At 69.0% G+C, this 57671-nt stretch carries 55 protein-coding genes; 27 read left to right on the top strand and 28 right to left on the bottom strand.

Annotated features, from left to right (window positions below; all coding sequences use genetic code 11):
• Nucleotides 1-368 precede the first annotated feature (368 nt).
• The 6 genes from BST38_RS22470 (at nt 369) to BST38_RS22445 (ending at nt 7844) form a co-directional block, all read left to right on the top strand.
• The gene (locus BST38_RS22470; RefSeq protein WP_237160886.1) at nt 369-1928 is read left to right on the top strand and encodes an ABC transporter substrate-binding protein; all 1560 of its coding nucleotides are present in this window, start codon (nt 369-371) and stop codon (nt 1926-1928) included.
• A 79-nt stretch (nt 1929-2007) separates the two neighbouring features.
• Entirely contained in the window at nt 2008-4035 is a 2028-nt protein-coding gene (locus tag BST38_RS22465; RefSeq protein ID WP_083145697.1) for a dipeptide ABC transporter ATP-binding protein, read from the top strand.
• Complete coding sequence (locus tag BST38_RS22460; protein WP_083145696.1) at nt 4035-4895, top strand: ABC transporter permease; 861 nt, start codon at nt 4035-4037, stop codon at nt 4893-4895. The genes BST38_RS22465 and BST38_RS22460 overlap by 1 nt, the downstream gene beginning before the upstream one ends.
• An 11-nt stretch (nt 4896-4906) precedes the next feature.
• Nucleotides 4907-5902: an ABC transporter permease gene (locus tag BST38_RS22455; RefSeq protein ID WP_083145695.1), complete on the top strand. Its 996-nt coding sequence runs from the start codon at nt 4907-4909 to the stop codon at nt 5900-5902.
• Nucleotides 5899-6750 carry an SDR family NAD(P)-dependent oxidoreductase gene (locus BST38_RS22450; protein ID WP_083145694.1) on the top strand — a complete coding sequence of 284 codons (852 nt, stop codon included), beginning with the start codon at nt 5899-5901 and terminating at the stop codon, nt 6748-6750. Before BST38_RS22455 ends, BST38_RS22450 begins: the two co-directional genes overlap by 4 nt.
• Nucleotides 6747-7844 (top strand): histone deacetylase family protein, encoded by a 1098-nt coding sequence (locus BST38_RS22445; protein ID WP_083145693.1) that lies wholly within the window; start codon nt 6747-6749, stop codon nt 7842-7844. The genes BST38_RS22450 and BST38_RS22445 overlap by 4 nt, the downstream gene beginning before the upstream one ends.
• On the opposite strand, the gene BST38_RS22440 is transcribed toward BST38_RS22445, so the two are convergent.
• On the bottom strand, nt 7745-9199 hold the full coding sequence (locus BST38_RS22440) for an amidase (protein ID WP_165761627.1): 1455 nt from the start codon (nt 9197-9199) through the stop codon (nt 7745-7747). The genes BST38_RS22445 and BST38_RS22440 overlap by 100 nt on opposite strands.
• Nucleotides 9200-9262: 63 nt before the next feature.
• On the bottom strand, nt 9263-9952 hold the full coding sequence (locus BST38_RS22435; protein WP_083145691.1) for a GntR family transcriptional regulator: 690 nt from the start codon (nt 9950-9952) through the stop codon (nt 9263-9265).
• 142 nt (nt 9953-10094) lie between these two features.
• On the opposite strand from BST38_RS22435, the gene BST38_RS22430 reads away from it, so the two are divergent.
• The 7 genes from BST38_RS22430 (at nt 10095) to BST38_RS22400 (ending at nt 17378) form a co-directional block, all read left to right on the top strand.
• Nucleotides 10095-10847: an SDR family NAD(P)-dependent oxidoreductase gene (locus BST38_RS22430; RefSeq protein WP_237160885.1), complete on the top strand. Its 753-nt coding sequence runs from the start codon at nt 10095-10097 to the stop codon at nt 10845-10847.
• A 104-nt stretch (nt 10848-10951) separates the two neighbouring features.
• Nucleotides 10952-11851, top strand: coding sequence for an ABC transporter substrate-binding protein (locus BST38_RS22425; protein ID WP_133057255.1), 900 nt, complete (start codon nt 10952-10954; stop codon nt 11849-11851).
• 1 nt (nt 11852) lies between these two features.
• A complete protein-coding gene (locus BST38_RS22420) occupies nt 11853-12791 on the top strand; it encodes an amino acid ABC transporter permease (protein ID WP_083145688.1) in 939 nt (312 codons plus the stop codon).
• Entirely contained in the window at nt 12788-13615 is an 828-nt protein-coding gene (locus BST38_RS22415; protein ID WP_083145687.1) for an amino acid ABC transporter ATP-binding protein, read from the top strand. The genes BST38_RS22420 and BST38_RS22415 overlap by 4 nt, the downstream gene beginning before the upstream one ends.
• Before the next feature lie 4 nt (nt 13616-13619).
• A complete protein-coding gene (gene speB, locus BST38_RS22410) occupies nt 13620-14594 on the top strand; it encodes an agmatinase (RefSeq protein WP_110781866.1) in 975 nt (324 codons plus the stop codon).
• Between the two features lie 49 nt (nt 14595-14643).
• Nucleotides 14644-15918, top strand: a complete 1275-nt coding sequence (locus BST38_RS22405) for an aminotransferase family protein (RefSeq protein WP_083145749.1) — start codon at nt 14644-14646, stop codon at nt 15916-15918.
• Complete coding sequence (locus BST38_RS22400; protein ID WP_083145686.1) at nt 15915-17378, top strand: NAD-dependent succinate-semialdehyde dehydrogenase; 1464 nt, start codon at nt 15915-15917, stop codon at nt 17376-17378. Before BST38_RS22405 ends, BST38_RS22400 begins: the two co-directional genes overlap by 4 nt.
• 108 nt (nt 17379-17486) lie before the next feature.
• Here BST38_RS22400 and BST38_RS22395 read toward each other — a convergent pair whose 3' ends face one another.
• Genes BST38_RS22395 through BST38_RS22350 form a run of 10 tightly spaced genes read right to left on the bottom strand, consistent with a single transcriptional unit; the run spans nt 17487 to nt 28061 of the window.
• On the bottom strand, nt 17487-18947 hold the full coding sequence (locus BST38_RS22395) for an aminobutyraldehyde dehydrogenase (protein ID WP_083145685.1): 1461 nt from the start codon (nt 18945-18947) through the stop codon (nt 17487-17489).
• A gap of 25 nt (nt 18948-18972) precedes the next feature.
• Nucleotides 18973-19368, bottom strand: coding sequence for a gluconate 2-dehydrogenase subunit 3 family protein (locus BST38_RS22390; RefSeq protein ID WP_083145684.1), 396 nt, complete (start codon nt 19366-19368; stop codon nt 18973-18975).
• A 9-nt stretch (nt 19369-19377) separates the two neighbouring features.
• Nucleotides 19378-20994 carry a GMC family oxidoreductase gene (locus tag BST38_RS22385; protein ID WP_083145683.1) on the bottom strand — a complete coding sequence of 539 codons (1617 nt, stop codon included), beginning with the start codon at nt 20992-20994 and terminating at the stop codon, nt 19378-19380.
• Nucleotides 20991-21752: a maleate cis-trans isomerase family protein gene (locus BST38_RS22380; RefSeq protein ID WP_165761626.1), complete on the bottom strand. Its 762-nt coding sequence runs from the start codon at nt 21750-21752 to the stop codon at nt 20991-20993. Before BST38_RS22380 ends, BST38_RS22385 begins: the two co-directional genes overlap by 4 nt.
• A complete protein-coding gene (locus BST38_RS22375) occupies nt 21749-22813 on the bottom strand; it encodes an acyl-CoA dehydrogenase family protein (protein ID WP_083145681.1) in 1065 nt (354 codons plus the stop codon). Before BST38_RS22375 ends, BST38_RS22380 begins: the two co-directional genes overlap by 4 nt.
• Nucleotides 22814-22820: 7 nt before the next feature.
• Nucleotides 22821-23714: a VOC family protein gene (locus BST38_RS22370; protein ID WP_207569365.1), complete on the bottom strand. Its 894-nt coding sequence runs from the start codon at nt 23712-23714 to the stop codon at nt 22821-22823.
• Nucleotides 23711-24928, bottom strand: coding sequence for an acyl-CoA dehydrogenase family protein (locus BST38_RS22365; protein WP_083145680.1), 1218 nt, complete (start codon nt 24926-24928; stop codon nt 23711-23713). Before BST38_RS22365 ends, BST38_RS22370 begins: the two co-directional genes overlap by 4 nt.
• Before the next feature lie 34 nt (nt 24929-24962).
• Nucleotides 24963-26549: an AMP-binding protein gene (locus BST38_RS22360; RefSeq protein WP_083145679.1), complete on the bottom strand. Its 1587-nt coding sequence runs from the start codon at nt 26547-26549 to the stop codon at nt 24963-24965.
• A complete protein-coding gene (locus BST38_RS22355) occupies nt 26546-27355 on the bottom strand; it encodes a 2-keto-4-pentenoate hydratase (protein WP_165761625.1) in 810 nt (269 codons plus the stop codon). The genes BST38_RS22360 and BST38_RS22355 overlap by 4 nt, the downstream gene beginning before the upstream one ends.
• Entirely contained in the window at nt 27345-28061 is a 717-nt protein-coding gene (locus tag BST38_RS22350) for a DUF2848 family protein (RefSeq protein WP_083145677.1), read from the bottom strand. The genes BST38_RS22355 and BST38_RS22350 overlap by 11 nt, the downstream gene beginning before the upstream one ends.
• 240 nt (nt 28062-28301) lie before the next feature.
• Between BST38_RS22350 and BST38_RS22345 the strand changes: the two genes are divergently transcribed.
• Together BST38_RS22345 and ngg are read left to right on the top strand one after the other, a co-directional pair.
• The gene (locus tag BST38_RS22345; protein ID WP_083145676.1) at nt 28302-30107 is read left to right on the top strand and encodes an N-acetylglutaminylglutamine amidotransferase; all 1806 of its coding nucleotides are present in this window, start codon (nt 28302-28304) and stop codon (nt 30105-30107) included.
• Nucleotides 30104-31873, top strand: coding sequence for an N-acetylglutaminylglutamine synthetase (ngg, locus tag BST38_RS22340; protein WP_083145675.1), 1770 nt, complete (start codon nt 30104-30106; stop codon nt 31871-31873). The genes BST38_RS22345 and ngg overlap by 4 nt, the downstream gene beginning before the upstream one ends.
• A 13-nt stretch (nt 31874-31886) precedes the next feature.
• Here ngg and BST38_RS22335 read toward each other — a convergent pair whose 3' ends face one another.
• From BST38_RS22335 to map, 3 genes are all read right to left on the bottom strand, one after another.
• Complete coding sequence (locus BST38_RS22335) at nt 31887-32450, bottom strand: alpha/beta fold hydrolase (RefSeq protein ID WP_083145674.1); 564 nt, start codon at nt 32448-32450, stop codon at nt 31887-31889.
• Nucleotides 32451-32513: 63 nt separating this feature from the next.
• On the bottom strand, nt 32514-33185 hold the full coding sequence (locus tag BST38_RS22330; protein ID WP_083145673.1) for a hypothetical protein: 672 nt from the start codon (nt 33183-33185) through the stop codon (nt 32514-32516).
• 19 nt (nt 33186-33204) lie between these two features.
• Nucleotides 33205-34062, bottom strand: a complete 858-nt coding sequence (gene map / locus BST38_RS22325; RefSeq protein ID WP_083145672.1) for a type I methionyl aminopeptidase — start codon at nt 34060-34062, stop codon at nt 33205-33207.
• A gap of 23 nt (nt 34063-34085) precedes the next feature.
• Between map and BST38_RS22320 the strand changes: the two genes are divergently transcribed.
• Entirely contained in the window at nt 34086-34472 is a 387-nt protein-coding gene (locus BST38_RS22320) for a PaaI family thioesterase (RefSeq protein WP_083145671.1), read from the top strand.
• Between the two features lie 9 nt (nt 34473-34481).
• Here the strand turns inward: BST38_RS22320 and BST38_RS22315 are convergent, their stop codons facing one another.
• Nucleotides 34482-35087, bottom strand: a complete 606-nt coding sequence (locus BST38_RS22315; RefSeq protein WP_083145670.1) for a TetR family transcriptional regulator — start codon at nt 35085-35087, stop codon at nt 34482-34484.
• A 19-nt stretch (nt 35088-35106) separates the two neighbouring features.
• Between BST38_RS22315 and BST38_RS22310 the strand changes: the two genes are divergently transcribed.
• Both BST38_RS22310 and BST38_RS22305 read left to right on the top strand, forming a co-directional pair.
• On the top strand, nt 35107-36198 hold the full coding sequence (locus BST38_RS22310) for a DUF1214 domain-containing protein (RefSeq protein WP_083145669.1): 1092 nt from the start codon (nt 35107-35109) through the stop codon (nt 36196-36198).
• A complete protein-coding gene (locus BST38_RS22305) occupies nt 36195-37376 on the top strand; it encodes a sulfotransferase family protein (RefSeq protein ID WP_083145668.1) in 1182 nt (393 codons plus the stop codon). Before BST38_RS22310 ends, BST38_RS22305 begins: the two co-directional genes overlap by 4 nt.
• Here the strand turns inward: BST38_RS22305 and BST38_RS22300 are convergent.
• The 7 genes from BST38_RS22300 to dxr all read right to left on the bottom strand — a co-directional run bounded on the left by BST38_RS22300 (nt 37369) and on the right by dxr (nt 45139).
• Nucleotides 37369-37974, bottom strand: coding sequence for a DUF1707 SHOCT-like domain-containing protein (locus BST38_RS22300; protein WP_083145667.1), 606 nt, complete (start codon nt 37972-37974; stop codon nt 37369-37371). The genes BST38_RS22305 and BST38_RS22300 overlap by 8 nt on opposite strands.
• A 61-nt stretch (nt 37975-38035) precedes the next feature.
• Nucleotides 38036-39850 (bottom strand): penicillin-binding transpeptidase domain-containing protein, encoded by a 1815-nt coding sequence (locus BST38_RS22295; RefSeq protein WP_083145666.1) that lies wholly within the window; start codon nt 39848-39850, stop codon nt 38036-38038.
• An 81-nt stretch (nt 39851-39931) separates the two neighbouring features.
• On the bottom strand, nt 39932-40591 hold the full coding sequence (locus tag BST38_RS22290) for a GNAT family N-acetyltransferase (RefSeq protein WP_083145665.1): 660 nt from the start codon (nt 40589-40591) through the stop codon (nt 39932-39934).
• Between the two features lie 25 nt (nt 40592-40616).
• Nucleotides 40617-41471, bottom strand: coding sequence for a GNAT family N-acetyltransferase (locus BST38_RS22285; protein ID WP_083145664.1), 855 nt, complete (start codon nt 41469-41471; stop codon nt 40617-40619).
• A gap of 53 nt (nt 41472-41524) precedes the next feature.
• Entirely contained in the window at nt 41525-42700 is a 1176-nt protein-coding gene (ispG, locus tag BST38_RS22280; RefSeq protein WP_083145663.1) for a flavodoxin-dependent (E)-4-hydroxy-3-methylbut-2-enyl-diphosphate synthase, read from the bottom strand.
• Nucleotides 42701-42710: 10 nt separating this feature from the next.
• The gene (locus tag BST38_RS22275; RefSeq protein WP_083145662.1) at nt 42711-43949 is read right to left on the bottom strand and encodes a M50 family metallopeptidase; all 1239 of its coding nucleotides are present in this window, start codon (nt 43947-43949) and stop codon (nt 42711-42713) included.
• A gap of 14 nt (nt 43950-43963) precedes the next feature.
• Entirely contained in the window at nt 43964-45139 is a 1176-nt protein-coding gene (gene dxr / locus BST38_RS22270) for a 1-deoxy-D-xylulose-5-phosphate reductoisomerase (protein WP_083145661.1), read from the bottom strand.
• A 160-nt stretch (nt 45140-45299) separates the two neighbouring features.
• Between dxr and BST38_RS22265 the strand changes: the two genes are divergently transcribed.
• Entirely contained in the window at nt 45300-45986 is a 687-nt protein-coding gene (locus tag BST38_RS22265; protein WP_083145660.1) for a fasciclin domain-containing protein, read from the top strand.
• A 26-nt stretch (nt 45987-46012) separates the two neighbouring features.
• A complete protein-coding gene (locus BST38_RS22260) occupies nt 46013-46597 on the top strand; it encodes a fasciclin domain-containing protein (RefSeq protein ID WP_083145659.1) in 585 nt (194 codons plus the stop codon).
• Nucleotides 46598-46617: 20 nt separating this feature from the next.
• Here BST38_RS22260 and puuE read toward each other — a convergent pair whose 3' ends face one another.
• Entirely contained in the window at nt 46618-47544 is a 927-nt protein-coding gene (gene puuE, locus BST38_RS22255) for an allantoinase PuuE (RefSeq protein ID WP_083145658.1), read from the bottom strand.
• Nucleotides 47545-47672: 128 nt separating this feature from the next.
• Here puuE and BST38_RS22250 point away from each other — a divergent pair, with 128 nt between their 5' ends.
• Nucleotides 47673-49016: a cryptochrome/photolyase family protein gene (locus tag BST38_RS22250; protein WP_083145657.1), complete on the top strand. Its 1344-nt coding sequence runs from the start codon at nt 47673-47675 to the stop codon at nt 49014-49016.
• A gap of 15 nt (nt 49017-49031) precedes the next feature.
• Here BST38_RS22250 and BST38_RS22245 read toward each other — a convergent pair whose 3' ends face one another.
• Nucleotides 49032-49880 (bottom strand): mycofactocin-coupled SDR family oxidoreductase, encoded by an 849-nt coding sequence (locus BST38_RS22245; protein WP_083145656.1) that lies wholly within the window; start codon nt 49878-49880, stop codon nt 49032-49034.
• Nucleotides 49881-49993: 113 nt separating this feature from the next.
• On the opposite strand from BST38_RS22245, the gene BST38_RS22240 reads away from it, so the two are divergent.
• Entirely contained in the window at nt 49994-50248 is a 255-nt protein-coding gene (locus tag BST38_RS22240; protein ID WP_083145655.1) for a DUF2631 domain-containing protein, read from the top strand.
• On the opposite strand, the gene BST38_RS22235 is transcribed toward BST38_RS22240, so the two are convergent.
• On the bottom strand, nt 50245-50835 hold the full coding sequence (locus BST38_RS22235) for a hypothetical protein (RefSeq protein ID WP_083145654.1): 591 nt from the start codon (nt 50833-50835) through the stop codon (nt 50245-50247). The genes BST38_RS22240 and BST38_RS22235 overlap by 4 nt on opposite strands.
• A 133-nt stretch (nt 50836-50968) precedes the next feature.
• Complete coding sequence (locus BST38_RS22230) at nt 50969-52399, bottom strand: WS/DGAT/MGAT family O-acyltransferase (RefSeq protein WP_083145747.1); 1431 nt, start codon at nt 52397-52399, stop codon at nt 50969-50971.
• A gap of 156 nt (nt 52400-52555) precedes the next feature.
• Between BST38_RS22230 and BST38_RS22225 the strand changes: the two genes are divergently transcribed.
• The 4 genes from BST38_RS22225 to BST38_RS22210 are packed head-to-tail and all read left to right on the top strand — an operon-like array spanning nt 52556 to nt 55540.
• Nucleotides 52556-53227, top strand: a complete 672-nt coding sequence (locus tag BST38_RS22225) for a DUF427 domain-containing protein (RefSeq protein WP_083145653.1) — start codon at nt 52556-52558, stop codon at nt 53225-53227.
• The gene (locus BST38_RS22220; RefSeq protein WP_181792033.1) at nt 53224-53712 is read left to right on the top strand and encodes an SRPBCC family protein; all 489 of its coding nucleotides are present in this window, start codon (nt 53224-53226) and stop codon (nt 53710-53712) included. The genes BST38_RS22225 and BST38_RS22220 overlap by 4 nt, the downstream gene beginning before the upstream one ends.
• A 12-nt stretch (nt 53713-53724) precedes the next feature.
• Entirely contained in the window at nt 53725-54519 is a 795-nt protein-coding gene (locus BST38_RS22215; RefSeq protein WP_083145652.1) for an acyl-CoA thioesterase, read from the top strand.
• A 10-nt stretch (nt 54520-54529) separates the two neighbouring features.
• The gene (locus BST38_RS22210) at nt 54530-55540 is read left to right on the top strand and encodes an NADP-dependent oxidoreductase (RefSeq protein ID WP_083145651.1); all 1011 of its coding nucleotides are present in this window, start codon (nt 54530-54532) and stop codon (nt 55538-55540) included.
• On the opposite strand, the gene BST38_RS22205 is transcribed toward BST38_RS22210, so the two are convergent.
• Nucleotides 55530-56447, bottom strand: coding sequence for an LLM class F420-dependent oxidoreductase (locus BST38_RS22205; RefSeq protein WP_083145650.1), 918 nt, complete (start codon nt 56445-56447; stop codon nt 55530-55532). The two genes, BST38_RS22210 and BST38_RS22205, sit on opposite strands and share 11 nt — an antisense overlap.
• An 84-nt stretch (nt 56448-56531) precedes the next feature.
• Between BST38_RS22205 and BST38_RS22200 the strand changes: the two genes are divergently transcribed.
• The gene (locus BST38_RS22200; protein WP_083145745.1) at nt 56532-57464 is read left to right on the top strand and encodes an LLM class flavin-dependent oxidoreductase; all 933 of its coding nucleotides are present in this window, start codon (nt 56532-56534) and stop codon (nt 57462-57464) included.
• Nucleotides 57465-57671 lie beyond the last annotated feature (207 nt).

Genomic DNA, 57671 nt, shown 5'->3' with positions numbered 1-57671 from the left:
CGACGAGATTCACACGGTCCTGACGCAGAGATGTCTGCCACAGGATTTCTGGCACGCCGCGACATATGTTTCGCGGCGCCACATTCGTGGGCGGCATCGATGCCGGTCGCGCTCAATGCATGAAATCTGCTGTCACACAACTTTATCCGCAGTGAAGGAGATCACCACCGAGACCCAGCTCACCCCGTCCCCACCGGCGATAAACCAGACTGCGTTCGTAATGGCGACGTTACAACCCCGAAACACGTTGTGTCAAAACTCAATCCCGCCCACAGCCGGGAATGGTTGAGCGACACACGGAATCACTTGAGACCGAGATCCACTTACTCAATTCCCGTCCTAATCAGGAGCTTTCACGAATGAAATCGATGCGCGTAGCGGCGGTCCTGGCGGCCGGCGTCGTTGTCCTCGGCGGCACGGCCTGTTCCGGTGCCAACAGCGGGTCCACCGCCTCGGGTGGCTCGTCCACCCTGATCCGCACCCCCGTCATCGCGGACCCGCCGCCGCTGGACCCGGACGTCTACTACCAGCCCGACGGACTGCTGATCATGACGGCCGCCTACGAGGGCCTGCTCCGCTACGCCGACGAGTCCACCGAACTCGAGGGTCTGCTCGCCACCGACTGGGAGGTCTCCGAGGACGGCCTGACCTACACCTTCACGCTGCGTGACGGAGTCAAGTTCTCCGACGGGACACCGTTCGACTCGACCGCTGCCAAGGCCAGCTTCCAGCGCCGCATCGACATGGCGGCCGGGCCGAGCTACATGCTGGCCGACGTCGTCGACATGCAGACGCCCGATCCCCAGACGTTCGTGGTGACACTGAGCCGGCCGGTCGCGGCCTTCCTGCACTATCTGGCCTCCCCGTACGGTCCGCTGATGACGAGCCCGACCGCGGTCGCCGAGAACGAGACCGGCGGTGACCGCGCGACGGCGTGGCTGGCGTCGCACACCGCGGGTACCGGCCCGTACGCGCTGACCTCGGTCGTGCCGTCCAGCAAGTACACCCTGACCGCCAACGAGCACTACTGGGGCGAGGCGCCGCAGATCACCACGGTCGAGATCCCGGTCATCGCCGACCCCTCGGTGCAGCGCCTGCAACTCGAGAACGGCCAGCTCGACATGGTGCTGCACGGGCTGACCAAGTCGGACTACGACGCCCTGGCCCAGGGCGCGAACACCGAGGTCATCCAGCAGAAGGCGCTCGTCAAGGCGCTGATCCTCGTCAATCCCGAGTCGACCGTGTTCTCCTCCCCCGAGGCACGGATCGCGCTCAACGAGGCTCTGGACCGGGAAGCGCTGACGGAGGACGTGTTCGGCCCGAAGGGCACACCCAGCACCGAGTACTACCCGACCGGGATGCTGCCCGACGGCGCCGTCCCGGACAAGCCGGCGCTGGACCCGGCGAAACTGGCGGCGGTCGGCGCGAAGGGCGGCGACGTCGTCGTCGGATACCAAGCCGGTGACAACACCGTGCGAACCCTGACCAACCAGATCCAGGTGGTGCTGCAGAACGCGGGGCTCAACGCCAGCATCCGCGACATCCCGGCGTCCCAGATGTTCGGGCTCAACGAGCAACCCGGGCAGCGCCCGGACCTGCTGGTGACGTTGTTCAATCCCGACGCCGCCCACCCCGACACCTGGTCGCGCATCTACCAGTACACCGACGCACCGGTGAACCTGATGGACTGCTCGGTGCCCGAAGCCGACAAACTGCTCGACGCCGGCAGCGAAGAGCCGGATCCGGCCAAGTCCGAAGAGCTCTACGTCGCCGCGGCGAAGGAATACCAGAAGTCGTTGTGCTGGGTGAACATCGCGGATGTCAACGAGACCGTCGCGGCACGCAAGGGCTACTCCAACTGGCACAACCAGCCCGCGTGGATGTGGGACACCGACTTCTCCACCCTCACCTTCGACAGTCAGGGCTGACCTCCGGTGATGGGCACCCCCAGCGGTGCCCATCACCACCGGTCGCATCGTCGTTCTCCTATGAAAGGTGCCCTCTGGCATGACATCCCGGGACGCGCTCACGTCCGGGCCGCACGCAGCGCCCGAGGTTTCGCGCGGCGCCGTCGCCGCCCCGATCGTCTCGACCAGTGACCTGCGGGTCCGGCTGACCCGCAACGGGTACGAGGCCGAGGTCCTGCGGGGCATCGACCTGGAGATCCGGCCGGGCGAGATCCTCGGCCTGGTCGGCGAATCAGGTTCGGGCAAGAGCGTTCTCGGGAACTCGCTGCTGGGGCTGCTCCCCGATTCGGCCCGGCCGAACCTGTCGGGAAGCGCGGAGGTGGCCGGTACCGACATGGTCACCGCCTCCCCCGGCGCGCGGCGGCAGTGCCGCCGGGAGCACCTCGGTGCGGTGTTCCAGGACCCGATGACCTCGCTGGATCCGACGATGACGATCGGCAAGCAGGTCACCGAGGCCGCGGGTTCCCGCGAGGCCGCACTGAAGCTGTTGAAGGCGGTGCAGATCCCGGATCCGGAGGGCCGGATGCGCCGTTACCCGCACGAACTCTCCGGCGGCCTGCGGCAGCGGGTGATGATCGCGATGGCCATCGCGTCCAATCCGTCGCTGGTGATCGCCGACGAACCGACGACCGCGCTCGACGTCACCGTGCAGGCCCAGGTGCTGTCATTGCTGGCGCACCTGCGTGACGACCTCGGCTGCAGCATCCTGCTGATCACCCACGACTTCGGGGTGGCCGCGCAGATCAGCAACCGGATCGCGGTGATGTACGCCGGCCGGGTCGTCGAACAGGGCGAGACGCAACAGGTGCTGAACTCCCCGTCGCACCCGTACACGGTCAGCCTGCTGCGCTCCCGGCTGTCGCTGGACACCCGCCGCGACCAGCCGCTCCCCGCACTCGCAGGCGGAGTGCCCGACCCGCGCGCCATGCCGGCCGGATGTTCGTTCGAGCCGCGATGCGTGCTGGCCCACGACGCGTGCCGGACCCAGATCCCGGCACTCGCCGACGTCGGCACCGAACACCTGGTGGCCTGCCACGCAGAGACTGCGACCGTGGCGACTCAGCTGCTGCCCGACCCCTCCCCCGCACCCACCCTCGAAACCGGCTTCCGTGCAACGGCATTCGATGAGAACGACACCGTCATCTCGCTGCGCGACGTCCAGGTGAGCTTCCGGCAGCGCCGCGCGAAAGGCCGCCGCCAGCCCGCCTTCCGCGCGCTGCGCGGCATCGATCTGGACCTGCGCCGCGGCGAATGCCTGTCCATCGTCGGCGAATCCGGTTCCGGCAAGTCCACCCTGCTGCGGGTGATGGCCGGGCTGACCCCGCACAAGGGCACGTTCGAACGCGATATCGCGGCTCCGACCCAGATGGTGTTCCAGGACAGCGGCTCCTCGCTGACGCCGTGGCTGACGGTCGGCTCGATGCTGTGCGAGCGGCTGCGCAACCAGGGGGTCGCCGCCAACGAACGCAAGGCACAGGCACTGCGGGCGCTTGAGCGATCGGGCCTGCCGGACAGCGTGTTCGACGCGCGTCCGCACGAACTCTCCGGTGGACAGCGGCAGCGGGTCGCCCTGGCCCGCGCCACCGTGGTCCCACCGTCGGTGCTGCTCTGTGACGAGCCGACCAGCGCCCTGGATGTCTCGCTGGCGGCGACGGTGCTGAACCTGATCGCGCAGCTGCGCGAGGAGTTCGACATCACCGTCGTGTTCGTCACCCACGACCTTGCCGTGGCACGGGTGGTGGCCGATCGGATCGCCGTCATGTATCTGGGCCGCATCGTCGAACTCGGGGACGCGGAGGCGTTGATCGCCACCCCGCAGCATCCCTACACCGAGGCCCTGATCGCGTCGGTCCCCGGGTTCGGCCGCACGGTGCCCGCGGTCACCGGTGAGCCCGCATCCCCGGTCGCGCCACCACCGGGGTGCGAGTACCACCCGCGCTGCGCGGTCGCGCAGGATGCGTGCGCGGATCCGCAATTGCTGGTCCGGCTCGCCCTGCCGCCCGATTGGCGCGATCTGCCCCAAGGCGATTCGCGTCGCGTCGCCTGTATCCGTCCGGGAGGTATGTGATGGCCGTCGCCACAGTGATCAATCCGCTCGCGCGGACCCGCACCGGGCGCAGGATCGGCTCGCTGAACCAGGCGGGCGCCTACGCGGCGGTCGGCGCGTTCGCCCTCATCACCGCGATCGCGGTGTTCGCCTCGGTGTTGGCGCCCTACACCGCGACGGAGATCGCCGGGGCGCCGATGCTGGCTCCGGGAAGCGCCGGCCATCTGCTCGGCACCGACGACAGCGGCCGGGACCTGTTGAGCCGCACGCTTTTCGGCATCCATTCCAGCTGGCTGTCGGCGTTGGTGATCGTCGCGATCGGGCTGTTCGTCGGCGGTCTCGTCGGACTTGTCGCCGGCGCCAGGGGCGGTCTCGTCGACACCGTCCTGATGCGGATCACCGACGGATTCCTCGCCCTGCCCGCCCCGGTCCTCGCGGTCGCGATCGTCGCCGCGCTGGGCCCCGGACTGCTGCACACGCTGATCGCGGTCTCGGTCGTGTGGTGGCCGTACTACGCGCGCATCGTGCGCGGCGAGGTCGTCGCGCTGACCGCGCGGCCGCACGTCGAGGCGGCGCGGCTCGCCGGCGCCGGATCGGTGTCGCTGGTCGTGCGCCACGTGGTCCCCGGTGTCATCCCGTCCTCGGTCGTCGCGGCGAGCCAGGACGTCGGCAACGTGATCCTGACGCTGGCGGCACTGTCGTTCCTGGGGCTCGGCGCCCCCGCCCCCGCAGCCGAACTCGGAGCCGACACCGCACGCACGATGTCGTCGTTGCTCAGCAACTGGTGGATCCCGGTCGTCCCCGGTGTCGCGGTCGGTCTGCTCTCGCTCGTCGCGACCGTGAGCGGCGACGGGCTCAACACCTTCGTCCGGCGACGCTAGAAGGAGTCAGCATGTTCGCCCTCATCCTCAAGCGCATCGGCGCCGCCGCGCTGATCATGGTCATCCTCACTGGCGTGCTGTTCTGGTTGCAGCAGTTCGCCACCGGCGATCCGATCCGAACCCGGCTCGGCGCGGGAGCCAGTCAGGAGGTCGTCGACGCGACCCGGGAACAGCTCGGTCTCAACGACCCGCTGCCGGTGCAGTACGGCCGCTTCCTCGCCGGCGTCGTGCAGGGCGACCTCGGGGTGTCGCTGCGCACTGGGCGACCGGTCCAGACGGATCTGGCGATGTTCATCCCGGCGACCGCGGAGCTGACGATCACGGCTTTCGGCATCGCGCTGATCATGGCCGTCCTGTTCGCCGTCGCATCGGCGATGCGCTGGCCGGGCGGCCGCGTATTCCGGGCCCTGCTGACCGTCGGTGGGGCGATCCCGTCCTTCCTCGTCGCCATCGCAGGGATCATCGTGTTCTACAAGTATCTCGGCTGGCTGCCGGCCACGGGCCGCAGCAGCGTGTCCGGTGCGCCGGACGGGCCGACCGGCCTGCTCACCCTGGACGCGTTGGTGCACGGTCGATTCGACGTGCTGTCGAACGCCTGGACCCATCTGCTGCTGCCCGCCACCGTCCTCGCGTTGGCGCCCGCGCTGGCCATCGGACGGGTGCTGCGGTCGTCGATCCTGACGACGCTGACCTCGGATCACATCCGGACCGCACGGGTGGTCGGGCTCAACGAGATGTCGATCGTGACGCGGCATGTCGTGCGCAACTCGGTCGGCCCGGCGCTGTCGATGGCCGGCCTGCAGCTCGGGTTGATGTTCGCCGCCGTCCTGGTCGTCGAGAGCGTGTTCGCGTGGCCGGGGCTGGGGCAGTACGTCGCGCTGAGCATCCCGGTCGACGACTTCCCGGCGATTGCCGGGGTGGTGCTGCTGCTGGCCACCGGCTACGTGGTCATCAACACCGTGGTGGACATCCTGCAGGCCGCCGCCGACCCCAGAATCGCGCTGTGACAGGGATTCCCGGCGGCACCGGGCCACAGCCCGTCGCGATCGTCACCGGCGCAGGCAGCCCCACCGGCATCGGATTCGCCTCGGCGCGTGCGCTGGCGGCGACGCATGCGGTGGTCGTCGCGGCGACCACCGACCGGATCGACGAGCGGGTGGCCGAGCTGACCGCCGCCGGCGCACAGGTCCTCGGCTTCGTCGGCGACCTGACCGATCCCGGCGAAGCCGAACGGCTCGTCTCCGACACGCTGGCGTGGGCCGGCCGGCTCGATGTCCTGGTCAACAACGCGGGGATGGTGTCGACCACCGGCGCCGAGGAGCAGACGGCGGCACACGAGACCACAGCCGCCCAGTGGCACGCCGCGCTGGCCCGCAACCTCGACACCACGTTCTTCGTGACCCGCGCGGCGCTGAAACCGATGGTGGCGCAACGCTTCGGCCGGATCGTGAATGTCGGCTCGGTGTCCGGCGCGGTGATGGCCTACGGTGGCGACGCCGCCTACCACGCCGCCAAAGCCGCGATCGTCGGGCTCACCCGGTCGGTCGCGATCGACCACGCCCGCCAGGGCATCACCGCGAATGTAGTTGCGCCAGGCTGGATCGCGACGGGTTCGGCCACCGACCACGAACGCCTGATGGGCGCGGCCTGCCCGGTCGGGCGGCCCGGCCACCCCGACGAGGTCGCCGCCGTCGTGGCGTTTCTGTCTTCCGCCGCCGCGTCCTACGTCACCGGTCAGGTCCTCGTCGTCGACGGCGGGAACTCGATCGCCGAGGAGCGCGGATACCCCGCACCCGCAGAGACGGCACCCCACCCAGAGACGCCGCCCCACCCAGAGACAAGGCCCACCGAATGACCGACACCTCGATTCCCGTCGTCACCTGCCCCGCGCATGTCGGTCACCGCCCGCAGGTGGAGGTGCAGTGCGGCCGCCCGATCCCGGCATTCGACACCGTGGCCCGGATGGGCGCGGTCGAAGAGGCGCTGCGCGCCGACAGCCGGGTTCGGATGCAGCCCCCGGCGGAACCGGCCGTGACCGAAGCGATCGGCCGCGTCCACGATCCCGACCTCGTCGCGTTCCTGGCGAAGGCCTGGACCGAACAGGCCGCGCCGGGCGACGACGTCGAGTTGATCTTCGCCGACACGTTCGCTCATCCTGGGCTGCACGCGCCGACGTCTGCGGTGAAGCAACCCCATCAGGCCGGGGCGTTCGGCCGGTACTGCTTCGACACCATCACCGGCATCGGCCCCGACACCTTCGACGCGGCACTCGGCGCGGTGGCCACAGCGGTGACCGCGGCGGCGCACACCATGGCCGGCGTGCCGCTCACCGTCGCGCTCAGCCGGCCACCGGGACACCACGTCTCGACCGACGTGTTCGGCGGCGGGTGCTATTTGAACAATGCCGCGGTCACGGCACAGTGGATGCGCGACCAGGGTGCCGACAGGGTCGCGATCGTCGACATCGACTTCCACCACGGCAACGGCACCCAGGCGATCTTCTACGAACGCGAGGACGTGTTCTACACCTCCCTGCACGGGCACCCCGACCGCTGCTTCCCGTATTTCACCGGGTACGCCGACGAGACCGGACACGGCGCGGGCCGCGGCGCGAACCTGAATCTGCCTCTGCCGGAAGGGATCGAAGGCGCGGGATACCTGGGCCTGGTGGATTCGGCGCTGACCGCGGCCTCAGCCCAGCGGCCCGATGCGGTCATCGTGTCGCTGGGCTTCGACACCTACCGCGACGATCCGGCCGGCGACGCACTGCTCACGACCGAGGACTACGCCGCGATCGGAGCGGCCTTCGGGCAACTCGGCTGCCCGGTGCTGGCCATCCTGGAGGGCGGCTACGCCGTCGCCGATCTCGGCGCCAACGTGAGTGCGTGGGTGAGCGCAGCCGCGGGCAGGAACGCGTCGAATCCGGGCGCGGTCAACGGCCACGGTTGATGGCGTTCCCAGGTTCCCGCGAGTTCGACGAGCCACAGGTCGGCCCCGCGCGGGCCGACCAGCTGCAGGCCGAACGGCACGGCGTCCACCATCCCGGCGGGCACGGTCAACGCGGGGTGCCCGGTGAGATTCAGTGCAGCGGTGTTGAAGAGGTCGATGGGCATCAGTTCGCCGTCGGCCTCTCCGGCGCCCGCGGCCGGATAGGGACCCGCGGTGACCGTCGGGGTCAACAGCACGTTGGCGCCGTCGAGCAGCTCGTCCAGGCACAGGACGTAGCGGTTGCGCGCGTTCCTGGCGGCGAGGTAGCCGTCGAGGTCGGAGCTCAGTCCGCGGTCCACCCACTCCCGGACCCGAGGGTCCAACAGCTCGTACTCATCGCGCAGGCGCCGGGAACCGACGGCGAACACGTCCTCGGGGGCGTAGATCGCCGCCCACACCTCGTCGGCGTCCTCATCGAGCACTCCCGGCGCCAGCCAATGGATCTCACGACCGAATGCACGGCCGAAGGCCTCCACCGCGCTGACGAACACCGCTTCGACCGCCGCGTCGAGGCCACGCGAGCCGGCGATGCGGGTCGTCGCGAACACCGTGCCCAGCGGCTGCGTGGCGATCGACGCGTCGGGGCCGTAGACGCACGACGGATCTCCGTGGACCGGTCCGAGCGTCAGCTCGGCCAGCGTGCGCAGGTCGGCCACCGTCGTCGCCAACGGGCCGGCCGAGGACAGTTCGATCGGCAACCGGGCCGGCCGTGCCCCGGTCACCCCGCTGGTCGGCTTGAGCCCGAGCAGTCCGCACAGACTCGCGGGGATGCGTACCGAGCCGCCGCCGTCGGTCCCGGTGGCCACCGCTGCGAGACCGGCGGTCAACGCCGCCGCGGATCCTCCACTGGAACCGCCCGGGGAGAACCCGGTCCGCCACGGGTTGTGGGTGGCGCCGAAGACGAGATTGTCGCTGATCGCCTCCATCGCGAACTCGGACAGGTTGGTCTTGCCGACGACGACGGCGTCGGCGGCGTGCAGCCGCGCCACCGCGGCGTCGTCGTCGAGTGCCGGCGAATCCTGCGCGCAGAGCAGCGAGCCGTGCGTGGTCGGCAGGCCACGCACATCCATGTTGTCCTTGACGAGAGCCGGAACGCCGGCCAGCGCGCCGAGTGCCTCGCCTCGCCCGCGCCGTCGGTCGATGTCGGCCGCCGTCCGCAGCGCGCGGTCCGCGTCGACGCGGATGACGGCGTTGAGTCCGGATGCCGCCTCGATGCGATCCAGCGACATCTGGGTCAGTTCGACCGCCGACACCTCGCCGCGTTGTTGCGCCTGTACCAGCGCACCGAGGATGCCCGTGTCACGCACGTCGGCCACCGACGATCCCATTCCTTATGGCTCCGTTCAGGTTCCGGGCGTACGTCGCATCGGCGCGACGCGTTACTCCGGAGTCTCGGCCGACGGCCGCTTGATGAAATCCGCGATCACCGTCGCGTTGTGGAACTCCAGCGCGCGGTTGGCCGCTTCGAGATCGCCGCGTTCGGCGGCCTCCAGGATGTCCGCGTGCCAGGTGTCCATGTCGGGGTGCGCTTCATGGCCGAAAAGCATGTACCGCATGCACATCCGGGTCTCGACGACGACGGTGTCGAAGGCGTGGATCAGCCTGCGGCTCTCGGAGGAGTACACCAGCTCGCGGTGGAACATCATGTCCAGTTCGTCCGCGGTCTCCCAGTCGCGGGCCTGCAGCGCCTTGCGATAGCGGCCCAGAATTCCCCACAGATGGGAGAAGACCTCGGGCCGCGGCCGGTGCACCAACTCCGCCAGTGCGGCCGACTCGACCGCGCCCCTGAGCCGGTAGATGTCGCGGACGTCGTCGTCGGTGAGCACGGGGACGAACACGCCCCTGTTGCGCTCCGACACGAGCAGCCCCTGTTCGGTCAGGCGTTTGAGCGCTTCGCGGACCGGGCCGCGGGACACCTGGAACGCGGCCGCTATCGAGGCTTCGGTGAGCTGCTCTCCGGGCGCGAACTTGCCCTCTCCGAGCAGATCTCGCAGACGCGTCGCGATGACGGCGGTGATGTCCACCGGCTCGATCGGGCTGACCTCCGCAAGCGCGGGCTTTGTAGCCATGAACCTCCCTCCCGATTCCGAACCGCTGGGGGTGCGGCCGATCCGAACTATACATAGGGTGGCTACAGTCTACTAAGATTGTTGACAATCTGCTATCCCAACTCGCCCCAATCCAAACCCGTTGCCTGAAGGAGTCTCTACCTTGACCGCCCAACCACTCGTCGCCATCGTCACCGGAGCCACCTCGGGCATCGGAGCCGAGATCGCCCGGCGCCTGCACGCCGACGGACTCAACATCGTCGTCGTCGGCCGGTCCGCGGAACGCGGGACCGCGCTGGTCGCCGAACTCGGCACCCGGGCGCTGTTCGTCGGCGCCGACCTCACCGAACCCGAAGGGCCCGAACAGATCGCGGCCCGGGCGGTGGAGCACTTCGGGACCGTGGACGTGTTGGTCAACAACGCGGCGATCGACCACACCGGCGATCTGTTGAGCGTGCCCGCCGACGAGATCCGCACGACGCTGGAGACCAACGTGGTCGCCGCCATCCGGATGCTGCAGGCGGCGGCCCGGGTGATGACGACCGGCACCGGCGGCGCCATCATCAACATCACCTCACGCCTGGCGCGCGCCGGCGTGGCCGGCCTGGGCGTCTACAGCGCCACCAAGGGCGCGATGGAGGCGCTGACCCGATCGGCCGCAATCGAACTGGCGCCGTCCAACATCCGGGTGAACGCGGTCGCTCCGGGGCTGACCCGCACCCCGCTGTACACGGATTGGATGGCCACGCTTCCGAACGCCGAACAGGTGGCCCAGGAACAGGCCGCGAACATCCCGCTCGGCCGGATCGCCGAGCCGGCCGATGTCGCGGCGGCGGTGTCCTTCCTGGCTTCTCCCGGCGCGGCGTACATCACCGGCACCTCGATCCCGGTGGAGGGCGGATTCCTCGCCAAGTGAGAGCCCAGAGGGGTTGACCCGCAACCGGATTCCCTCCGGTTGCGGGGTACCTCGCCCGGGTCTATGTTGATTGATAATTGTTGACAATCTACGAGGAGGGGCCCGTGCGACGTTCATTCCGTACTCCAACCAAGCGGCTGGCCACCATGGCGCTGCTGCCCACGGTGCTGTTCGCGGTGTCCTGCGGCGGCGCGCAGACCCCCGCCGGATCGTCGGCCTCCGAGGACAAGCCGGCCCTCTTCGCTCAGCTCCCCGAGGAGATCCAGCGTTCGGGAGTGTTGCGTAACGGCGCCGACTTCACCTATCCGCCTTTGGAATTCACCGAGCCCGACGGCACCACGTTCACCGGGGTGGATCTCGACCTCGCCGAAGCGGTGAGCGAGAAGCTCGGCGTCAGACTGGAGAACACCAACGCCGCCTTCGGGACACTGATCCCCCAGTTGCAGTCGCGCAGGCTCGACATGGTGTTCTCGTTCGCCACGGTCACCGACGAACGAATGGAAGCCGTCGACTTCATCGAGTACAGCCAGAGCGGCACCGCGATGATGGTCCGCAAGGGCAACCCCGAGGGCATCAAGACGATCGACGACCTCTGCGGCAAGGGCGTCGGGGTGCAGTCGGGCGCGGTGCAGGTCCCGATCGCCGAGGAGGCCAGCGCACGCTGCGTCGCGGCGGGTAAACCTCCGATCGAGATCACGCAGCTGGGCAAGGACTCCGAGGTCCAGATGCTGGTGCGCAGCGGGCGGATTGCGGCGGACCTGCTCGACTCGCCGGTGGCGGTGTACAGCGCGGCACAGGGCGACGAGTTCGAGGTCGTCCCCGGCGAGCGCTACAGCGTGCGCCCACACGGCGTGATGGTCCTCAAGGGCAACACCGCGCTCGCCGAGGCGATTCGCACGGCGCTGCAGGAACTGATGGACGACGGCACCTATGCCGCGATCCTCGACAAGTACGACGTCCCCGATCTGGCCGTCCCCCAGGCGAAGATCAGCACGGCCGGCTGAGATGACCATCGCGGGTTCCACCGAGAGCCGCAAGGTCCTCGACATCGACGGGATCGCGAAGCTGCCCCAGGCTCGCACCTACCATCTCGGCCGCTGGGCGGTCAGCGCCGTCGTGGTGCTGCTCTCGGTGCTGTTCGTCCGCGTTCTCGCGACCAACCCGAATCTGGACTGGGGTGTCGTCGGGGAGTACCTGTTCAACCCCACGATCCTGACCGGGGTGAAGAACACCATCGTGATCACCGTGCTGGCCCAGGCGATCGGGATCTTCGGCGGTCTGCTGCTCGCGTTGGCCCGGTTGTCGGCGAACCCGGTGCTGCGCACCGGGGCGATGCTGTACATCTGGTTGTTCCGCGGTGTGCCGGTGCTCGTCCAACTGATCTTCTGGTTCAACCTCGGACTCGTCTTCCCGACGCTGACGGTGCAGGTGCCGTGGACATCGATCACCCTGTTCTCGGCATCGACCAACAGCATGATCACGCCGTTCGTCGCGGTCCTGCTGGGTCTCGGGCTCAACGAGATGGCCTATATGGCCGAGGTCATCCGCGGGGGCCTGCTGGGCGTGCCGCCCGGTCAGCGTGAGGCGGCGGCCTCCCTCGGCATGACACCGCTGCAGACGCTGCGCAAGGTCGTGCTGCCCCAGGCCGCGCGGCAGATCATCCCGCCGACGAGCAACCAGCTGATCATCATGCTCAAGATCTCGGCGCTGGCCAGCGTGGTCACCTACCAGGACCTGCTCACCTCGGCGCAGTTGATCTACTCGGTCAACCTGCGCACGCTGGAACTCCTTGTGGTGGCCAGCATCTGGTACGTCGTGCTGACGACGGTGTGCACGCTCGGCCAGTCCGCGCTGGAACGGCGGATGGGACGGTCGACGTCGACCACCCTCGCCGCTCGGCCGGGTGCGATGTCCCGACTGCTGATGGCGCGGGCACCGAGATGACCGAGCCGACGATCAAGGTCGACATCGTCGGCCTGCACAAGACCTTCGGCACCACGGAGGTCCTCAAAGGTATCGACCTGACGGTTCACAACGGCGAGATCGTGGCCCTCATGGGACCGTCCGGCAGCGGGAAGAGCACCCTGCTGCGCTGCGTCAACCAGCTCGTGACACCCACCGCGGGTCAGATCTACATCGACGGAGAACTGCAGGGACAGCAGGTCCGCAACGGCAAGCTGCACCGGCTCAAAGCCAGATCGGTTGCCCGGCAACGGCTCGGCACCGGGATGGTGTTCCAGCAGTTCAACCTGTTCGGCCACCTCACCGCGCTGGAGAACGTCGTGATGCCCCAGCGGACCGTGCTGGGCCGTGACGCGGACGCCGCCCGTGACCGCGCCACCGCGGCGCTGCACCGGGTCGGCGTGGCCACGCGGGCGGACGCGTACCCCGCACAACTGTCAGGCGGCCAGCAGCAGCGGGTGGCGATTGCACGGGCACTCGCGATGGATCCGACCCTGATGCTGTTCGACGAACCCACCAGCGCGCTCGACCCCGAACTCGTCGGCGAAGTCCTCACCGTCATCGGAGAACTGGCCGGCACCGGGATGACGATGGTGATCGTCACGCACGAAGTCGGTTTCGCGTACGAGGTCTCCGACCGAGTGGTCTTCATGGATGACGGCCGCATAGTCGAACAGGGGCCACCGCAGCAGGTTCTCGACAATCCGCGGCATTCCCGCACCCAGGCGTTCCTGCGGCGCCACACCGAAAAGTCCTCCCCCGACGTCAGCACCCGCGCGTCAACGCACCACAGAAATGAGAGATAGAGAAATGAGCTCAGACACCAACGCCGAGTCGATGTTCGTCGGCCCGCCCGATTCCGAGGCGATGCCGCGGTTCGCCGGTCTGACCACGTTCGCCCGGCTCCCCCGCGCCGAGGACGTATCCCACGTCGACGTCGGGGTTCTCGGTGTCCCGTTCGACGCCGGCGTCACCTACCGCCCGGGCGCCCGGTTCGGCCCGTCCGCCGTGCGTGAGGCGAGCCGTCTGCTGCAGGGCTACAACCAGTTTCAGGATGTTTCGCCGTTCAAGGTGCAGCAGGTAGCCGACCTGGGTGACGTGAACGCCAACCCGTTCAACATCGAGGATGCGCTGAAGTCGATCGAACGACGGGCCAGCGATCTCGCCGACGACGGCACGCGGGTGGTCACCATCGGCGGCGACCACACCATCGCGTTGCCGCTGCTGCGTGCCGTCGCGAAGAAGCACGGTCCGGTGGCGCTGCTGCACTTCGACGCGCACCTCGACACGTGGGACACCTATTTCGGGCAGCCCTACACCCACGGCACCCCGTTCCGCCGTGCCCACGAGGAAGGTCTGCTCAGCAGGGAGCATCTCTCCCACGTCGGCATCCGCGCGAACCTCCACCAGAAAGCGGACATGGCCAACGATGCCGAGCTCGGTTTCGGCGTCATCTCGACGATCGATGTCGCCGAACGCGGTGTGGCCGATGTCGTCGGCGGGCTGAAACAGCGCATCGGCGACGTACCGGTCTACATCTCGATCGACATCGATGTCCTCGACCCGTCACACGCCCCCGGCACCGGCACGCCGGAAGCGGGCGGGCTCACGTCCCGGGAGATGATCCAGATGCTGCGCGGGCTCTCCGATCTGAACATCGTCGGCGCCGACCTCGTCGAGGTCTCCCCCAGCTACGACTGGGCGCAGCTGACCGGCCTGGCCGCATCCACCCTGATCTACGAACTCATCAGCATTTTCGGGGGCAAGGCGGTCACCGGCGCCTGACGACGACCCGACCACGATCCGTCACCCCCGAACATCCGAAAGGACCATGATGACCTCCGTCCCGGCAGTCCTTGCCGGACCGGCTCTTTGGCCGGCGCAAGCACACGTCCCGTCCGTTCTCGGCCGTCAGCTCGTCATCGAGCGCGGCCAGGGTTCCTACATCTGGACCGCCGACGGCAAGAAGCTGTTCGACGCGACCGCCGGCCTGTGGCACGCCAACATCGGGCACAGCCGTCCCGAACTGGCGGACGCGGCGGCCGACCAGATGACCAAGCTGGAGACCTACCACATCTTCGGACGGTTCACGAACGACCAGGCGCTCGCGCTGGCCGAGCGACTCGCCGCGATGTCCCCGATCCCCGACCCCAAGGTCATCCTCAACTCCGGTGGTTCCGATGCCATCGATGTGGCGTGCAAGCTCGCCCGGCGGCATTGGCAGCGCGAAGGGCGCACCACGAAAACCGTGATCCTGAGCCGGGAATTCGCCTATCACGGACTGCACGCGTTCGGGACCAGCATCGGCGGGCTCGACTTCAACCGCGAGGGCTACGGCACCGAATCCCTGGTGCCCGAGACCGCCCGGATCCCGCTGCACGACCTCGACGCCACCGCGGCGATCATCGCCGAGATCGGTGCGGAGAACATCGCGGCGCTGGTCACCGAGCCCGTCCAGGGCACCGGCGGGGTCCACCCGCCGCAGGAGGGTTACCTGACCGGCCTCGCCGAGCTGTGCCGGGACAACGACATCCTGCTCATCCTCGACGAGGTGATCACCGGATTCGGCCGTACCGGAACGATGTTCGGGGCCGAGCGCTTCGGTGTCACGCCGGACCTGCTGACCTTAGCCAAGGGTGTGACGTCCGGCTACGCGCCGCTGGGCGGCGTGCTCGTCAGCCCCCGCATCTGGCAGCCGTTCTACCTCGACGGCGACGACACCCCGGTGTTCCGGCACGGCGCGACCTATGCCGGTCACGCCACCGCAGCGGCGGTCGCGATGGCCAACCTGGACATCCTGGAACGGGAGGGCCTCGTCGAACGCGTCAAGGACCTGGAGAGCCTGCTCGATACGGCACTGCGCGACATGGCCTCTCGTCGCGTGTCGGTGGACGAGGTGCGGGTGTGCGGTCTGCTCGCCGGTATCGCGCTGACCGACGAGTATGACGCCGTCGCGGTCACCGACGCGCTGATCGACCGCGGTTTCGTGGTACGTCCGTTGCGCGGCAACACCCTTCAGCTGAGCCCGCCGTTCATCACCACCGACGACGAACTGCGGACACTAGTCGCGGCGATCGACGACACCCTGGCCGGGGAAGAGCAGAAGTGACGGTCCCCGACACAGACGCCCTGTCGCGGTCCGAGGCCGTCCTCGCCGGGCTGCCCACCCCGGCCGCGGGCCCGGCCATCGAGGTCCTCGACCCGGCCACCGAGGCGGTGATCGCCACTGTTCCGGACGCGGCCGTGCAGGATGCCCTCGACGCGGTCGCCGCCGCCGACGAGGCGGGCGCGCTGTGGGCCCGCACCCCCGCACGCACCCGCGCCGACGTGCTGCGCCGGTGGTACGAGCTGCTGCTGGAACGCGCCGAGGATCTCGCGGTGCTCATCACCCGGGAGATGGGCAAGCCGCTGGCCGAGGCCCGCGCCGAGGTGACCTACGGCGCCGATTTCGTCCGGTGGTATTCCGAGGAGGCGGTGCGCCCGCGCGGCGACGCGCGCGAACTGCCTCTCGGTGGAGCCCAGATGATCGCCCGCCGCGCCCCGGTCGGGCTGTCGGTGCTCATCACGCCGTGGAATTTCCCGCTGGCGATGGCCACCCGCAAGATCGCCCCGGCGCTCGCGGCGGGCTGCCCGGTGGTGATCAAACCGGCCGCGCTGACGCCGTTGACGACGATCCTCGCCGTCGAGCTGGCGCGGCAGGCGGGCGTCCCCGACGGGCTGGTCAACGTCGTCACCACCAACGCGGCCCCGCAGTTCTCCGAGGCCGTGCTGCGTGATCCGCGGGTGCGCAAGGTGTCGTTCACCGGGTCCACCCCGGTCGGCAGCACGCTGCTGCGACTGGCCGCCGAGAACGTCCTGCGGTCGTCGATGGAACTGGGCGGCAACGCGCCGCTGATCGTGTTCGACGACGCCGACCTCGACCGGGCGGTCACCGGCGCCTTCCAGGCCAAGATGCGCAACGGCGGTCAGTCCTGCATCGCCGCGAACCGCATCTTCGTCCAGGACGGGATCGCTGACGCGTTCCTCGAAGGGTTGACCGAGAAGATGGCGAGTGTCGCGGTCGGCAACGGCCTCGCCGACGGTGTCGGGTTGGGCCCGCTGATCGACGAGCGGGCGGTGGCATCGATGTGCCGGCTGGTCGCCGACGCGACCCAACGCGGCGCGACGATCCGCACCGGCGGCACGCGACCAGACGGGCCCGGCTACTTCTACACGCCAACGGTTCTCGCCGATGTCCCGGCCGACGCGGAGGTCGCGACGACCGAGATCTTCGGCCCGATCGCGGCGGTGCAGCGATTCGGCACCGAGGACGAGGTGATCGGTCGCGCCAACGACACCGACCTGGGCCTGGCCGGCTACGTGTTCACCGAGAGCCTGGACCGTGCACTCAACGTCGCCGATCGCCTGGAGACCGGTCTGGTCGGCATCAACCAGGGTGTCCCGTCCAACGCGGCGGCGCCGTTCGGTGGGATCAAGCAGTCCGGCCTCGGCCGCGAGGGCAGCGCGGAGGGACTCGAGGAGTACCAGTCCATCCGGTTCTACAACATCGCTCGCCGCGAAACACACTGAGCACCGACGACATCAGCCCCCAGCCGCCGAAGCGGCTGGGGGCTGATCTGTCTGGTGTTCAGTGCAGCGCGCGCAGCACGTCGTAGAAGGCGCTTTTGCACTCGATTCTCACGGCGTCTGGCGTCCGTGGTTGACCATCACGTGCTTGGTGCGTGAGTAGTCGTCGAGGGCGTAGATGGACATGTCCCGCCCGTAGCCGGAGGATTTGAAACCGCCCCAGGGTGTTTCGGCGGGCATCACCAGGTGGTTGTTGACCCAGACCGTGCCGAAGTCGAGGTGGCGGGGCAGTTCGGCGGCCCTGCGCGCGTCCTCGGTCCAGATCGACGCCGACAGTCCGTAGTCGGTGCCGTTGGCGGCGGCGATCATCGCGGCCTCGTCGGCGAAGGTCTGCACCGTGACCACCGGCCCGAAGATCTCCTCCTTGACGCATTCGGCGTCGTCGGGGACGTCGACCAGCACCGTCGGGGCGACGAAGAATCCCGGGCGTTCGAGCTTGTTCCCGCCGGTGGCGGCCCGAATCCCCTGTTCGGCTGCCCGATCGAGGAATCCCAGCACCCGGTGGTACTGCGCCTCGGTGATCAGCGGGCCCATCTCGATGTGGTCGCCGTCGGCGGGGTCGCCGACGGCGAGCGCCTCGACACGTCGGACGAGCTTGTCGAGGAGTTCGTCGGCCACCGACTCGTCCACCAGGACCCGGCAGGCGGCACCGCAGTCCTGCCCGGCGTTGGAATAGCCGGCCATCGCGACGCCGTCGGCGACCGCGTCGAGGTCCGCGTCGGCGAACACCAGAACCGGTGCCTTGCCGCCGAGTTCGAGATGCAGTCGTTTGAGTGACGCGGCCGCCGCCTGGGCGACCGCCTGTCCGCTGCGCACGCTGCCGGTGACCGAGACCAGCGCGACGTCCGGGTGGGCGGCGAGCGCGGCGCCGACGACGGCACCGTCACCGTTGACGACGTTGAGTACACCGGCGGGCAGGTGGGTGGCCAGCAGCTCGGTCAGCCGGACCGTGGTCAGCGGGGTGTGTTCGGACGGTTTCATCACGCAGGTGTTGCCCGCGGCCAGGATCGGGCCGATCTTCTGCGCGGCGATGAGCAGCGGATAGTTCCACGGGGTGATCGCGGCGACGACGCCGACGGGCTCGCGCAGGATCGTCGAGGTGTGGTCGGCGACGTAACCGCCTGCGGCCAGGCTCTGCTGGGCGCGGATCGCCCCGGCCATGAACTGGAATGTGTCCACGGCTGCCGCGACATCGTCGCGGGCGGCGGGGAGCGGCTTGCCGGTGTCGGTGGACTCCAACCGGGCGAGTTCCTCGGTGTGCTCGTCGATGACGGTGGCGCAGCGAAGCAGGATGTCCGCCCGCTCCTTCGGCGTGGTGTGCCGCCAGGTCGCGAACGCCGACAGTGCGGCGGCGACCGCGGCGTCGACGTCGGCGGCCGTTCCGTACCGCACGTCGACGATGGCCTCACCGGTCGCGGGGTTGATCACCGGCTCGGAATGGGTGCCGGCACCGAGCGTGGCCGTACCGGCGATGAAGTGGGTCACCTCGAAATACTGCTGTGTCTGGGTCATCGGGGGCCTTTCTCTCTGTTGGGGGTCAGCGGATCCGGAAGCCGCGCTCGACGACGTCGGCCAGCAGATCGATGTAGGTGTCGGTGTCGTCGCCGACGGGGACGGGAGGCGGGACGTAGTCGAGCGCGGCCAGCACCTGTGGGCTGGCCGCGTAGGCCCCGGCGGTCAGCAGGGTCAATGCCTTGAACCGCAACGGATCCCGGACAGCCAGGTCGTCGAGGGCGGCCTCGGGCTCGCGTCCTTCGCAGGCTTGGACCGCGGCGACGAAGTCCTCGGCGAGATCAGGCCGGTAGCCCAGTGCCCGGTCGATCAACGCCTCGGCGACGCCGGCCGCCGTGGCCGACGGCATCGTCGCCGAGGCCGGGATCAGCAGGTCGGACAGTGCGGAGAACACCGCCCGCTGTGCCGTGGTGAGCGTCATGGTCAGTCCTCAGCTCGAAGTGACTTGGGCGGAACGGTTGTCGGCGAGGTGACGCATGGCGCGCAACGCGATGGCCATGATCGTCGCCGTCGGGTTGACTCCGGTCGAGGTCACGAACACGCTGCCGTCGATGACGAACAGGTTCGGCACGTCGTGGGACCTGCAGTACTGGTCGACGACGGACGTCGCCGGATCGGAGCCCATGCGCGCGGTCCCGAGCAGGTGCCAGCCGCTCTCGCGGACCACCGGGATCGGGTCGAGCGCGACCGCACCCGCGGCCAGGTGCGCCTCGCTCATCCGCTCCAGGTGGTAGTCGATCATGCGCCGACTGTTCTCCCCGATGACGTAGCGCATCCTCGGCGCCGGGATGCCGTCGGAATCCGTGACGTCCGAATCGATCACGACCTCGTTGTGCTCCTCGGGCAGGTCCTCGATGGTGACACCCCATTCGGTGTATCGCCCGATCCGGCCCAGGCGATCGTGGAAGGCCGGCCCCATGGTGTCGCGCCAATCCTGGCCCGGCTCCCACTGGTTGTGCCGCAGCAGACCCGGTGCCGACATCAGGTTCCACTTGCCGCCGCGCACGAAGCCGCGGTCGGTGTCGGTCTCGTAGAACTGCAGCGACTGCAGTGCCTGCCCGGTGGGTCCGAGGTGGCTGCCGAGGTCGTCGTCGTAGATGCCGTACACCGAGGCCAGCGGGTGGCACATCAACCGCTTGCCGACCAGTCCCGACGAGTTGGACGCGCCGTCCGGACACTGTGCCGAGGCCGAGTTCAGCAACAACCGCGGGGTGCCGATTCCGTTGGCCGCCAACACGGTCACCCCGGCTGCCTGGTGGCAGAGGTTGCCGTCGCGATCGATGTACTCCGCACCGGTGACGAGGCCCTTCGTGTCCATCGTCAACCGGCTGACCCGGGCGCCGGTCACGAGCACCGCCCCGGCCGCGATGGCGTCGCGCCAGTGGGTGAAGTCCGTGCTCGCCTTGGCCCCGGTCGGGCACCCGGACTCGCACGAGCCGTAACGCATGCACGCCGAGCGGTTCTTGAACGCGCGCGAGGCGATGGCGTTGGGGCCGGGCCACCAGTGCCACCCGAGCTTCTCCATGCCGTGCGCGGCGACCAGGCCGTACTTGCCGATCGGCAGCGGCGGCAACGGGAAGGTGTGCTCGTCGGGATACGACGGGTCGCCCGCGAGCCCGGAAACGCCCATGAAATGGGTCAGTTCGTCGTAGAACGGCCGCAGGTCCTCATAGGTCAGCGGCCAGTCGTCGGCGACGCCGTCGAGGGTCTTGACCCGGAAATCCGACGGGAGCGCGCGCACCCAGTGCCCGGCGTAGAGGATCGTGCTGCCGCCGACGCCGTTGAACATGAGCGGTTCGATCGGGCTCTCGGCGGAGTCGACGGGATAATCGCTGGCCGCCTGCCGCACATTCGGGCTGGAGTTCCACTGTTTGAGGCGGGCGAGTTCCCACTCGGGTTTGCCGGCCGGGAAGTCGTCGGGCAGTGCCCAATCGCCCTGCTCCAGGCACACCACACGAAACCCGCGGGACGCGAGTTCCAGCGCCGCGACACTTCCGGAAGCGCCGGCCCCGACGATCAGGACATCGGCATCGCTGCGGGTGCTCATCGGGCGGCCCCCTGCAGGCCGGCGAGCAGACCACCGAGTCGCGTCGAGCGCGCCGGTGCGTCGATGGCCTCCAGCGCGGCCCACAGGGTCGCGGAGTTGCTGGAGATCACCGGGACGCCGAACTGGTCCTCCAGATCGGCGAGCAGCGGCACGGTGGGCATGTTGGTGCAGCTCAGGAACAGCGCGTCGACGCCGTCACGCATCGACGACTCGGCCAGCGCCCGCACCTCGGCGGCGGTCAGCCGCGAGATGTCGCGGTCCTCGCCGATCTGCAGCCCCTCGATGTGGCGGACCTCGAATCCGGCGGCTTCGAAGAACTCCTGTTCCAGGACGTTCAGCTCGTCGATGTACGGGGTGCCGACGGCGATGGACGTCGCGCCGACCCGGCGCAGTGCGCGGACCACGGCGGTGGCGGTCGTCAGCGCGGGTACTCCCGTCTGAGCCGTCATGCGCTCGGCGAGCCCGGTGTCGAATCCGGGTCCCCCGAGCAGGCTTCCGGTGGTGCATGCGAATGCGATCACCTGCGCACCCGCATCGGCGACCTGCTGTGCGGCACGTTCCAGTTCGGTGGAGGAGGTCATCTCCCCCAGCGTCGCGGCGCTGACCTTTCCGCCGGGCAGCCGCAGCCGCGCCGACACCACCACGATGTCGTCCGGCACCACCAGCTGTGACTCGACGGTGATCGCGACACTGGTCGACAGTTCGATCACGCCGATCACCGGCGCGGCACCGTAGGCCAATTGGGTATGGATCGTCACAGTCCGAGTTCCTCCTGAAGCAGTGCGTAGTGGAAATCCGCATCGCCGAACGATTGGCTGGTGGCGATGTAGTGTCTGAGATACCAATGCAATTCGCATTCGTAGGTGAAGCCGATCGCACCGTGGACCTGGTGTCCGTGCGCGCAGACCCGTTCGTAGGCCTCGGTCGTCCACGCCTTCGCAACAGACACCGCCGACACCGCGCCGGTTGAGCGGCCGAGCTCCCAGGCCGCCTCGTAGGTGGCCAGCCGGGCGCCGAGGACGTCGACGGCCATGTCGGCGCAATGGTGCTGCACGGCTTGGAAGGTGGCGATGGGCTTGCCGAACTGGCTGCGCGCGTTGGCGTATCCGACGGTGCGCTCGAGTACCCCCTGAGCTCCGCCGACCATCGCCGCGCATGTCGCGACGGTGAGGTGCGCGAGGTAGCCGCCGGCGAACTCCTCGCCACCGAGCACATGCTCCGCGGGCACGCGCACACCGCTCAGGTCGACCCGGTAGAGAGGTTCGGTACCGACGACATCCAGTCGCTCGCAGCGATCTCCGATGTCGCCGACCGCGACCACCGCCCTGCGGCCGCTGCCACGGTCGCCGGTGACGACCAGCAGCCGGTCGGCGTGCCGCGCGTACGGCACGAACATCGCGACCCCCTCGAGGACGACCTCGCCGCCCGACGCCGTCGCGGTGATGCCGTCGGCAACGCAGCTGTAGATCGCGCCGTCGCGGATCGCATCCAGGTGCTCAGCGCGGTGGGGCGCGTCGCCGGATCGTGCGATCACCGATGCCGCGCAGGCGGACACCAGGAACGGTGACGGGATCCCCGCCCTGCCGAGTTCCTCGATCAGCAGGCACACCTCGACGAATCCGGCGCCGAGCCCACCGTGTTCTTCGGGGATGGCCAGGCTCTGCCATCCCAGCCCGGTCATGGTGGCCCAGAGCCGGGCGCAGAAGCCGGTGTCGGTGCCGACCACCGCGGCGGCGCCGGAGTCGGTGATGTTGTCGTGCAACAGTTCCCGGGCGGCATCTTGAAGGATGCGCTGGTCCTCGGTCAGTGTCAGGTCCATTCGGTGCTCACCCCTTCTCCACGGGCGCGACGTGCTTGGAACGGACCCAGACCCCGGGCCTGCTCTCCCAGAACAGCTGCACCAGCGTCCCGGCCGTGTACTGCGGGCGAATGAACAGGTGCTTCCATCGCGCGTCGTCGACGAAGCCCTCCTCGACCCCGAAGATCGGAACCTCACGCTGCTCGCACACCGTCAGCGCGTGCTCCCAGTCGGCGACCTCGAAGGTCACGTGGTGCCCTACCGGCCCCTGCCTGCCCAGGAATCGCTCGACGAACGAGCCGTCGCCGACAGGACTCATGATCTCCCAGTAGATCTCCGACCCCGGAATGCTGAGCACGAGGTCCGCCATGTCGGGATAGGTGCCGTCCGGCGTGCGCCACACCTCGACGAACCCGGCGAGATCGGTGAGCCACGAGGAGAGTTCGTCACGGTCGGCGAAAGCCTGACACACATGGTTGATCGCGGTGATGCCCACAGTGCCTTCGGGGTGGGGCGTTTCGGTCCGCAGCGGGCTTTCCCCCGGGAGGCCCGGGGCCTGCGGTCCCCGGATCCAGACCGGCAGCCCCGGCTGATGCGCGGGCGGCGACAACGACGCCGCGATCCACCGGCCCTCTTCCAGAATCTCCACGCCGACTCCGCGGCGGCCCAGCTCGGCCTGCGCCGCGGCGAGGTCGGGAACCTCGATCGCGACATGGTGGATGCCGGTGCCGCCGTCCTCGGCGTGCATCACCACCCAGCTGTGCCCGCGGTTTCCCGGCACCGCCAGCCGCGTTCCGCGGAACCCGTTGCCGTGCCAGGAATGTGTCGCGGTGAAGCCGAACACATCGGTCATCACCTCCACCTGCGCATCGTGATTGTCGACGACCTGGGCGATGTGGTCGATCCGGTAGGTGCGGATCATCGGGTCAGCCCCAGCCCGCGGGTGGCGATGATCGTGCGCTGGATTTCGGTGGAGCCGCCCAGAAACGTCGCCGCCACCGCATCGAACCGCATATGGGTGAACCGCGACGCGTCCGGGGCGGTCGGTGAGCGCCAGATCTGGCCCGCGGATCCGAGCGCGTCGTGTCCGGTGCGGGCCAGCCGCTGATGCAGTTCGGCACTGAAGAGTTGGTTGACCGACGCCTCGTATCCCGAGCCCCCGGTCGAGATGGTCAGACGGGCCAGATTGTGCAGGACGCGCACCTCGACGTGGCGGCGGGTGATCTCCTGCCGCAGCCGGGTCTGGTCCGCGCGCAGGTAGCCGGTGCCCGCGCCGTCACGGACATGGGCGATCAGGCTGTGTACCGCACGATCGAACTTCACGACCGCGCCGATGCCGGCACGCTCGAGGTTCAGCGCGGTCATCGCGACCGCCCAGCCGCCGTTCTCGTCGCCGACCAGATTGCCCGCGGGCACCCGGACGTCGTCGAAGAAGATCTCCGCGAACGGTGCCGCCCCGCGGATGTCGGTGATCGGCCGGATCGTGATCCCCGGTGTGGTCGCGTCCACCAGCAGGAACGACAACCCCTTGTGTTTCGGCGCTGCGGGGTCGGTGCGTACCAGCAGGAACAACCAGTCCGCGTACTGCCCCAAGGACGTCCAGATCTTCTGGCCGTTGACGATGTAGTGGTCGCCGTCGCGCACCGCTGTCGTGCGCACCCCGGCGAGGTCGGAGCCCGCCTCGGGTTCGGAGAAGCCTTGTGCCCACACGACTTCTCCGGACGCGATGCCGGGCAGATGGGCTTCCCATTGCGCGCGGTTGCCGTGCCGCAGCAGCGTCGGACCCAGCAGCAGCGCCCCGTTGCCGTTGACCGTCGGCACTCCGGCCCGCATGAACTCTTCCTGCAGGATCGCCTCGTGGGTCGCCGACAGACCGGCGCCACCGAATTCCACCGGCCAGCCCGGCGCGATCCACCCCTTCTCCGCGAGTGCGGACGCCCACTGCCGCGCACCGTCGCGGCGCTGGGGGTCCTCGGACACCCGGTCGACGGGCCAGTTGTAGCCCCATACGTCCTCGGGCTCCACACTGTGTTCGGCGAGCGGGTCCGGACGGTAGTCGCGCGGGAACCGTTCGCGGACGAACGTCGCCACCTGTGCCCGGAACGCCGCTTCGTCCGCGGTGTCCTGCCAGTCCATTGCTCTCCTCTAAAGTCCGGTCGTCTCAGCGGATTCAGGCCCGCTGGCGGTCCCAGGTTCCCGGGGTGATCCCGCGCTCACCGGCCTCGCGCAACCGGAACTTCGCCACCTTGCCGTTGGCGGTCTTCGGGAGTTCGGCGACGAACTCGACGAACCGCGGTACGGCGAACGTCGGCAGCGACTTCTCGCAGAACTCGACGATCTGCTCGTGCGTGGTCGTCGCCCCCGCCGCCAGCACGGCGACCAGCTTCACCTCGTCCTCTTCCATCTCGGACGGCACCGCGATCGCGGCGCACTCGACGACGTCCGGATGCAGATCGACGGCGCATTCGATGTCGAAGGCCGAGATGTTCTCGCCTCGGCGCCTGATCGCGTCCTTCATCCGGTCGACGAAGTAGAAGTAGCCGTCCTCATCTCGGTAGACGCGGTCGCCGGTGTGGAACCACGCGTTGCGGAACGCCTTCGCGGTGGCCTCGGGGGCGTTGTAGTAACCCAGTGCCATCGCGTTCTGCTGCTTCGGCCGCAACACCAGTTCGCCTGCCTGGCCCGGGCCGACGAACTCGTCCGAATCGTCCACCACGGCGGCGTCGAAACGGTCACCGTTGACCTGACCGCACGACCCGGATCGCCATCGGCCGAACGGGCTGGCCGTGCCGACGCCGATCTCGGTGCTGGTGTAGGTCTCGACCGACCGCACCCCGAACCGGCGGGTGAACATGTCGTCGAGGGCGGACTTGCCGGTGTAGAACGCCTCCAGCGGGTGGTCGGTGTCCTGCTCGCTCGGCGGTGCGGACATCAGGATCGGGATCATCGACGGCACGCCGAGCACCACCTGGGCGTCGAACTTGCGCACGTCGTCCCAGAACCGGGATGCGCTGAACCTCTCCACGATCGCGATGCGGGCACCGGCGAGGATCGTCGAGAACAGCCCGTCCCACAGCGCGGCGGCGTGGAACAGCGGCAGCGGGCAGTAGATGGTCTTGTCCGCGCAGTCTGAGAACGTGCGTACGTCGGAAGCATTGGCCAGCGCCAGCCGGTGCGGGACCAGCACACCTTTGGCGGGTCCGGTGGTGCCGGAGGTGTACATGATCGCGTGCACGTCCGAGAGGCCGGCCGGTTCGAGCACCGGATCGTCCGGATGAGATACCAGCTCCGACAGCATGATCGGGTTCGTGCCGGCGAACGCGGACGCCGCGTCCGACGGGTCGGCGCCGTGCACGACGACCCGCCGCAACCCGGCGACCCCGGGTAGCACCGCCGACAGTTGGTCGCCGAACTGCGCGTCGGCGATCAGCGTCGACGAGTCGGAGTTGCTCAGCACGTGCCGCAGGCTCTCCCCGCGGTTGGCGGTGTTGATCGGCACCACCACGACGGCGAGCTTCACCAATGCCAGTACCGCGTAGACGAACTCGGCGCAGTTGGGCATCATTATCGTGACGTGATCGCCCGGACGAACCCCGGATGCGGTCAGTCCGCGGGCGATCCGGTTCGCCGTCGCGTCGACTTCGGCATAGGTCAGGGCACGGTCACGGAACTCGACGAACACGTCGTCGGGCTGCGTGTCGACCCGATGGGCCCACAGCTGCCCGATCGGGAGTTGGGTCAGGTCGCCTTCGGTCATCGCGCACCCTCCTGTGATTCGAGTTCCAGTCGGACGTCACCGAGCACGCCGAAATCGGCCACCAGGACGTCACCCGGGGCCACCGCCAGCGGACTGGTCAGCGTCCCGGTGTTGTGGATGTGGCCGCTGCGCAGCCCGTCGCCGCGGCCGGCGCGGGCATTCGCCAGCCAGGTCATCGCGTTCAGTGGATCACCCAGCACATTCGTTGCCGCACCGCGCCTTTCGACGACTCCGTTGCGGGTGACCTGCACCTCGACGGCCGCCAGATCGAACGACTGCCAGTCGCCGTGTTCGGGTCCGACGACCAGCGCGCCGTCGGTGCCGTTGTCGGCGATCACCGAGTACGCGTCCTGGGTCATCCAGTCGTCGAGATGCCCCGCCACGATCTCGATGGACCCGGCGACGTGGGAGACCGCGTCCGCCACCTCGTCGCGCGTGTACGGCGCGCGACGGGCCGGCAGGTCGGCGCCGAGGCGGAACGCGACCTCCATCTCGACCATCATCGGCGGGAACGACGCCGGGTCCAGTACCGCGGGGCTGCTGAAGATCAGGGATTCGAAAAGCCTTCCGCAGTAGGGCTCTTCGAGGTTCAACAGCCGCTGAATACTGGTGTTCGTCGCGGCGCAGTACCATCCGCCGATCTCCCAGCCGAGCTCCTCGGCAAGGCGATCAGAGACGTGGTAGGCCTCGGCGAGGTCCACCGGCCGGATGTCGGCCGGGATCTCCGGGATCACCGCGACGTCCAGACGTGCCCGGGCCAACAGCTGCGCGGCCCGGTCGAGCCCGCATCGACGCTCAGGACGCACGGGCGGCGGCTCCGACGAGTTCGGCGAGCAGCTGATCCACCGCGTAGGACAGCGTGATGCTCCGACCGCGGATCGGGTCCTCCAGCGAGACCTCCCAAGACGGGGCACCGGTTGCCGGCAGTCCCGCCACGGTCCCCGACAGCACGATCGTCCCGACCGGGATCTCACCGCCGGTGCGCTCTTCGAGCACGGACAGCAGCGCTTCCGGCGGAAGCAGCGTGGCCACCGGCGACTGCTGGACGACCTCGGTTCCGTCGGCGTCGGTCCGGCGGTTGGTCAGCACCAGGTCGTCCCAACCCTCGCGCACCTCGGCCAGCGGCCAGACGGTGCCGGCGACGACGTCCGGGTAGACGGTCTTCGACTTCGAGGTGCTCAGCTTCTCGATCTCGAAATCGGAATGGTCGCTGGCCACCGTCACATACCACTGGCCGTCATCGGCGCGGATCATCGCGTACTCGACTTCGCCGTAGCTGTCGGTGCCGGTCACCGAGATCACGCCGTCGGTGGTGGCCAGGCGCGGGGGCAACGGAAAGAGCGCGGGGACCGACCCGGGCGCGGGCAGCCCGAGCTCGACGAGTTCGTCGATGTGCTCCTGGATCGAGGCCGCGTCGCGGCCCGCGTAGCCGAAGTTGTAGAGCCGGCGCACGTCCACCGAGACCGTGGCGGCATCACCGGTGAGGGATTGGACGGCGAACTGGAGTGGCATGTCGTTCCTATCGGGAGTGCAGGATTTCAGATTGTCAACAATGTGCGATGAAGGTAGCAGGGTCGCTGTTTGAGTGCACTCTCAGGCGCTGTGACGACGGTCTCGATCTTGATCGCCGCAACGGGTTTGGCGGGGTTGCGCAGGGGTAACCCCACACGGCGCCGCCGGTTCCGGTGTCGGTGGCCGCCAGAACAGCGCAGCAGGATCCAGTCGGTTCGTCACGAAGGTAGGGTCGGTCACGTGTGTGGAGCCACCGGCGAGGTCCGCCTCGACGGAAACAACCCCGATGTCCGTGCAGTCTCGGCGATGGCCGAGGTTCTCGTCCCACGCGGCCCCGACGCCGCGGGCACCTGGTCGCAGGGGCGAGTCGCCCTCGGCCACCGGCGCCTGAAGATCATCGATCTGTCCGAGGCCGGCGCCCAGCCGATGGTCGACTCCGACCTCGGTCTGACGATCGCGTGGAACGGCTGCATCTACAACTACGAGGAATTGCGCGACGAACTCGCCGGGCACGGCTACCGCTTCTTCTCCCACAGCGACACCGAGGTGCTGCTGAAGGGTTACCACCACTGGGGTGACCGCTTCGTCGATCACCTCAAGGGCATGTTCGCGTTCGCTATCGTCGAACGCGACAGCGGACGCGTGCTGCTGGGGCGCGACCGGCTCGGCATCAAACCGCTCTATCTGGCGCAGACACCCGACCGGATCCGCTTCGCGTCCTCGTTACCCGCGCTGGTGGCCGGCGGGGGAATCGACACCCGGATCGACCCGGTCGCGCTGCACCACTACATGTCGTTCCATTCGGTGGTCCCGGCACCGCGCACCATCCTGCGCGGTGTCACCAAACTGCCGCCCGCGTCGTTGATGGCGATCGAACCGGACGGCAAGGTCACCACCACGACGTACTGGGAGCCCGACTTCACCCGCCGCGCCGACCGCGCCGACTGGTCCGACAAGGACTGGGAGGACGCCGTTCTCGATTCCCTGCGCACCGCCGTGAAACGCCGGCTGGTCGCCGACGTGCCGGTCGGCTGCCTGCTCTCGGGCGGCGTCGACTCCAGCCTGATCGTCGGACTGCTCGCCGAGGCCGGCCAGCACGGCCTCAAGACGTTCTCGATCGGCTTCGAATCCGTCAACGGTGTCGCCGGCGACGAGTTCAAGTACTCCGACATCATCGCCGACCGTTTCGGCACCGATCACCACCAGATTCGCATCGACACCGCACGCATGCTGCCCGCGCTCGACGGCGCGATCGGCGCGATGAGCGAACCGATGGTCAGCCACGACTGCGTCGCGTTCTACCTGCTGAGCCAGGAGGTCGCCAAGCACGTCAAGGTGGTGCAGTCCGGCCAGGGCGCCGACGAGGTCTTCGCGGGCTACCACTGGTATCCCCCGATGGGTGAGCCCGACGCCGCGTCGGTGCAGGGTTCGGTGGCGCGTTACCGCACCGCGTTCTTCGACCGCGACCAGGCCGGCTACGCCGATCTGGTGGCCCCGGCCTACCTGTCCGACGAGGATCCCAGCGAGCTGTTCGTCACCGAACACTTCGCCCGGCGCGGGGCCGAGACCGGGGTCGACCGCGCGCTGCGGCTGGACACCACGGTGATGCTGGTCGACGACCCGGTCAAGCGGGTCGACAACATGACGATGGCGTGGGGCCTGGAGGGCCGGGTGCCCTTCCTCGACCACGAGCTCGTCGAGCTCGCCGCGACGTGCCCGCCGCACCTGAAGACCGCGCACGAGGGCAAGGGCGTACTCAAACAGGCTGCCCGGCAAGTGATTCCGTCCGAGGTGATCGACCGGCCCAAGGGCTACTTCCCGGTGCCCGCGCTGACCCACCTCGAAGGGCCGTACCTGGACATGGTCCGCGACGCGCTCTACGCCCCGGAGGCCAAGGAGCGCGGGCTGTTTCGCCCGGATGCGGTGGAACGACTGCTGGCCGATCCGAACGGGCGGCTGACGCCGTTGCGCGGCAACGAGTTGTGGCAGATCGCGCTGCTGGAGATGTGGCTGCAGCGCCATGGCATCAACGGTGTGGCCGCATGACAGCTGACCCGACAGCGGACAACCCCGAGGCCATCACGCTGGCGCTGCACGAGGCCGCCAGCCAGGATGTGCTCGACACGATGTCGGACGACGTCGTTCTCGAACTCGGTTGGGGGCGACTGATTTTCGGGCAGACGTTCGCCGACCCGGAGAGGCTCGCCGACGTACTGCGCAAGGAGGGTCAGGGCCGTCGCGACATCTGCATCTACGCGCGCGAGCCCCATGTGCTGGTCGCCAAGGCGCCCTCGGAGCTGTTCATCGATCCCAGCCACACCTACCGGCTGCGATTCGCCGACGTCGCGGCCGACGCCCCGGCGCCGAGTGGGTTCCGGGTGCGCACGCTGGAGGCCCGCACCGATGCCGACGAGATGAACCGGGTCTATCTCCGCTGCGGGATGGTCGCCGCACCGTCCGATGTGCTGTGGGACAACCACCGCGACCGCAACGCCGTCGACTACCTGGTCGCGGTCAGCGACGAGGACGGCTCGGTGTTGGGCACGGTCACCGGCGTCGACCATGTCGCGCTGTTCTCCGACCCGGAGAACGGCTCGAGCCTGTGGACGCTCGCCGTGGACCCGGCCGCACCGGTGCCCGGCGTCGGCGCCGCGCTGACCCGGGCACTGGCCGCGCTGTACCGCGACCGTGGTCGCGCGTACATGGACCTGTCCGTCGCCCATGACAACGAGGCCGCGATCGGGCTGTACGAGAAGCTGGGGTTCGCCCGCGTTCCGGTGATGGCGGTCAAGCGCAAGAACGCGATCAACGAGCCGCTGTTCACCCATCCCCCGGAGACCGTCGACGACCTGAACCCGTATGCGCGGATCATCGCCGACGAGGCGATGCGCCGCGGTATCTGGGTGGAGGTCCTCGACGCCGAGGCCGGCGAGATGAAGATGTCCCACGGCGGGCGCAGCGTGGTCACCCGCGAATCACTGTCCGAGTACACCTCGGCGGTCGCGATGGCCCGCTGCGACGACAAACGGCTGACCCGGCGCATCGTGTCCGAGGCCGGCATCAAGGTGCCGAAGGGCAGACTGGCCACGTTCGACGAGGCCGACCACGAATTCCTCGCCGAGGTCGGCGACGTCGTCGTCAAACCCACCCGCGGCGAGCAGGGCAAGGGCATCACCGTCGGCATCGACAGCCCCGGGGAACTCGACGCGGCCCTCGCCCGCGCCCGCGAGCAGCACCCCGAAGTGCTCATCGAGGAACGCGCCCCCGGCGACGATCTGCGGCTGGTGGTCATCGACGGCAGGGTCGTCGCGGCCGCGCTGCGACTGCCCGCCGAGGTCACCGGCACCGGCAAGCACACCATCCGTGAGCTGATCAAGGCGCAGAGCCGTCGGCGCGCCGCCGCCACCGGCGGTGAGTCGCGGATTCCGATGGACGCGGTCACCGAGAACACGGTCAGGGAGGCCGGGTTCTCGCTGGACGACGTGCTCGGCGAGGGTGAGCGGCTCCGGGTCCGCCGCACCGCCAACCTGCACCAGGGCGGCACCATCCACGATGTGACCTCGACGGTGCATCCCGAGCTGTGCCGGGTGGGGGTGGCCGCCGCCGCGGCGATCGGCATCCCGGTCACCGGGGTCGACCTGCTCGTACCCGACGTGACCAAGCCCGAGTATGTGTTCATCGAGGCCAACGAACGCCCGGGGCTGGCCAATCACGAGCCCCAGCCCACCGCAAAAGCGTTCGTGGACTTTCTGTTTCCGAACCAGCCCGGTCTGCCCCAGGCCTGGACCCCGGACGAGGCGCCGACGGGTTAGCGCCTGCCGGCGCTCACCACGTGCTGGACCGCATCACGATCTCGGCGGCCAACTGCGCGGTCGAATCGGCGGCGTTGCGCCGCCCGAGCAGTTCGACGATGCGGTATTCGCCGTAGACGAAACGCTGGCTCGCCTTGGCCACCGCACGTGACGCGCTGCTGCTGACCAGCGCGGTGGTGTTCAGTTCCACCGGCGGGCAGCCCTCGTCACGCACGGCGCCGGTCAGGTCGGGAACCTTCGGGTGGCCGCGGTCGATCGCCACCAGGCCGATGAACCGGTCCAGCCGGGTGGCGGCCAGTTCCCATGCCAACTCGCCGCCGACCCGGTCGCCGACCAGCAGCGCCCACCGGATCTCGAGGCTGTCGAGGACGCTGATGACGGACTTGGCGGTCAGGCGCGGGTCCGCGCCGACGACGACGGTCTTGAGCGACGCGGTGTGCAACCGTTGGCACACCCCTTCGTACGCGGCGGGGTTCTGCTGCGCCGCGGCCAGCATCACCACGACCGAACCCTTGTCCGGTCCGGCGACCGAGACGGGCACGCCGAAGCCGTCCACGGTGACCATGGGAGTGGGCATTGCGTCACGCTACAGGGCGGAGCGGCTTCGGTGCGGGGCTTTTCACGCTGTTCACCGACGGCGTCAAACCGATTGCGCGCGCTCGGCCTGTTTGCCCGTCACGTCCAGAAAGGTCTGCGGCAGCGTGCCTTTGACCGGAATCGACGGGTCCGGCGTCGGAAACGCGATGCCGAACACGGCCATGGATCCGACGTTCTCGAACGAGAAGTACACACTGGTCTGCTCGCCCCCGAGATGCATCGTCTGCTCGAAGACCAGCGCGCCGTCCCGCGGCGCCGGAATCTGTGTCGTGGTCATCGCGATTCCGGGGTCGGACGGATCGAAGAACGTGCGGTACTCGGCGCACCGTTCGGCGGTGGCCGCGAGGCGCTCGAGATCGAGGTGCCAGGTGAGCACGGTGACCACCATCCGGACACCGTCGTAGGCCGCGACGTACTCCCCCGCGCTGCCGGGCCCGCGCTCGGCGGTGCGGGCGATGTCACGGGTCAACCCGTCGGCGCAGCCTTCCGGCCGCGACAGCATCGGCGGCGGGCCTTCGGCGCCGTCGGGCTCCCCGCCGTCCCGGATGATCCGTTCGAACTGCACGCCGGGCGGGAAGTCGGCGGCGGTCAGCAGCGCCGCGTCGAGGCGGGCGCCGGGCCAGGTCGCGGTGCCGGTGACGGGCTTGCCGCAGCCGACCGACAGACAGGCCGACAGACAGGCCACCGCCGTCACAGCGAGCGCCCGTCTGATCATGGACTCAGGCTACCCAGGCTCAGACCTGGGTCAGGATCTCCGCGCCGGATTCGGTGACCACCAGGGTGTGCTCGAACTGCGCGGTCCACTTCTTGTCCTTGGTCGCGACGGTCCAGTCGTCGTCCCAGATCTCGTAGTCCAGGCTGCCGAGGTTGATCATCGGCTCGATGGTGAACGTCATCCCCGGCTCGAGAACCGTCTCGACCGCGGGCTGGTCGTAGTGCAGCACCACCAGCCCGTTGTGGAACGTGGTCCCGATCCCGTGCCCGGTGAAATCCCGAACCACGTTGTAGCCGAACCGGTTTGCGTACGCCTCGATGACCCGGCCGACGACCGAGAGCGCGCGGCCGGGCTTGACGGCCTTGATCGCGCGCAGGGTCGCCTCATGGGTGCGCTCGACCAGCAGCCGGTGCTCCTCGGAGACGTCACCGGCCAAAAAGGTCGCATTGGTGTCACCGTGCACCCCGTGGATGTACGCGGTCACGTCGATGTTGACGATGTCGCCGTCCTCGATCACGGTGGAGTCCGGGATGCCGTGGCAGATGATCTCGTTGAGCGACGTGCAGCAGGATTTCGGGAAGCCCTTGTAACCGAGCGTCGACGGGTAGGCGCCGTGGTCGACCATGTACTCGTGGGCGATCCGGTCCAGCGTGTCGGTGGTGACACCGGGGGCGACGGCCTTGCCGGCTTCGGCGAGCGCGCCGGCGGCGATCCGGCCCGCGATCCGCATCTTCTCGATGACCTCAGGCGTCTGCACCCACGGCTCGCTGCCCTCCTGCGCGGTGGGCCGACCGACGTATTCCGGACGGGCGATCGACTTGGGCACGGGCAGCATCGGTGAGACGGTGCCGGGCCGGAGAGCGGTCCGTACTGACATGCAGCAATGCTAGCGTTCCGCGGATGCAGGTCACCCCCGGTCATTTGTTCGCCCAGATGAACTTCCGCGACGTCGAGGACACCGACGAGCGCATGGTGATCGAGCTGGACAACCGGCCCGACCTGGTGAACCGGCGCGGCGCGTTGCAGGGCGGCCTGGTCGCGACGCTGATCGACATCGCGGCGGGGCGGTTGGCCGACCGCCACGTCGGGCCGGGACAGGATGTCACCACCGCCGATATGACAATCCACTACCTGGCCCCGGTCCTGGAGGGGCCCGCACGTGCCGAGGCCACCGTGGTGCGCGCGGGGCGGCGGATCTCGGTGATCGCGGTGGACGTGGTCGACGTGTCCCGGGACCGGCTCGCGGCGCGCGCGACGGTCAGTTTCGCGGTGCTCGACCCACGCTGACCGGCCCGGTCAGACCACCTGCAGCGCGCTGAGCGCCGTGCGCACCCGGCCCGGCAGCGAACCGCCGTGCACCAGCCAGTCATCGAGTGCGATCCGCACCGACGCCATGGTCAGCGCGCCCAGCAGCCGTGGGCGCGGGTCGTCGGTCTGCACGCCCGGGATCCTCGGGCTCACCAGCTCGGCGATGGCGGCTTCGTAGCGCAGATACAGCTGCAAGGTCCACGCGCTGAACACCGGCGAGGACCGGGTCAGCGTCGCGAGCTCACGCACCTGCTCGCTGACCGCCTCGTCGAACCCGTCTCCGAGGTCGTCGAACGCCGCGACGATCGCCGCACTCGCGGACAGGCTCTGCGGCTGCGCCGCCACCGCGGCCGTGATCGCGTCCAGCCAGTGCGTGGTCATCCCCTCGGCGACCGCATCCTCCTTGGCACTGAAGTACCGGAAGAACGTCGCCCGGCCGACCTCGGCGGCGGCGGCGATCTGATCGACGGTCGCCCCGCCCAGGCCGTGATCGGCCACCGCCTGGGCCGCCGCCGCGGCGATGCGGGCCTTGGTGGCCCGTTGTTTACGGGCCGTCAGCGATTCCGGCAAATCCCCCCCTGAGACTGCGTCCATGGTGAGACTATGTCTCACCATGGACGCGAAAGGCAATGGATGGGCGCCCGCCGGCCTGGAGGCGTGGCAACTGGTCCAGCAGATGCTCGCCGATCTCACCAAGACGGTGATCGAGGATTCGATCAACGAACGCGAACTCCTCGAGGGGCTCACCGTGGTCGCCAAGGCCACCGCCCTGTGCACCGAGATCTCGGTCGAGGCGGACCCGGAGAATCCCCGGTTCTCCGACATGTGCACCGACAACCGCCTCATCGGCGGCTCCAATCCCGACGGCCGCTATCTGCTGGCGATGATCCGCGGTGACCGCACCTACCGGGTCACCGGCCACCGCGGCGACAGCGCCTATCTCGGGTTCCAGGTGCTCGCCGGCACCGGCCTGACCCCGCGACGCATGGCGGCCTACCTCGGCGATCGCGAACTACGCTGCTACAGCGGCACTTTCAGCTTCATCCTGTCGGCGGTCGAACCCACGCCCGAAGTGCTGGGCACCTCGCAATGGGTGCAGATTCCCGAAGACGCGTCCGCGATCGTGGTGCGCGAGTACATCGCCGACGCCGACAGCGAACTGGCGGCGATGATGACCATCGAATGCCTCGACAGCGCGCGGCTGCAGCCGCTCTCGGATGACGCGGTGGCACAGGCGTTCACCGCGATGGCATGGTCGATCGTGAAGCTCGCCACGCTGCACCGCACCATCAAGCCCGAACTACTCGAGGCGCCCAACGTCCTGGTCACCGCGCAGTCCGCCGAGATCGGCGGCGACGTGAGCACGCCGGACAACCTCTACATGATCGGGTCGTTCAAGCTCGACCCCGACGAGTCACTGGTGCTGGAGTTCACCCCGCCGGACACCCGCTACTGGAACGTCACGCTGGAGAGCGTGTGGCACGAATGTCTGGAACCGCGGCGGCGGCGCAGCTCGGTGACCAACAAGGGGGTGCGTCCGGAGCCGACCGGTCGCGTCCGGATCGCGATCGGAGCCAACGACTTCGGGCACGGCCATTGGCTGGACACCGGTGGCAGGCAGCGCGGGTTCGTCGTCGTGCGCTGGTTGGACAACCCCGAACCGCCCGCCCTGCACTGCGAGGTGGTCCGCGGGAGCGCGGATTGACCGCCGACCGGTTCCGCCCGGACCTGCTGGTCGAGCAGGCCTGCCAGAGCACCGGACTGGACGACTTCGGCGAGGACACCACGTGGCGCGAGGGCCTGGACCGGTTGTGCCACGGTCTCGTTCACGACGCCCGCCTCAACGGGATCGGCGTCGAGATCGCCGCGCTGGACATCACCCGCGCGATGACCAACCGGCTGCGCATCGTCGACTGGCGCAGGCAGCACCCCGAGATCGGCACCGCCGCGCTCCCCCGGCCGATCTTCATCGTCGGCCAGCCCCGCACCGGCACCACCATCCTGTTCGACCTGCTGGCCCAGGACCCGGCGCTGCGCCCGCCGTTGACGTGGGAGGTCGACGAGCCGCTGCCGGTGCCCCGGCCCGAGACCTACACCACCGATCCGCGAATCGCCCAGACCCAGGCGAACATCGAGGCCTCCGAGCTGATCGTGCCCGGGCTGCTGGTGCACCATCCGATGGGCGCGCTGGTCGGGCAGGAATGCGTGCGGATCTTCTCCGGCCAGTTCTGCTCGATGATCTTCCCGACCCAGTACCGGCTTCCCGACTACTATCGCTGGTTGCTCTACGACGCCGACCACGGCCCGGCGTACCGCTATCACCGGATGTTCCTGCAGCACCTGCAGTCGGGCGTCGGCGGCGCGTCCTGTCAATGGCTGCTGAAATCGCCTGCGCACCTTTGGCAGCTCGACGCGCTGATCGCCGAGTACCCGGATGCGCTGATCGTGCAGACCCACCGGGATCCGCTGAACGTGATCTCGTCGATCAGCGCATTGATCCACCATCTGCGCCGGCTGGCCTCCGACGAGTCCTCGATCGCCGACTGCGCCGCGCAGTCCCACGAGCAGATCGCCGTCGGGCTGCAGAAGGCGATGGCGCTGCGCGACTCCGGTGCGCTGGACCCGGATCAGGTGGCGGATGTGCATTTCGATGACTTCATGCGCGATCCGTTCGACACGATCCGCACGTTGTACGCCCGCCTGGGCCGCGAGCTGGAGCCGCTCGCCGAGCAACGGATGCGGGAGTTCCTGGCCGCCCACCCGGGCGATCACGGCGGCGATCGGTACCGCTGGTCGGACACCGGTCTGGATGCCGCCGAGGTCCGCGAGCAGGTGCGCGGCTACCAGCAGCGCTACGGCGTGCCCGACGAACCGCTCAGGTAGTCGGCCGGAACGGATTCGGCCGCCACGAGCGGCGCGGGCCCCGGATGTCGACCGAGCCGCACACCACCTTGCCGGTCAGGATCACGTGCGGATTGCCCTCGGCCGGAGCGTCTTTGCGGTGGTCGTGGGCGCTGCCGACGTTGACCTCGACATCGTCGATGGACGCGCTGGCCCCGTCGGGCAGGCGCAGTTCCAGCCCGCCGAACCTCATGTCCAGCTCGATGACCACGATGGGGCCGGCGAAGCGGGCCCGAGTCAGGTCCAGATCGACCGAGCCCATTCGCCGGTGCAGCGCCAGCCGCGACGGCACCGTCCACTCCCCTTGCCGCTTCAGCGATCCCAGCACGCCCCGCAGTTCGACACGGTCGGCGGCGGAGGTCACGATCGCGCCGGGACCGGGCAGATCGCCGACCAGCAGGTCCAGTTCGGAGCGCTGCCGCGCGGCCGACACCAGTGCTGAGCGCTCCTCGAACTCTCCGATGTCGATCAGGCCGAGCGCGACCGCGTTGTGCAGGCGGCGCAGCGTGCCGTTGCGGTCGGCATCGGAGATCCGCATCTCGGCCGGTTCGACGGATCGCCCGTGGTTGATGTCGGTCATGGCAGTTCCACGGTACCCCGGCAGGGACCGCCGCCCGGACGGCGATCAGGTGTGATGTCAGCTAAGCCTGGTAGTCGGGAGGCAGCGCGTCGAGCATGCCCTTGAGCATGCGCACCGCGTACTCCGAACTTCCGCCGCCGACGATCAGCGCCGAGAACGCCATGTCGCCGCGATACCCGGTGAACCACGAGTGCGAACCGCCGGCGAATTCGGCCTCACCGGTCTTGCCGCGCACGTCGCCGGCCCCCTGCAGATCCTTCGCGGTGCCGTTGGTGACCACCAGCCGCATCATCGGCCGCAGCCCGTCCACCACACTCTGCGGGATCGGTTGCCGCTCACCGTCGATCGTCGTCTCGCGACCCTGGATCAGCTGCGGCACCGGGGTCTGCCCGGCCGACACCGTGGCGGCGGCCAACGCCATCCCGAACGGGCTGGCCAGCACCTTGCCCTGGCCGAACCCGTCCTCGGTGCGCTCGGTCAGGTTGACCGTCGGCGGCACATCGCCGGTGACCGTGGGCAGCCCGGGGATCACGAAGTCGGCGCCGAGGCCGTACTGCGAGGCGGCCTGGGTCAGCCCGCGCGGCGGCATCCGGCTGGCCAGTTCGGCGAAGGTGGTGTTGCAGGAACTGGCGAACGCCCGGGACATCGGGACGGTGCCGAGGTCGAACCCGCCGTAGTTCGGCACCGTGCGGTGACCGATGTCCATCGTGCCGGGGCAGCCCAGAAGTGTGTTGGGCGTGGCCATCTGGCGTTCGATCGCCGCACCGGCCGTCACGATCTTGAACGTCGACCCGGGCGGGTAGAGGCCCATCGTGGCCACCGGACCCTCACGGTCGGCGGCCGTGTTCTGCGCGACCGCCAGGACCTCGCCGGTGGACGGCTTGATCACGACGATCATCGCCTGCTTGTCGGTGACGTCGACGGCGTTCTGCGCCGCGGTCTGCACCGAACGGTCCAGCGTGATGCCCACCGACGGCGCCGGGGTACCGGGCACCTCGTTGAGCACGTCGACGTCGACGCCGTTCTGGTTGACCGTGACCACCCGCCAGCCCGGCTCCCCGTCCAGATCCTCGGCGACGGTCTTCTTCACCTCGTTGATCACCGCGGGGGCGAACCCCGGGTCGGTCGGCACCATCTCCGGATGCGGGGTGATCACCACCCCGGGCAGATCGCGCACCGCGGCGGCGACGGCGTCGTGGTCGGCCTTGTTCAGGGTCACCAGGCCCAGCGGCCTCTTGCTGGAGCTGGCCAGCTCCGCCAGCCGCTGCGGCTCCAGTGTGTTGTCGAACCGGTGCAGGGCGCCGGCCAGCGTGCGGGCGGTGGACATCAGGTCGACGCCGGCGGCGCGCGCGTCCAGTGCGAAGTGGTACTTGTAGCCCGGGACCAGCACGTTGGTGCCGGTCCGTTCGTGCACGGACGCACGCGGCGGCGAATCGGCCCGCAGCGCGAAGGTCTGGTTCTCCCCCAACCGCGGATGCAGACCGGTGGCGTTCCAGCGCACCTCCCAGCGTCCCTCGTCACGCACCATGTTGAGCCGGCCGTCGTAGGTCCAGGTGCGGTCCTTGGGCAGGTGCCAGGTGTAGCGGAAGGCGATGCTGCCGATGTCCTCGGCGTACTTGGAGCTCAGGATCTGCGCGTCGAGACCCTTGGCCTGCAGACCGGCCCACGCCTCGTTGAGGTCGGCCCGGGCTTCCTCGGGGCGGTCGGCCAGGCGCGCGGCCGCTTCGGTGTCACCGGTGGCCAGGGCCGCGAAGAATTCCTCGGCGACCGGCTCCGGACCGTTGGGTCGCGGCGTGCACCCCGCGACCGGGGCGACAAGGGCGACCGCGGCGACCAACGCCGCGATGCGTGTTACGGATGTGAGCAGTGATGCCATTGGGACTGATGTTAAGAAGTCACGATCCGGTTTCGGTGCAGGCGCACCGTGATCACGCCGACCTGTTCTCCAGAATCTGTGTCAGGAGCCGGCGGCCGGGGCCCGCACCACCAGTGGCACCGCGGGGAAGTACGCGGCCATCTCCGAGCGTGAGGCCCGCAGCGCCGCCGTGCCGTAGCCCTGCTTGCGGTGGTCCGGGTGGATCCAGATCCGCACGTCGACCTCGCCACCGGCCAGTTCGCCGAACACCATGCCGACCTTGGTCGCGCCGACCTCGGCGACCAGCCACGCGGCCTCCTCGGCCGCCATCCGCGTGACCGCACTGCGGATCTCGTCACCGAGATCGCCTGCGGGCGCGGCGGTCCCGTCTCCGGCCGAGCGCACGTCGGCGGTACGGGCGGCGAAGACGTCGCGGTCGTCCTCGGCGGAGAACGGCCGCAGCATCAGGTGCCGAGCCGAACCGGGGGTCGGCTCGGGCTGGGAGAACGTCGGCACCTTGCTGTTGAGGTTCTCCAGCTCGGCGGCGATCCGGCGCCGGGACACCTTGGTGAGCCGGTCGAAAGACAGCCGCAGCACCGCCTCTGCGGCCTCCGGCGATGCGTCGAGAAGGTCGGCGATCGCCTCGATCGCGGCGTCGTAGTCGTCGGAGTCCACTACCGCGTCGAGCACCTCGTGCCGCCGTTCCAGCGCGCGGACCAGGGCGTCTGCGATCGCGCGGCGATCCGCTTCCTGCTCGGTCATATCGAGAGCGTAGGCCGTGCCGAGGTCAGTCGAGCAGTACGGTCGCAAACGATGCGATCTCGGCGAATCCGATGCGCGCGTAGGTCGCCCGCGCCACGATGTTGAAGCTGTTGACGTACAGGCTGGCGATGCGCCCGCCGGCGACGACGGACGCCGCGACCGCAGCGGTTCCGGCGGTGCCGAGCCCACAGCCCCGCCGGTCGGGATGCACCCACACACCCTGGATCTGGCCGACGGCGGGCGACTGGGAACCCACCTCGGCCTTGAACACCACCTCACCGCGTTCGAAGCGGGCCCAGGCGCGGCCCGCGGCGATCAGCCCGGCGACCCGGCGCCGGTAACCGCGGCCGCCGTCCCCGACACGGGGGTCGATGCCGACCTCACCGATGAACATGTCGACGGCCGCGACGAGGTACGCGTCGAGTTCCTCCATCCGCACCTGCCGCACCGCCGGGTCCGTGGCGCACACCGGCGCGGTGTTCAGCGCCATCAGTGGCTGATGGGCGCGCACGTCGCGGGCGGGACCCCAGACCGGCTCCAGGCGCTGCCACATCGGCAGCACCAGCTCGGCCCGGCCGACCAGCGATGAGCACCGCCGGGCACTGCTCATCGCCTTGTCGGCGAACGCGTTCAGGTCACCGGGGCCGCCGCGCAGCGGGATCAGGTTCGCCCCGGCGAAACACAGGGATTCGTTGGCACGCCTGCGGGTCCACAGCTCGCCGCCGATCGCCGACGGTTCGATGCCGTGTTCGGCCACGCGGGCGGCCACCATGCAGGAGGCGACCGGGTCGTCGTCGAGGACCTGCCGGACGGCGTGGACGTCACGCACCACCGACACTCTTCGCTCGTCTACGAGCCGGAAAAGCGGAGGAGCCGACATCTGAGTTCTTTCTGCGACTGACCCGATGGGGACCCCACCCCCGGGGTCACGTCTCAGCTTACGGTCACAACTGGTGAACCGGAGGCTTCATCCGAACCTCGCGTCGTTTCCATTTCGGAGGCGAGCCGCATCGCCTCTTCGATCAAGGTCTCCACGATGAGCGCTTCGGGCACGGTCTTGATGACCTCACCCTTGACGAAGATCTGCCCCTTGCCGTTCCCGGAGGCCACCCCGAGGTCGGCTTCACGCGCCTCGCCGGGTCCGTTGACGACACAACCCATCACCGCGACGCGCAGCGGCACCTCCATGCCCTCCAGGCCGGCGGTCACCTCGTTGGCGAGGGTGTACACGTCGACCTGGGCGCGCCCGCACGACGGGCAGGACACGATCTCCAGGCCCCGGGGCCGCAGGTTCAGCGACTCCAGGATCTGGTTGCCCACCTTGACCTCTTCGGCGGGCGGCGCCGACAGCGACACCCGGATGGTGTCGCCGATGCCCTTGGACAGCAGTGCGCCGAACGCGACGGCGGACTTGATGGTGCCCTGGAACGCCGGGCCGGCCTCGGTCACGCCGAGGTGCAGCGGGTAGTCGCACTGGGCGGCCAGCTGCTCGTAGGCGGCGACCATGATCACCGGATCGTTGTGCTTGACGCTGATCTTGATGTCGCCGAAGCCGTGCTCCTCGAACAGCGACGCCTCCCACAGCGCCGACTCCACCAGCGCCTCCGGGGTGGCCTTGCCGTACTTCTGCATGATCCGCTTGTCCAGCGAGCCGGCGTTGACGCCGATGCGGATCGGAATGCCCGCCTCACCGGCGGCCTTGGCGACCTCGCCGACCCGGCCGTCGAACTCCTTGATGTTGCCCGGGTTGACCCGGACCGCGGCACAGCCGGCGTCGATCGCGGCGAAGATGTACTTCGGCTGGAAGTGGATGTCGGCGATCACCGGGATCTTCGACTTCTTCGCGATGATCGGCAGCGCGTCGGCGTCCTCCTGACGCGGGCACGCCACCCGGACGATGTCGCATCCGGACGCGGTCAGCTCGGCGATCTGCTGCAGGGTCGCGTTGATGTCGTGGGTCTTGGTGGTGCACATCGACTGCACGGCGATCGGATGGTCGCTGCCGATGCCGACGTCGCGGACCATCAGCTGGCGCGTCTTTCGGCGCGGCGCCAACACGGGGGGCGGCGGCGCAGGAGGACCCGGCATGCCAAGGCCAACAGAACTCATCAGAAGTCTCCTACTGGAACAACGTGATCGGGTTGATCACGTCTGCTGTCACGGTCAGCAAGGTGAAGCCCACCATCACGATGATCACGACATACGTGAGGGGCATCAGCTTGAGGTAGTTCACCGGGGCGGCGGCCACCTTGCCGCGGGCTTCCCGGATCTTGTTGCGGGCCTTCTCGTACAGCGCGATCGAGATGTGACCGCCGTCGAGCGGCAGCAGCGGGATCAGGTTGATGCCGCCGAGCACGAAGTTCAGCTGCGCGAGGAAGAACCAGAACGCGACCCACACGCCGTGCTCGACGGTCTCGCCGCCGATGCGCGAGGCCCCGACGACGCTCAGCGGCGTCTCCGGGTCGCGTTCGCCGCCGGTGATCGACTCCACCAGCGCCCCGATCTTCGTCGGGATCTTGACGATGGCCTTGCCGAGCTCGACGCCGAGATCCTTGGTGAACACCAGGGTCCCGGGGACGGCGGTGAGCGCGTTGTACTGCGTGGGCCCGAACTGGGCGGCCGTCACGCCGATGCTGCCGACGTCCGCGGGCACCGCGGGACCGCCGTCGGCGCCCGCGACGAAGCGCTGGCTCGGGGTGACGTTCACGGTGGTGGTGAACTCACGGGACTGGCCGTTCTCCTCGCGCTGCACCGTCAACTCGGTCGGGCCACTCTGCTTGCGCACGGCCTCGACCAGCGCGTCGAACGTCGCAACCTCGGTGTCGCCCACCTTGGTGATCACGTCACCGGCCTGGATACCGGCCGCGGCGGCCGGGCTGTTGGCGATGCAGTCGCCCAATTCCCCTTGCGCCACTTCCGATTTGACGCACGACGTCTCGCCGACCACGGCGGTCGTCGGCGCCGTGATGTTCGGCAGGCCCCAGGTGACCGCGATGCCGTAGATCAGCACCAAGCCGATGATGAAGTTCATCGCCGGGCCGGCGAACAGCACCGCGACGCGCTTCCAGGTCTTCTGCTTGTACATCGCGTACGGCCGGTCGGCGGGGTCGAGTTCCTCGACCGCGGTCATCCCGGCGATATCGCAGAAACCACCGAGGGGCACGGCCTTGATGCCGTATTCGGTGTCGCCGAGTTTGTTGGGCCGCCGGGTCGACCACAGCGTCGGGCCGAACCCGACGAAGTAGCGGCGCACCTTCATCCCTGTGGCGCGCGCCACCCACATGTGGCCGCATTCGTGCAGCGCCACAGACACCAGAATGGCGAGCGCGAACAGCGTCACGCCAAGCACGTACATCATCGTGGCGGCCAGTCCTAACTTCTACTACCTGCGGATTCCCGCTCGACCGCGCTCCGCGCCCGGTCACGGGCCCAGTCCTGTGCGTCGAGCACCTCATCCACGGTAGCTGGTTCGGCCCGCCATTGGTCGGCAGCGCGCAGCACCTCGGCAACCGTGCGCACGATTGCCGGGAACCGGATCCGGCCCTGCAGGAACGCCTCGGCGGCCTCCTCGTTGGCGGCGTTGTACACCGCGGTCATGGCGCCCCCGGCCCGGCCGGCGTCCCGGGCCAGGGTCACCGCCGGGAACACCTCGTCGTCCAGCGGTTCGAAATCCCAGCGTGAGGCGGTGCTGAAGTCGCAGGCCAGGGCCGCTCCGGCGACCCGTGCCGGCCAGCCCAGCGCCAGCGCGATGGGCAGCTTCATATCGGGCGGACTGGCCTGGGCCAGCGTCGAGCCGTCGGTGAAGGTGACCATCGAGTGCACGATCGACTGCGGGTGCACCACCACGTCGATGCGGTCGTAGTCGATCCCGAAGAGCAGGTGCGTCTCGATCAGCTCCAGGCCCTTGTTGACCAGCGACGCCGAGTTCAGCGTGTTCATCGGACCCATCGACCACGTGGGGTGCGCGCCGGCCTGTTCCGGGGTGACGTCCTCGAGCTGTTCGGCGGTCCAGCCGCGGAACGGTCCGCCCGAGGCGGTGAGCACGAGCCTGGCGACCTCGTCGGCGGTGCCGCCGCGCAGGCACTGCGCCAGCGCCGAGTGTTCGGAGTCCACCGGCACGATCTGGCCCGGGGCGGCGGCCTTCTGCACCAGCGGGCCGCCGGCCACCAACGACTCCTTGTTCGCCAGGGCCAGCCGGGCGCCGGTGGCCAGCGCGGCCAGCGTCGGCTTCAGACCGAGCGCGCCGACGAGGCCGTTGAGCACGACGTCGACCCCGGTCGTCTCGGCGGTGGCCTCCACCAGGCGGGTGACCGCGTCCGGACCCGAGTAGGTGACGTCGCCGATCGCCGCCGCGGCGGCCTCGTCGGCGACGGCGAGATTCGACACCCCGGTCTCGGCGCGCTGGCGGGCCAGCAGGTCACGGTTCCCGCCGCCCGCGGCGAGGCCGACGATCTCGAAACGGTCGGGGTTGGCCGCGATCACCTCCAGCGCCTGGGTGCCGATGGACCCGGTGGAGCCCAGGATCAGGACCCGCAGTCTTTCGCTCACCGACCCATTGTGCCGCCCCCGGCGGATGTGACGTGAATGTGACACCACGGCCTTCGACCCATCCGGCGCGGCGACGGCTCGGAATCACCGGTGTGCCAACTCCAGAGCCGGGCAACGGTGTCCGGCTCGAGAACGAGATGGGATCGAAAGGGATGAGGAAATGATGACAACTCGACGGAAGACAGCCGCGGTCGCGGGAATCGCCGCGGTGGCCATCTTCGGTGCCGCGTGCTCCAGCGAAGAAGCCGGGAACACCGCCTCGTCGGCCACGAGCTCGGCGGCCTCGGCGATGGAATCGGCCACCAGCGAGATGACCACGTCCTCGGGTGCCCCGGCGGCCGACCCCGCGTCCGGCCTCATCGGCACCGGGTGTGCGGCCTACGCCGAGCAGGTCCCCGAAGGCCCGGGTTCGGTGGCGGGGATGTCGGCCGATCCGGTCACGGTGGCCGCGTCCAACAACCCGATGCTGACCACGCTGACCCAGGCGCTGTCCGGCCAGCTCAACCCGGACGTGAACCTCGTCGAGACGCTCGACGGCGACCAGTTCACCGTGTTCGCGCCGACCGACGACGCGTTCGCCAAGCTCGACCCGGCCACGATCGAGACCCTCAAAACCGATTCGGCGCTGCTCACCAACATCCTGACCTACCACGTCGTCCCGGGCCAGGCCGCTCCCGACGCCGTCGCCGGCGAGCACACCACGGTGCAGGGCGCGCCCCTGACCGTGACCGGCGCCGGAAACGACCTGATGGTCAACAACGCCGGACTGGTGTGCGGGGGCGTCAAGACCGCCAACGCCACCGTCTACATGATCGACACCGTCCTGATGCCCCCCGCCACCAATTGATCACTGCTGGAAAGGATTCCACTCACATGATGTTTTCGAAGATCTCACTGGCCGGTGCGGGCATGGCCGTCGCGGCGGCCGCCGGCCTGTCGTTCGGCACGGCGGCGACGGCCTCGGCCGCTCCCGTCGGACCCGGCTGCGCGGCCTATGTCCAGCAGGTGCCCGACGGCCCGGGTTCGGTGGCGGGCATGGCGACCTCACCGGTCACGGTGGCCGCGTCCAACAACCCGCTGCTGACCACGCTGACCCAGGCGGTGTCCGGTCAGCTGAACCCGGACGTGAACCTCGTCGAGACGCTCGACGGCGGCCAGTTCACCGTGTTCGCGCCGACCGACGAGGCGTTCGCCAAGCTCGACCCGGCGACGATCGAAGCCCTGAAGACCGATTCGGCGCTGCTCACCAAGATCCTGACCTACCACGTAGTCCCGGGCCAGGCCGCTCCCGACGCCGTCGTCGGTGAGCACACCACGGTGGAGGGCGCACCTGTCACGGTCACCGGCGGCGGGGACCATCTGATGGTCAACGACGCGTCGGTGGTGTGCGGGGGCGTACAGACCGCGAACGCGACGGTCTACCTGATCGACACCGTGCTGCTTCCCCCCGCGCGGTGACGGCGGCCTTCCCGCCCGGCTCAGTGCGAGCCGGGCGGGAAGTGCTCGATCCAGTGCCGGGCGATGTCGACGCGGCGCGCGATCCACACGTCCTCGTGCGACTGCACATGGTCGAGGAAGCGTTCCAGCGCCGCGGTGCGCGCCGGCCGGCCGGCCAGACGGCAGTGCAGCCCGACCGACAACATCTTCGGCGCGCCGTCGAGTCCCTCGGCGTAGAGCACGTCGAACGCATCGCGAAGATGCGCGAAGAACTGCTCACCGCTGGGGAATCCGCCCGGGCTCGCGAACCGCATGTCGTTGGTGTCCAGCGTGTAGGGCACGACCAGGTGGTCGGTGCCGGCGACCCGGGTCCAGTAGGGCAGGTCGTCGGCGTAGGAGTCCGAGTCGTAGAGGAACCCGCCGTGTTCGACCACCAGTTGCCGGGTCTGCGGCGAATCCCGTCCGGTATACCAGCCCAACGGCGCCGACCCGGTCAGCCCGGTGATCAGCGCGACGGCCTCGGCCAGGTGCGCCCGTTCGACCTCCGGTTCGACGAGTTGATAACTGATCCAACGCAATCCGTGACAGGCGATCTCGTCACCGCGCCGCCGGAACGCCGCGACGGCCTCCGGGTTGCGGGCGAGCGCCATCGCGACACCGAAGATCGTCAGCGGCAGACCGCGGCGGTCGAACGCGCGCAGCACCCGCCACAACCCGGCCCGCGACCCGTATTCGTACTGCGATTCCATGCTCATGTGCCGGTTGGGGAACGCCTGGGCGCCAACGATTTCGGAGAGGAAGGTCTCCGAGGACGGGTCGCCGTGCAGGACGCTGTTCTCGGCGCCCTCCTCGTAGTTCAGGACGAACTGCACCGCGATCCTGGCGCCGCCCGGCCAGCACGGGTCGGGGGGATTACGGCCGTAGCCGACCATGTCCCGCGGGTAGTGGTCGGCCGGCCGATCGGTCATCGGAGCATTGTGGCAGTTCAACGGTGGACTTTCGCGACGACGGTTTCGGCGCGGTATCGACGATGACCCTTTCGTCAGAATCCGCCGGCCGTAGTTTCTCCGGCGGTGATCGTGGGCAGCTTCATGGCATGCCCTCGGTGCTGTGGTTCCGCCGCGATCTGCGGCTCGCCGACCTGCCCGCGCTGCTCGCGGCCGCCGACGAGGACGGCGACGTGCTGGCCTGCTACGTGCTCGACCCACGGCTGGAGGCGTCGGCGGGGGCACGGCGGCTGCAGTACCTCTACGACGCGCTGCGCGACCTGCGCGACGGTCTGGACGGGCGCCTGCTGGTGACCCGGGGAGATCCCAGGACACGGATTCCCGAGGTGGTCAGGTCGGTGGGGGCGGCGTCGGTGCACGTGTCAGAAGACTTCACGCCGTTCGGGATGCGCCGTGACGAGCAGGTGCGCGACGCGCTCGGCGACGGCGTCGAATGGGTGGCGACGGGATCGCCCTACCTGGTGTCACCGGGGCGGGTCACCAAGAGCGACGGCACCCCGTACAAGGTGTTCACGCCGTTCTTCGACGCGTGGCGGCGGCACGGATGGCGCTCCCCCGCCGAATCGGGCCGCGACTCGGCGCGCTGGATCGATCCCGCCGACGTGTCCGGCGTCGCCTCGGTGGGCGACATCCCCGACGCCGGCGAGACGCTCGATCTGCCTGCCGGCGAGCAGGCGGCGCGTACGCAGTGGCGCGAGTTCGTCGAGGACGGTCTGGCCGGATACGCCGACGACCGCAACCGGCCCGACCTCGCCGCCACCAGCAGGATGTCGGCGCACCTGAAGTTCGGCGCCATCCATCCGCGCACCCTGGCCGTCGACCTGGGCCGGGGCAAGGGCGGGCAGGCCTACCTGCGCGAGTTGGCGTTCCGTGATTTCTACGCCTCGGCGGTGACCCACTGGCCGCGCAGCACGTGGTGGAACTTCAACACCGCGTTCGACGCGATCGAGCTCGACGACGGCCCGGACGCGCAGGCGGCGTTCGAGGCGTGGAAGGCCGGCCGCACCGGCTACCCGATCGTCGACGCCGGGATGCGTCAGCTGCGCGAATCCGGGTTCGTGCACAACCGGGTGCGGATGATCGTCGCGTCGTTCCTGGTCAAGGATCTGCACCTGCCGTGGCAGTGGGGCGCGCGCTGGTTCCTCGATCAGCTGGTCGACGGCGATATGGCCAACAACCAGCACGGCTGGCAGTGGGCGGCCGGGTCCGGCACCGACGCGGCGCCGTACTTCCGGGTGTTCAACCCGACCACACAGGGCAAGAAGTTCGACCCGTCCGGGGTGTACGTGAAGCGCTGGGTGCCCGAACTGGCCGACGTCGCCGACGTGCACAACCTCGACGCCGACCGGCCGAAGGACTATCCGCAACCGATCGTGGACCACGGCCAGGAACGTGAAGAAGCGCTGCGCCGGTACAACGCCATTCGAGGCTGAGCCTGAAGGAACGGCCTACTTCAGCGTCTGACCGGCGTCCACCGGCAGGGCGACCCCGGTCAGGTACCGGCCGGTCGGTCCGCACAGATAGACCATCGCGTCACTGACGTCGCGTGGTTCCATCATCGGCAGCTGCAGCAGCGCCTGCTGCGCCAGGCTGAACGACGGGTGCGCACCTGCCCACTCGGCCATCGCCTCGTTGAGCACCATCTGGGTGGCCACCCCGCCCGGGTGCACGGAGTTGACCCGGATGTTCTTCTCGGCCAGCGAGCGCGCGAAGTGCCGCATCAACCCGATCACGCCGTGCTTGGCCGCGGTGTACCCGGCGGCGCCGTGGTTCATGGTGCCGAACTCGGTGCTGACCGAGGTGAAGCCGGCCGCGGAGCTGGTGATCACGATCGCGCCGCCGTCGGGGTTGCGCAGCAGGGCGGGCAGCGCGGCGTCGACGGTGAAGTACACGCCGTTGAGCATCACGGCGATCGCGTCGGTGAACGCGGTGATGTCGTGGCCCTGCGGTCCGGCCGCGGGCAGGATGCCGGCGTTGGCGAGGACGTAGTCGAGGCGGCCGAACTGCTCGACACCGTCGGCCACCACCTCGGTCAGCCGCTCGCGGTCGCGGACGTCGGCCTGCGCGGCGACGATGCGGCGCCCGGTCTTCTCCACCAGCCGCGCGGTCTCCTCGAGGTCCTCCGGCGTGGCCATCGGGTAGGCGACCGAATCCAGCTGGGCGCAGATGTCGACGGCGATGACATCGGCACCTTCTTCGGCGAAGCGGACCGCGTGCGCCCGACCCTGGCCCCGGGCGGCGCCGGTGACCAGCACGACCTTGCCGTCGAAGACCCCGGGGGAAGACTCAGCCGTCATGAGCGGTCAGCCTACTGGCCGTAAACCCCGGCTCTACGGCGGCGCGTAGTAGAGCTGTGTCAGAATGTCGGCCAGGAACACGCACGACCATCGAAGACCCTGAGGAGCCAGCTGTGGCAAGCACCGAGGTGGAACGACACACCGGCGTCGACGTCGAAGACGTGCCGTCCGCCCAATGGGGCTGGTCGTCGGGCAGTGTGCGGGGCTACCAGATCGGCGGCGTGCTGGCCGCGGCGTTCCTGCTCGTGATGATGCACGGCAACCACACGGGCCGGGTCGAGGACCTGTTCCTGATCGGGTTCGCCCTGTTCGTGCTCGGGTTCGTCGCGCGCAGCGTCTACACCACGCGCAACCCCGACACCCGCTAACGTCCCGCGACCGGGAGCAGGTCGGCGCCGTCGAGTGGGTACCACAGTGCGGCGCTGACGAAGGTCTCGACGGTCGCCTCCGGCCCCGGCTGCCCGATCGCGCGCAGCGCTCCTGCCTTGAAAGCCCGCGCGGCAGCGCTGGCGCGGTGCCAGACGCGCTCGAACCTGTCGTCGGTCCCGACCCCGGAGACATCGCCCCATACGGTGATCTCGGTACGTCCCGCTTCGAGGAGCCGGTGCAGCTCGCGACGCATCCGGGCGTCCCGCCGCACCAGTTGCCCGTCGACGGCGACCGCCGCGCACGAACGGCGCACCAGATCGGGCGCGGATTCACTCGGCGTGACCGCTTCGCAGCGCACCCCGAGGATCGTCAGTGGCCGGACGTCGGCCTCCGCCGGCACCAGCACGGTGACCTGCCAGCCCGCCCGCACCCGGTCACACAGCCAGCCACCGGCCGCCGCCACCACGGCGCCGACGTCGTCGGCGACCACGGTGAGGTCGTAGGCGTGCAGGGTCTCCCCCGACGACCGGACACCCGAACCCTTGTTTTCGGACGACTCGAGGTCGTCCACCTCAAACATCGTCATCGCGTCACCCTTCGGCGCGCGTCACGGCGCGCTGCAGACAGCGTGACATTTATGAACTGATCTGTAAAGTATCGAATCGATCTCGACGGAGCGCCGCTACGCGAAACCGAGTTCCGCATAAGCGGTTCCGCGTCTACAGCGCCGGTGCGGGGGGCATCGCCGTCTCGACGGGTGTCAAATCTTCGGGCAGCCCGGCGGCCTTCCGGATCTCGCGGAACGAGGCGACCAACGCGTCGGTCGCCTCGTGCGGATCCTTCAACGTCCGGTCGTCGGTGAGCACCGAGATGGAGAGCTGGTCGACGTAGCTCCACACGGTGATGTTCATGCCGCTGCCCGCCACGATCGGGCCCACCGAGTAGATCTCGTCGATCACGGCCCCCTCCATCCGCCCCCGCTCGCGCGGGCCGGGAACGTTGGAGATCGTCAGGTTCATGACCATCGCCGACTCCACCCGGCGGCCCTGCATCCGGAAGATCCGCGGGGTGGTGGCCGGCGGCAGATAGGTCAGCCACTTCGGGAGCAGGGTCGGACCGAGCAGGTTGTGATTCTCCTTGGCGATCGCCGTCGACGTCGCGGTGAGCTTGACCCGTTCCAGCGGGTCTTCGATGTGCACCGGCAAAGACGGTGTCATGTAGGTGAATTCGTTGCCGACCAGCCGATCGGGCGAAGGATTGAAACTCACCGGCACGCCAGCGATCAACGGGTAGCTGGCATGTCCGTCATAGGTCATCTGCAACGCGCGCAGCGCACCGGCCGCGGTGGCCAGGACCAGGTCGTTGAGGGTGACGCCGAGATGGCGGGCCGTCTCCTTGACGTCGGCCAGCGCGAGCGGCGCGGTCGCGAAGCGGCGCCCCGGTGTCACGACGTGGTTGATGAACGTCGGCGGCGGCGCGAAGTTCTTGGCCAGGTCCGGGTTGCGCCCACGCTCCTTGGCCTTCCTGCGCACCCGCGTCACCGACCTCGCGGTCTCGTTCATCAACGACGGCAGCCGGCGCAGCTGACGGCTGTGGTCGCGCGCCGCGCCCTTGAGCAGGTTGGCGGGCGCGGTCGAGTCGGCGCGGACCGTCGCGAGCGCACCGCCGATCTCCGGTTCGTTCGGCTGGATCGTCATCGCGAGCTGGTTGGCCGACGCCATCCCGTCGGCGAGTACGTGGTGCACCTTATGGATCACGGCAATTTTATTGCCCGCCAATCCTTCTGCGATGTACATCTCCCACAGCGGGCGGTTGCGGTCCAGCGGGGCGCTGGCGATCTCGCCGATCAACTGGTCGAGCTCACGCCGCCCACCCGGGGCCGGCACCTGCGCCCGGCGGATGTGGTAGTCGACGTCGATCTCGGCGTTCTGCACCCACATCGGGTGGTGGAACTTCAGCGGGATGTCGACCAGCTGGTATCGCAGCGGAGCCAGGGCGTGCAGCCTGGGCAGTGCGGCACGGCGGAACAGCTCGAAGCTGTAGCCCTCGATGTTCGACACATCGAGCACCCCGATCTTGAGGGTGTGCATGTGGATCTCGGGGGTCTCGCTGTAGAGCATCATCGCGTCCACGCCGTTGAGCCGTCGCACGCCCACCCCCTGTTCCACCGGTGCAACTGATACTCCTTGTTAGCAGAAACCGCGCGGTTGAGCATCACAGCGATACCCGTCAATGACATTTCGCGAACAATTTGTCAGCATGGTCGCGATGACTCCGACGAAAGCCGTTGACCCGGGGACTCTTCGATGAGCCTGGTGGCCGGCCGCGGCCCGCTCAGCGGCGACCGGGCCGGGCGGTTCAGCCCGCAGGTCACCGGCGATCTGGTCTACATCGAGCCGCACCCGAGACGGGTGCGGGCGGTGCGCGACGGCCGCACGGTGATCGACACCGAGGCGGTGATGATGGTGCACCGCCGCGGGGCACCGTTGAGCTACGCGTTCGTCGCGACCGACGTCGGCGATCTGCCCACCACCCCGGTGCCCGAGGCACCCGAGTTCGTCACCGTGCCGTGGACGGCGGCGGACACCTGGTTCGAGGAAGGACGCCGGCTCGTGCACTATCCCCCTAACCCGTATCACCGGGTGGATTGCAGGCCCACCAGCCGCAAGCTCTGCGTACGCGCCGCCGACGTCACGCTGGTCGACACCGCCGACACCACGATCCTGTTCGAGACGGCGTTGCCTCCGCGGTTGTACGTGCACCCGTCGGCGGTGCGCACCGACGTGCTGCGGCGCTCGGACACGTCGTCGTACTGCAACTACAAGGGCTACGCGACGTACTGGCACGTCCAGCTCGACGGCACCGTCGTCGAGGACGCGGCCTGGAGCTACGACGACCCGCTGCCCGAGAGCACCCCGATCGGCGGCTTTCTCAGCTTCGACGAGACGAAGCTGACGGTGCGGGCGGAACTTCCGTGACCCGCTGGTATGCCCTGGACGAGGCCGACGCCGGGTTCCTGGACACCGCGCCGCACGTGTTCCGCTACGAGATGCATTACGACGCAACGCCGGAACAGGTGTGGGAGTCGCTGCAGTCCGACGAGTCGCTGGCCGCCTGGGGTAACACGATCGGGTCGCTGACCTGGACGTCGCCGCGGCCGTTCGGCGTCGGCACCACCCGCGAGGTCGGCACGGGTCCGATCCGGGTGCGCGAACGGTTCTTCCGCTGGGACGAGGGTTCGGGCTACTCGTTCTGGGTCTACGAGGCCAACGCCGGGCTGTTCCGGCGGTTCGCCGAGGACTACCGGGTCGAACCCGAAGGCGACGGGACGCGGTTCACCTGGGTGATCGCGCTGGAACCCGCCCGCGCGCTGCGGCTGCCGTTCAAGGTGCTCGCACCGCTGGTGAAGGCCGGCTTCGGACGGCCCGCGGCCGACGGACAGAAGTACTTCGCCACCCGATAGGGTCGGCACCTGATGACAGGTGTCAAGTCGAGCTGGATCGCGCAGCTTCTCCGGTATGAACGTCGCGGCGACACGTTCGTGACCCACCCACGCCAGGTCGCCCCCGGGCAGCGGCTGTTCGGCGGGCTGATCGCCGCCCAGTCGCTGGCCGCCGCGGGCGCCACCGTCGACCCCGGCAAGCTGCCGCAGTCGCTGCACCTGTACTTCGTCCGCGGCGGCCGCTACGACGTCGACGTGGAACTGCACGTCGAACGCACCCGGGACGGGCGGTCCTTCGACACCCGCCGGGTCACCGCCGTGCAGCACGACGCGGTGATCATGGAGATGATCGCGTCGTTCCACGTGCCCGAGCCGGGCGCCGACGAGTATCCGCCGCACCGGCCGACTGTCGAGTTCGACGACACCGCGATCCGGGAACCCGATCTCGAGTTCGCCGATCGCTTCGAGCTGCGCACCCGGCCCGACGACGACCGGCCGTTCGCGATCCCGCCGTTCTGGATCCGCGCCCGCGGCGAGGTCGAGGACGATCCGCTGCTGCGGGCGTGCACGCTGGCGTTCATGTCCGACATCGGTCCGGTGCCCGTCGCGCACCCGAGAGGTGTGCCGCTGCGGCCCGGGGCCGGCCAGGCGGCGAGCCTGGACCATTCGGTGTGGTTCCACCGCCCGTTCGTGCCACACGAGTGGAACTGCTACGAGGTGCACCCGCTCAACGTCGGTGACTCCCGCGGCCTGGTGCACGGCTCGCTGTATGACCGCGCCGGCGCGCTGATCGCGACAACCACCCAGGAAGCGTTGTGGCGGGTGTAGGTTCGGGCTCGTGTCGACGCTGACCAACCGCCAGATCCTGTTACGCCGCCGACCGAACGGACTGGTCGCCCCCGACGACACCGAACTCGTCGAGGCGCCCGCGCCCGAACCCGCCGAGGGTGAGGCGTTGGTGCGCACCACCTACGTCGGCATCGACGCCGCCGCCCGCACGTGGCTCGACGACCAGCCGAGCTACCTGCCGCCGGTCGGACTCGGTGAGGTCATCCGTGCCGCCGGGATCGGCGAGGTCGTCGAATCCCGCTGTGACGCTTACGCCGTCGGTGACGTCGTGACGACGCTGACCGGTTTTCAGGAGTACACGCTGGTGCGTGACGACCTGTTCACCACCCCGGTGCCGGGCCCCGGCGACCAGGTGGACCAGCTCGCGGTGATGTCGATCTACGGGCCGACCGGCGCGACAGCGTATTTCGGGATGATGGGGATCGGACGGCCGCAACCCGGTGAGACGGTGGTGGTGTCGGCGGCGGCGGGCGCGACGGGGTCGGTGGCCGGACAGATCGCCAAGATCGCCGGCGCGCGGGTGGTCGGCATCGCCGGAGGTCCACACAAGTGCCGAGCGGTGGTGGAGGACTTCGGGTTCGACGCGTGTATCGACTATCGCAACGACGACGTGCCCGCCGCGTTGAAACGGCTCTGCCCGCAGGGGGCGAACGTCTACTTCGACAACGTCGGCGGCCCCATCCTCGACGCGGTGCTGGGACGGTTGGCCCACAAGGCCCGAGTGGTGTTGTGCGGGGTGATCTCCAGCTACCTGACCGGCGAGCACCCCGGGCCCGCGAACTACGTGAACCTGCTGGCCAAGACCGCGACGATGCAGGGGTTCAACGCGCTCGACGAGTGGGGCCGCTTCGACGAGGCGTTCGCCGCGCTGCGCGAATGGGAGGACAAGGGGTTGCTGACGCACCGCGAGCACATCTACACGGGCATCGAGTCGTGTGTCGATGCGCTCAACGGTCTGTTCACCGGCGCCAACATCGGTAAGACCTTGGTCAGGCTCTGATCACCGTTTCACCGAAGCTCTCGATCGCCTCCACCGTGTGCGCGAGGCTGTCGCCGGGCACGGTGACCTGAATCCAGGTCACCCCGGCGCGTTCGAGTTCGTCGACCCCGGAGGCGAATTCGTCGGCGTTGAAGTCGTCGGTACCCGGGGTTCCTCCGACGCCGTTGGTGAAGGTGATGTCGATGTCGGCGGGGTCGCGTCCGGCCTCGTCGAGCCGGCGGCGGAGATCGTCGATGCCCTTGACGAGGTGTTCGGTGGTTTCCAGCGCGGCGGTTCGCGCCGTCTGCGCCAGCAGCGCGGGTGCGCGGAACGGGCACCAGCCCTGTCCGTACTTGGCCACCCTGGCGCGCGCCGCGGCGGTGTTGCCGCCGACCCAGATCGGCGGATGCGGTGTACTCACCGGCTTGGGGTGCGCGGTGATCCCGCTGGCGCTGAAGTGCTTACCGTCGTAGCTGAGGTTGTCGGTGGTCCAGATCTCCCGGATCACGTGCAGGGCCTCCTCGAAGAGGTCGGCGCGCTCGTCGAAATCGACCCCGAGCGCGGTGAATTCGCGCTTCAGATAGCCGACCCCGACCGCGAGGGTGAACCGGCCGTCGGAGATCAGGTCCAGCGTCGCACCGGCTTTGGCGACGACGAACGGGTTGCGGTACGGCAGCACGACGATGTTCGGGATCAACCGCAGCGTCGTGGTGTGCGCGGCCGCGAATCCCATTGCGACGAACGGGTCGAGCGCATCGTGCCCGCCTGCTTCCAGCCACCTCTGTGTCGGCGCCGGATGGTCGGTGAAGCCGAAGCCGTCGAATCCGGCCTTCTCCGCGGCCACGGCCACCCGCGCGATCCCCGCGCCGGTGACCAGCTCGGGATTGTAGGGATGGCTGTGCATCGGGTGGGTGATCGCGAACCGCAAGGCCGCCTCCTTAGAATTACCTTCTCCAGTTCCGAGAATGTCGTTACCATGCAGGCGGCGGAAAGTACAGCGGCGGGAGTGAAGATGAGCAAGCCGGAGATCGGCGTCTACCTGCCCCAGATGGGATTCTCGTTCGCCGACGTCCTCCACCGTGCGCGGCGCTGCGAGGAGCTCGGGATCGATTCGCTGTGGCTCTACGACCACCTGTACGGACCCGGGATGCCGGAGTATCCGTCGATGGAGGCGTGGACGCTGGCCACCGCGCTGCTGAGCCGCACCGAGCGGTTGCGCGTCGGACACATGGTGCTGTGCAACCAGTTCCGGCATCCCGTCACGCTGGCGAAGATGGCGACGACGCTGGACCAGATCTCCGGGGGCCGGCTGACGCTGGGGATCGGCAGCGGATCGATCGAGGACGAGCACCGCCGCGCCGGACTGCCGTGGGGGACGTTCGGACAGCGCTCGGCGCTGCTGGGCGAGACGCTGCAGATCTTGCGGCAGGCGTTCATCTCGGAGCGCATCGACTTCGCGGGTGAGCACTTCACGGTGACGGACTTCCTCGTCAAGCCGGGTCCGGTACAGAAGCCCGGCCCGCCGATCGTGGTCGGCGGGGTCGGCGAGAAGTTCACGCTGCCGTTGGTGGCCCGCTACGCGGACGTGTGGAACGTACCGACGTACGCGTTGGATCAGATCGAGCCCAAAATCGCCGCGCTGCGGTCGATCTGCTCCGAGATCGGCCGGGATCCGGACAGCATCGTGCTGTCGATCGAGGCGGTGATGGCGCTGGCCCCGGATGCCTCGTCATTGCCCGACGTACGGGGGCTCGCGGAAAAGCGGTTCGGCGGGCCGGGTTTCGGACTGCACGACACGGGGTTGATCGGGACGGCCGATCAGATCGTCGATCGGCTCGGGAAGCTTGCGGAGATGGGCTTTGGGCAGATCGTGCTGTTCACCCACGATCGCTGTTCCGATCAGACGCTGGAACTGCTGGCCGCGGACGTGGTACCGCAACTCTGACTTGGCTTCTGGGCTCTTGACGGCGCGCACTCAACGCGAGTTATCCACAAAGCCGAGTTGATCCCCAGCCGGGGTTTTCGGGCTCTGACTTGTCACCTCCCGCCGGTAGACTCGCACACATGTTCGAAGTGTCGGTGGTGGAGCCGGAGGGCCTTGGCGGGCTCTCCGATGCCGACCTGATCGATGCGGCCCGGGCGGCGAGCCGGG

This window comes from Mycolicibacterium parafortuitum (assembly GCF_002086815.1).
In the GTDB taxonomy this organism is placed as follows: domain Bacteria; phylum Actinomycetota; class Actinomycetes; order Mycobacteriales; family Mycobacteriaceae; genus Mycobacterium; species Mycobacterium parafortuitum.
Note: the sequence above shows the minus strand (reverse complement) of the source record. Positions and strands in the feature narration are given on the sequence as shown.

Bases quoted from the DNA above. Each gene is read 5' to 3' on its own strand.
- BST38_RS22470 (WP_237160886.1), top strand. From the start codon at position 369: ATGCGCGTAGCGGCGGTCCTGGCGGCCGGCGTCGTTGTCCTCGGCGGC.
- BST38_RS22465 (WP_083145697.1), top strand. From the start codon at position 2,008: ATGACATCCCGGGACGCGCTCACGTCCGGGCCGCACGCAGCGCCCGAG.
- BST38_RS22460 (WP_083145696.1), top strand. From the start codon at position 4,035: ATGGCCGTCGCCACAGTGATCAATCCGCTCGCGCGGACCCGCACCGGG.
- BST38_RS22455 (WP_083145695.1), top strand. From the start codon at position 4,907: ATGTTCGCCCTCATCCTCAAGCGCATCGGCGCCGCCGCGCTGATCATG.
- BST38_RS22445 (WP_083145693.1), top strand. From the start codon at position 6,747: ATGACCGACACCTCGATTCCCGTCGTCACCTGCCCCGCGCATGTCGGT.
- BST38_RS22435 (WP_083145691.1), bottom strand. From the start codon at position 9,952: ATGGCTACAAAGCCCGCGCTTGCGGAGGTCAGCCCGATCGAGCCGGTG.
- BST38_RS22420 (WP_083145688.1), top strand. From the start codon at position 11,853: ATGACCATCGCGGGTTCCACCGAGAGCCGCAAGGTCCTCGACATCGAC.
- BST38_RS22415 (WP_083145687.1), top strand. From the start codon at position 12,788: ATGACCGAGCCGACGATCAAGGTCGACATCGTCGGCCTGCACAAGACC.
- speB (WP_110781866.1), top strand. From the start codon at position 13,620: ATGAGCTCAGACACCAACGCCGAGTCGATGTTCGTCGGCCCGCCCGAT.
- BST38_RS22405 (WP_083145749.1), top strand. From the start codon at position 14,644: ATGACCTCCGTCCCGGCAGTCCTTGCCGGACCGGCTCTTTGGCCGGCG.
- BST38_RS22395 (WP_083145685.1), bottom strand. From the start codon at position 18,947: ATGACCCAGACACAGCAGTATTTCGAGGTGACCCACTTCATCGCCGGT.
- BST38_RS22390 (WP_083145684.1), bottom strand. From the start codon at position 19,368: ATGACGCTCACCACGGCACAGCGGGCGGTGTTCTCCGCACTGTCCGAC.
- BST38_RS22385 (WP_083145683.1), bottom strand. From the start codon at position 20,994: ATGAGCACCCGCAGCGATGCCGATGTCCTGATCGTCGGGGCCGGCGCT.
- BST38_RS22375 (WP_083145681.1), bottom strand. From the start codon at position 22,813: ATGGACCTGACACTGACCGAGGACCAGCGCATCCTTCAAGATGCCGCC.
- BST38_RS22370 (WP_207569365.1), bottom strand. From the start codon at position 23,714: ATGATCCGCACCTACCGGATCGACCACATCGCCCAGGTCGTCGACAAT.
- BST38_RS22365 (WP_083145680.1), bottom strand. From the start codon at position 24,928: ATGGACTGGCAGGACACCGCGGACGAAGCGGCGTTCCGGGCACAGGTG.
- BST38_RS22360 (WP_083145679.1), bottom strand. From the start codon at position 26,549: ATGACCGAAGGCGACCTGACCCAACTCCCGATCGGGCAGCTGTGGGCC.
- BST38_RS22350 (WP_083145677.1), bottom strand. From the start codon at position 28,061: ATGCCACTCCAGTTCGCCGTCCAATCCCTCACCGGTGATGCCGCCACG.
- ngg (WP_083145675.1), top strand. From the start codon at position 30,104: ATGACAGCTGACCCGACAGCGGACAACCCCGAGGCCATCACGCTGGCG.
- BST38_RS22335 (WP_083145674.1), bottom strand. From the start codon at position 32,450: ATGCCCACTCCCATGGTCACCGTGGACGGCTTCGGCGTGCCCGTCTCG.
- BST38_RS22330 (WP_083145673.1), bottom strand. From the start codon at position 33,185: ATGATCAGACGGGCGCTCGCTGTGACGGCGGTGGCCTGTCTGTCGGCC.
- map (WP_083145672.1), bottom strand. From the start codon at position 34,062: ATGTCAGTACGGACCGCTCTCCGGCCCGGCACCGTCTCACCGATGCTG.
- BST38_RS22320 (WP_083145671.1), top strand. From the start codon at position 34,086: ATGCAGGTCACCCCCGGTCATTTGTTCGCCCAGATGAACTTCCGCGAC.
- BST38_RS22315 (WP_083145670.1), bottom strand. From the start codon at position 35,087: ATGGACGCAGTCTCAGGGGGGGATTTGCCGGAATCGCTGACGGCCCGT.
- BST38_RS22310 (WP_083145669.1), top strand. From the start codon at position 35,107: ATGGACGCGAAAGGCAATGGATGGGCGCCCGCCGGCCTGGAGGCGTGG.
- BST38_RS22300 (WP_083145667.1), bottom strand. From the start codon at position 37,974: ATGACCGACATCAACCACGGGCGATCCGTCGAACCGGCCGAGATGCGG.
- BST38_RS22295 (WP_083145666.1), bottom strand. From the start codon at position 39,850: ATGGCATCACTGCTCACATCCGTAACACGCATCGCGGCGTTGGTCGCC.
- BST38_RS22290 (WP_083145665.1), bottom strand. From the start codon at position 40,591: ATGACCGAGCAGGAAGCGGATCGCCGCGCGATCGCAGACGCCCTGGTC.
- BST38_RS22285 (WP_083145664.1), bottom strand. From the start codon at position 41,471: ATGTCGGCTCCTCCGCTTTTCCGGCTCGTAGACGAGCGAAGAGTGTCG.
- ispG (WP_083145663.1), bottom strand. From the start codon at position 42,700: ATGAGTTCTGTTGGCCTTGGCATGCCGGGTCCTCCTGCGCCGCCGCCC.
- BST38_RS22275 (WP_083145662.1), bottom strand. From the start codon at position 43,949: ATGATGTACGTGCTTGGCGTGACGCTGTTCGCGCTCGCCATTCTGGTG.
- BST38_RS22265 (WP_083145660.1), top strand. From the start codon at position 45,300: ATGATGACAACTCGACGGAAGACAGCCGCGGTCGCGGGAATCGCCGCG.
- BST38_RS22260 (WP_083145659.1), top strand. From the start codon at position 46,013: ATGATGTTTTCGAAGATCTCACTGGCCGGTGCGGGCATGGCCGTCGCG.
- puuE (WP_083145658.1), bottom strand. From the start codon at position 47,544: ATGACCGATCGGCCGGCCGACCACTACCCGCGGGACATGGTCGGCTAC.
- BST38_RS22250 (WP_083145657.1), top strand. From the start codon at position 47,673: ATGCCCTCGGTGCTGTGGTTCCGCCGCGATCTGCGGCTCGCCGACCTG.
- BST38_RS22245 (WP_083145656.1), bottom strand. From the start codon at position 49,880: ATGACGGCTGAGTCTTCCCCCGGGGTCTTCGACGGCAAGGTCGTGCTG.
- BST38_RS22235 (WP_083145654.1), bottom strand. From the start codon at position 50,835: ATGACGATGTTTGAGGTGGACGACCTCGAGTCGTCCGAAAACAAGGGT.
- BST38_RS22225 (WP_083145653.1), top strand. From the start codon at position 52,556: ATGAGCCTGGTGGCCGGCCGCGGCCCGCTCAGCGGCGACCGGGCCGGG.
- BST38_RS22215 (WP_083145652.1), top strand. From the start codon at position 53,725: ATGACAGGTGTCAAGTCGAGCTGGATCGCGCAGCTTCTCCGGTATGAA.
- BST38_RS22200 (WP_083145745.1), top strand. From the start codon at position 56,532: ATGAGCAAGCCGGAGATCGGCGTCTACCTGCCCCAGATGGGATTCTCG.